This window comes from Novosphingobium subterraneum, assembly GCF_000807925.1.
GTDB lineage: Bacteria > Pseudomonadota > Alphaproteobacteria > Sphingomonadales > Sphingomonadaceae > Novosphingobium > Novosphingobium subterraneum.
Window position 1 is genome coordinate 1 of the sequence record NZ_JRVC01000012.1, and the last position, 57,671, is coordinate 57,671.

At 62.5% G+C, this 57,671-nt stretch carries 43 protein-coding genes (1 of these 43 running past the window's edge); 17 read left to right on the forward strand and 26 right to left on the reverse strand.

The window, feature by feature from the left end:
* The 11 genes from NJ75_RS23365 to NJ75_RS12645 form a co-directional block, all read right to left on the reverse strand.
* Positions 1-7,615, reverse strand: a 7,615-nt coding sequence (locus NJ75_RS23365; protein ID WP_211257942.1) for a hypothetical protein, incomplete at its 3' end; no start/stop codon positions are given.
* Between the two features lie 44 nt (positions 7,616-7,659).
* Positions 7,660-9,402, reverse strand: coding sequence for a ShlB/FhaC/HecB family hemolysin secretion/activation protein (locus NJ75_RS12600; RefSeq protein WP_169745718.1), 1,743 nt, complete (start codon positions 9,400-9,402; stop codon positions 7,660-7,662).
* A gap of 245 nt (positions 9,403-9,647) precedes the next feature.
* Entirely contained in the window at positions 9,648-10,415 is a 768-nt protein-coding gene (locus tag NJ75_RS23370) for a hypothetical protein (RefSeq protein ID WP_052242440.1), read from the reverse strand.
* A gap of 3 nt (positions 10,416-10,418) precedes the next feature.
* Positions 10,419-11,186, reverse strand: coding sequence for a hypothetical protein (locus tag NJ75_RS12610; RefSeq protein WP_039335029.1), 768 nt, complete (start codon positions 11,184-11,186; stop codon positions 10,419-10,421).
* Entirely contained in the window at positions 11,173-13,215 is a 2,043-nt protein-coding gene (locus tag NJ75_RS12615; RefSeq protein ID WP_039335032.1) for an adenylate/guanylate cyclase domain-containing protein, read from the reverse strand. The genes NJ75_RS12610 and NJ75_RS12615 overlap by 14 nt, the downstream gene beginning before the upstream one ends.
* A gap of 3 nt (positions 13,216-13,218) precedes the next feature.
* Complete coding sequence (locus tag NJ75_RS12620; RefSeq protein ID WP_156135787.1) at positions 13,219-16,386, reverse strand: CHAT domain-containing protein; 3,168 nt, start codon at positions 16,384-16,386, stop codon at positions 13,219-13,221.
* Positions 16,387-16,556: 170 nt separating this feature from the next.
* Complete coding sequence (locus NJ75_RS12625) at positions 16,557-17,228, reverse strand: nitroreductase (RefSeq protein ID WP_039335035.1); 672 nt, start codon at positions 17,226-17,228, stop codon at positions 16,557-16,559.
* Positions 17,229-17,237: 9 nt separating this feature from the next.
* Positions 17,238-17,909, reverse strand: coding sequence for a nitroreductase (locus NJ75_RS12630; RefSeq protein ID WP_322788218.1), 672 nt, complete (start codon positions 17,907-17,909; stop codon positions 17,238-17,240).
* 43 nt (positions 17,910-17,952) lie between these two features.
* A complete protein-coding gene (gene cobT, locus NJ75_RS12635; protein WP_039335038.1) occupies positions 17,953-19,767 on the reverse strand; it encodes a cobaltochelatase subunit CobT in 1,815 nt (604 codons plus the stop codon).
* 27 nt (positions 19,768-19,794) lie between these two features.
* Positions 19,795-20,448: a fructose-6-phosphate aldolase gene (fsa, locus tag NJ75_RS12640; protein ID WP_039335041.1), complete on the reverse strand. Its 654-nt coding sequence runs from the start codon at positions 20,446-20,448 to the stop codon at positions 19,795-19,797.
* Positions 20,449-20,542: 94 nt separating this feature from the next.
* Complete coding sequence (locus NJ75_RS12645) at positions 20,543-21,226, reverse strand: DUF4197 domain-containing protein (RefSeq protein WP_039335044.1); 684 nt, start codon at positions 21,224-21,226, stop codon at positions 20,543-20,545.
* Between the two features lie 70 nt (positions 21,227-21,296).
* Between NJ75_RS12645 and NJ75_RS12650 the strand changes: the two genes are divergently transcribed.
* The 3 genes from NJ75_RS12650 (at position 21,297) to NJ75_RS12660 (ending at position 26,394) form a co-directional block, all read left to right on the forward strand.
* Complete coding sequence (locus NJ75_RS12650; RefSeq protein WP_039335046.1) at positions 21,297-23,462, forward strand: primosomal protein N'; 2,166 nt, start codon at positions 21,297-21,299, stop codon at positions 23,460-23,462.
* A gap of 64 nt (positions 23,463-23,526) precedes the next feature.
* Positions 23,527-25,065 (forward strand): cryptochrome/photolyase family protein, encoded by a 1,539-nt coding sequence (locus NJ75_RS12655; RefSeq protein ID WP_039335049.1) that lies wholly within the window; start codon positions 23,527-23,529, stop codon positions 25,063-25,065.
* A gap of 117 nt (positions 25,066-25,182) precedes the next feature.
* Positions 25,183-26,394: a hypothetical protein gene (locus NJ75_RS12660; protein WP_039335052.1), complete on the forward strand. Its 1,212-nt coding sequence runs from the start codon at positions 25,183-25,185 to the stop codon at positions 26,392-26,394.
* Positions 26,395-26,745: 351 nt separating this feature from the next.
* Here the strand turns inward: NJ75_RS12660 and NJ75_RS12665 are convergent, their stop codons facing one another.
* Together NJ75_RS12665 and ada are read right to left on the reverse strand one after the other, a co-directional pair.
* Complete coding sequence (locus tag NJ75_RS12665; RefSeq protein WP_039335055.1) at positions 26,746-27,618, reverse strand: CPBP family intramembrane glutamic endopeptidase; 873 nt, start codon at positions 27,616-27,618, stop codon at positions 26,746-26,748.
* The gene (gene ada / locus NJ75_RS12670) at positions 27,611-28,666 is read right to left on the reverse strand and encodes a bifunctional DNA-binding transcriptional regulator/O6-methylguanine-DNA methyltransferase Ada (RefSeq protein ID WP_039335057.1); all 1,056 of its coding nucleotides are present in this window, start codon (positions 28,664-28,666) and stop codon (positions 27,611-27,613) included. Before ada ends, NJ75_RS12665 begins: the two co-directional genes overlap by 8 nt.
* A 152-nt stretch (positions 28,667-28,818) precedes the next feature.
* Here ada and NJ75_RS12675 point away from each other — a divergent pair, with 152 nt between their 5' ends.
* The 8 genes from NJ75_RS12675 (at position 28,819) to NJ75_RS12710 (ending at position 38,069) form a co-directional block, all read left to right on the forward strand.
* Entirely contained in the window at positions 28,819-30,375 is a 1,557-nt protein-coding gene (locus tag NJ75_RS12675; protein ID WP_236727141.1) for a S1 family peptidase, read from the forward strand.
* Between the two features lie 178 nt (positions 30,376-30,553).
* Positions 30,554-31,108 (forward strand): F0F1 ATP synthase subunit delta, encoded by a 555-nt coding sequence (locus NJ75_RS12680; RefSeq protein WP_039335249.1) that lies wholly within the window; start codon positions 30,554-30,556, stop codon positions 31,106-31,108.
* Between the two features lie 31 nt (positions 31,109-31,139).
* The gene (atpA, locus tag NJ75_RS12685; RefSeq protein ID WP_039335058.1) at positions 31,140-32,669 is read left to right on the forward strand and encodes a F0F1 ATP synthase subunit alpha; all 1,530 of its coding nucleotides are present in this window, start codon (positions 31,140-31,142) and stop codon (positions 32,667-32,669) included.
* Positions 32,670-32,729: 60 nt separating this feature from the next.
* The gene (locus tag NJ75_RS12690) at positions 32,730-33,602 is read left to right on the forward strand and encodes a F0F1 ATP synthase subunit gamma (protein ID WP_039335060.1); all 873 of its coding nucleotides are present in this window, start codon (positions 32,730-32,732) and stop codon (positions 33,600-33,602) included.
* Between the two features lie 28 nt (positions 33,603-33,630).
* A complete protein-coding gene (gene atpD / locus NJ75_RS12695; RefSeq protein WP_039335064.1) occupies positions 33,631-35,073 on the forward strand; it encodes a F0F1 ATP synthase subunit beta in 1,443 nt (480 codons plus the stop codon).
* A gap of 47 nt (positions 35,074-35,120) precedes the next feature.
* Positions 35,121-35,378: an ATP synthase F1 subunit epsilon gene (locus NJ75_RS12700; RefSeq protein ID WP_039335066.1), complete on the forward strand. Its 258-nt coding sequence runs from the start codon at positions 35,121-35,123 to the stop codon at positions 35,376-35,378.
* A 190-nt stretch (positions 35,379-35,568) separates the two neighbouring features.
* The gene (desA, locus tag NJ75_RS12705; protein ID WP_039335069.1) at positions 35,569-36,957 is read left to right on the forward strand and encodes a syringate O-demethylase; all 1,389 of its coding nucleotides are present in this window, start codon (positions 35,569-35,571) and stop codon (positions 36,955-36,957) included.
* A 272-nt stretch (positions 36,958-37,229) separates the two neighbouring features.
* Positions 37,230-38,069, forward strand: coding sequence for a beta-etherase (locus tag NJ75_RS12710; RefSeq protein ID WP_039335072.1), 840 nt, complete (start codon positions 37,230-37,232; stop codon positions 38,067-38,069).
* A gap of 27 nt (positions 38,070-38,096) precedes the next feature.
* Here the strand turns inward: NJ75_RS12710 and NJ75_RS12715 are convergent, their stop codons facing one another.
* The 4 genes from NJ75_RS12715 to NJ75_RS12730 are packed head-to-tail and all read right to left on the reverse strand — an operon-like array spanning position 38,097 to position 41,357.
* On the reverse strand, positions 38,097-39,095 hold the full coding sequence (locus NJ75_RS12715; RefSeq protein ID WP_039335075.1) for a nucleoside hydrolase: 999 nt from the start codon (positions 39,093-39,095) through the stop codon (positions 38,097-38,099).
* On the reverse strand, positions 39,095-39,838 hold the full coding sequence (locus NJ75_RS12720; RefSeq protein ID WP_039335078.1) for an IclR family transcriptional regulator: 744 nt from the start codon (positions 39,836-39,838) through the stop codon (positions 39,095-39,097). The genes NJ75_RS12715 and NJ75_RS12720 overlap by 1 nt, the downstream gene beginning before the upstream one ends.
* Entirely contained in the window at positions 39,835-40,227 is a 393-nt protein-coding gene (locus NJ75_RS12725) for a nuclear transport factor 2 family protein (RefSeq protein WP_039335081.1), read from the reverse strand. Before NJ75_RS12725 ends, NJ75_RS12720 begins: the two co-directional genes overlap by 4 nt.
* The gene (locus NJ75_RS12730) at positions 40,224-41,357 is read right to left on the reverse strand and encodes a cobalamin-independent methionine synthase II family protein (protein ID WP_039335084.1); all 1,134 of its coding nucleotides are present in this window, start codon (positions 41,355-41,357) and stop codon (positions 40,224-40,226) included. The genes NJ75_RS12725 and NJ75_RS12730 overlap by 4 nt, the downstream gene beginning before the upstream one ends.
* A 559-nt stretch (positions 41,358-41,916) precedes the next feature.
* On the opposite strand from NJ75_RS12730, the gene NJ75_RS12735 reads away from it, so the two are divergent.
* Positions 41,917-42,477 (forward strand): hypothetical protein, encoded by a 561-nt coding sequence (locus NJ75_RS12735; protein WP_039335087.1) that lies wholly within the window; start codon positions 41,917-41,919, stop codon positions 42,475-42,477.
* 176 nt (positions 42,478-42,653) lie between these two features.
* Here the strand turns inward: NJ75_RS12735 and NJ75_RS12740 are convergent, their stop codons facing one another.
* Complete coding sequence (locus NJ75_RS12740; RefSeq protein WP_039335090.1) at positions 42,654-45,275, reverse strand: porin family protein; 2,622 nt, start codon at positions 45,273-45,275, stop codon at positions 42,654-42,656.
* Between the two features lie 187 nt (positions 45,276-45,462).
* Positions 45,463-46,305, reverse strand: a complete 843-nt coding sequence (locus tag NJ75_RS12745; protein ID WP_039335093.1) for a helix-turn-helix domain-containing protein — start codon at positions 46,303-46,305, stop codon at positions 45,463-45,465.
* 114 nt (positions 46,306-46,419) lie between these two features.
* Between NJ75_RS12745 and pobA the strand changes: the two genes are divergently transcribed.
* On the forward strand, positions 46,420-47,589 hold the full coding sequence (gene pobA, locus NJ75_RS12750) for a 4-hydroxybenzoate 3-monooxygenase (RefSeq protein ID WP_039335096.1): 1,170 nt from the start codon (positions 46,420-46,422) through the stop codon (positions 47,587-47,589).
* Positions 47,590-47,652: 63 nt separating this feature from the next.
* Positions 47,653-48,327: a response regulator transcription factor gene (locus NJ75_RS12755; protein WP_039335097.1), complete on the forward strand. Its 675-nt coding sequence runs from the start codon at positions 47,653-47,655 to the stop codon at positions 48,325-48,327.
* A 2-nt stretch (positions 48,328-48,329) separates the two neighbouring features.
* Here NJ75_RS12755 and NJ75_RS12760 read toward each other — a convergent pair whose 3' ends face one another.
* The 4 genes from NJ75_RS12760 to NJ75_RS12775 form a co-directional block, all read right to left on the reverse strand.
* Positions 48,330-48,818 carry an SRPBCC domain-containing protein gene (locus NJ75_RS12760; protein ID WP_039335099.1) on the reverse strand — a complete coding sequence of 163 codons (489 nt, stop codon included), beginning with the start codon at positions 48,816-48,818 and terminating at the stop codon, positions 48,330-48,332.
* Positions 48,802-49,161 (reverse strand): ArsR/SmtB family transcription factor, encoded by a 360-nt coding sequence (locus NJ75_RS12765; RefSeq protein ID WP_039335102.1) that lies wholly within the window; start codon positions 49,159-49,161, stop codon positions 48,802-48,804. Before NJ75_RS12765 ends, NJ75_RS12760 begins: the two co-directional genes overlap by 17 nt.
* Before the next feature lie 96 nt (positions 49,162-49,257).
* Positions 49,258-51,936 carry a TonB-dependent receptor domain-containing protein gene (locus tag NJ75_RS12770; protein ID WP_039335106.1) on the reverse strand — a complete coding sequence of 893 codons (2,679 nt, stop codon included), beginning with the start codon at positions 51,934-51,936 and terminating at the stop codon, positions 49,258-49,260.
* A 93-nt stretch (positions 51,937-52,029) separates the two neighbouring features.
* The gene (locus tag NJ75_RS12775; protein ID WP_211257943.1) at positions 52,030-53,592 is read right to left on the reverse strand and encodes a hypothetical protein; all 1,563 of its coding nucleotides are present in this window, start codon (positions 53,590-53,592) and stop codon (positions 52,030-52,032) included.
* 285 nt (positions 53,593-53,877) lie between these two features.
* On the opposite strand from NJ75_RS12775, the gene NJ75_RS12780 reads away from it, so the two are divergent.
* On the forward strand, positions 53,878-54,252 hold the full coding sequence (locus NJ75_RS12780) for a hypothetical protein (RefSeq protein WP_039335108.1): 375 nt from the start codon (positions 53,878-53,880) through the stop codon (positions 54,250-54,252).
* Between the two features lie 447 nt (positions 54,253-54,699).
* On the opposite strand, the gene NJ75_RS12785 is transcribed toward NJ75_RS12780, so the two are convergent.
* Complete coding sequence (locus NJ75_RS12785; RefSeq protein WP_039335110.1) at positions 54,700-55,614, reverse strand: aldo/keto reductase; 915 nt, start codon at positions 55,612-55,614, stop codon at positions 54,700-54,702.
* 368 nt (positions 55,615-55,982) lie between these two features.
* Here NJ75_RS12785 and NJ75_RS12790 point away from each other — a divergent pair, with 368 nt between their 5' ends.
* Complete coding sequence (locus NJ75_RS12790) at positions 55,983-56,483, forward strand: helix-turn-helix domain-containing protein (protein WP_052242455.1); 501 nt, start codon at positions 55,983-55,985, stop codon at positions 56,481-56,483.
* Positions 56,484-56,487: 4 nt separating this feature from the next.
* On the opposite strand, the gene queF is transcribed toward NJ75_RS12790, so the two are convergent.
* Together queF and NJ75_RS24355 are read right to left on the reverse strand one after the other, a co-directional pair.
* Positions 56,488-56,940: a preQ(1) synthase gene (gene queF / locus NJ75_RS12795; protein ID WP_039335112.1), complete on the reverse strand. Its 453-nt coding sequence runs from the start codon at positions 56,938-56,940 to the stop codon at positions 56,488-56,490.
* A gap of 154 nt (positions 56,941-57,094) precedes the next feature.
* Positions 57,095-57,376 carry a hypothetical protein gene (locus tag NJ75_RS24355; protein WP_156135789.1) on the reverse strand — a complete coding sequence of 94 codons (282 nt, stop codon included), beginning with the start codon at positions 57,374-57,376 and terminating at the stop codon, positions 57,095-57,097.
* A 130-nt stretch (positions 57,377-57,506) separates the two neighbouring features.
* Between NJ75_RS24355 and NJ75_RS12800 the strand changes: the two genes are divergently transcribed.
* On the forward strand, positions 57,507-57,671 hold the beginning of the coding sequence (locus NJ75_RS12800) for a hypothetical protein (RefSeq protein ID WP_039335114.1). The gene runs 567 nt beyond the window's last position; only the first 165 of its 732 coding nucleotides appear in the window; the start codon lies at positions 57,507-57,509; the stop codon falls past the right edge of the window.

The window sequence follows — 57,671 nt, forward strand, 5'->3', positions numbered from 1 at the left end:
TGACCGTGCCCAGCGTTGCCGTGTCGGTCACGGTCAGCGTCACGTCGCCCGCCGCCGCAAGGCCCGTCGCCGTGAGGCTGGCCGCAGTCAGATCGAGCGTGCTGCCGGCGGTGATCGTGCCGCCGGTGATCGCCCGCGTGGCACCCAGGGTCACGCCCTCGCCCGCGCTCAGGCTGTCGAAGGTGAAGTTGCGCGCAGCAACAAGCACCGCCGCCCCCGCATCGGTCGCGCCAATGCGGATGTCGCGCCCCTGGTAGGTCGCCGAGGTTCCGGCATTCACCGCGTTGACCGTTGCGTCGCGGCTGCCCAGCGCGACGCTGGTGCCTGCCGTGATCGTGTCGAGGGTCATGGCACTCGTCGCGGTCAGCACCACCGAGGTGCCGGCGTCGATCGTGCTGCCATTGATCACCACGCCGCCGAGTTGCACCTGCCCGCTTGCGCTGGCAGACGCGAAGGTCACCCGCCCGGTCGTCGCCGCAATGTCGCCGCCAAGCGCGGACACGCTGCCCAGCGTGGCAAGCCCGCCGATGGTCAGCGTCAGGTTCCCCGCTCCGGACTGCAGCGTCGGCACCGCCAGCGTGCCAGCACCGATCGCCAATGCCCCACCGGCCAGCGCAGAATCCAGCACCGCGCCGCCCGTCACGGCAAGCGACAGATCGCCGCCTGCATCGAGCGTGCCTGCCTGCAGGCTGTCGGCGCCGAGCGTCATCGTCGTGCCAGACGTTGCCGAGGCCAGCGTCAGCGCGCCGGTTGCCGTCACGGCGATGCTGGTGCCGGCATCGAGCGTGCCGCCGGTGATCGTCCCGCCTGCCAGCGTGATCCCGCCCGCAGCGCCGATCGCATCGAACGTCAGCAGCGCCGGGTCGATGAACACCGAACCGCCGCTCGAGGTGACCGTGCCCAGCGTTGCCGTGTCGGTCACGGTCAGCGTCACGTCGCCCGCCGCCTCCAGTTGATCAGCAACAAGGTTATCGCCGGTGATGGCAAGCAGACCACCCGCCCTTGCACTCGTGCCTTCGATTGCCTGTGCATCGATCGACAGATCGCCGTCGACAACCAGATCTCCGAACGTGGCCGCAGTCCCAGCAGTGAGGGACAGATTGCCCACATCGGACGCCGAACCCACGTGAAGCGACGTTGCCGCATCGAAGGTGCCATCAAGGCCCGCCAATGTGAGGGTGCCGATGCGGATCTCGGCCGCAGCTGAAACTGCGCTTGTTGCCCCAAGCGAGAGAATGCCTGTGCGCAGCGCACCGGCAGCATCAAAGGTTCCCTCGGTTTCACCGCCGACATCGACGGCTGAAGTCAGCTCACGTGCAGCAACGAGAGAAGCGGCATCGATGTCACCACCGATCGAGAGACCGATGTCACTGACCGTTGCTTCGATATTCCCCGTGCCCGACAGATTGGCAGCGGCTGTCAGACTGACGAAACCGCCTTGCAGCGTGGAACCGCCAAGGAGAGCGATGCCGCCTTGCTGGGACGTGATCGAAAGGCCATCGACCGCCGCGATCTGCGCTACAAGCTCCGGCCCGCCGATCGCTATGTCACTGGTCGCGTAAAGCACGACGGACTTGCCGGATATCGCGCCGTTGGAGCGGATATCGAAAGCCTTGAAATCTCCGTCACCGATGCTGACGAAGTCAGCGGCGTTCACATCGCCGATGCAGATTGCGCCCTCAAGGCAATCGGCATCAAGCGTATCGCCATCGGTCCGACGGATCGACGACCCCGAAATCGCTCCTGTGACATCCGCGCGGAACGAAGCACCGGCAAAGCTGGCCAGCCGAGCATCAATGGCGGCACCCGAAATCTCGATACCGCCCGTGCCAGCATCAATTGCCGAGCCTGCCCCGATTGAAAGGATAGCAATGTTGGTGGGCAAGAGGTCGTAACTTATCGGCTGACCGCCGGCTGCAAAGACCAACCGTTCGGGGACTGACGATGGCCCGGTGTTGGCGAGGAAGCTGTTGTTCCTGCCAATCAGGATATCATTACCGGACCGAACTCCGATGCCCGCTCCGGCTGTGAAAGCAGTGCCATCCAGAGTCAGGACGGTTCCGCCACTGTTGAGATCGAGACTGCCCGAAGCGTTGAAGCGGCCGCCGCCCGAGGCCTCTCCGAGGGTCAGCAAGCCATCGACGTAAAAGTAATCTCCGTCGAGCAGAGCGCCAGCCTCGGCTATGACGTTCGTGCCGGAGATATTGCGGATCGTGGCGTCGTTCCCGGCGCGAACGGCTACGTTGCCATTCGAATAGTATCCGCTGCCAGCATCGCCAGTGATGTTTCCGCCAGCGTAGACGGTGAGATTGCCGAGACCGGCCAATTCGGCCGGACCGACAAGACTGAAATCGCTTGATGCGTCCACGTCGAGATTGCTGCTCGCCTCGATTAGGCGGCAGACCGCTGCGGTGCAGGCATTGCTGACGATATCGATGGTGTCGAATGACGAGAGCCTGATCGCCCCGGCAGAGAAGCGGCCATTGCCCTCGCCGGTCACAACGATGCCGGTATCACTTTGCACATACGCAGTGTCTGCGGCGAGCGATGCACCGTCGGCTAGCGTAATTGCAATGTTGCCGCCGGAGAGCAGGGTCAGCTCTGAATCGACCGCGATTGTCCCGCCGGTGACCGCAATGCCGATCGTTGGATCCAGGCTTGCAGGAAAGCCGGACGCTTCGCCGGTGAAGCTGCTGAAATGCAGGCCACCACCGGCGGCAGTCGCGGAGTTCGACAGCGAGATGCTACCCGGTGCCTGGTTGAAGCCGAAACCGAAATTGACGAAGAACTGTCTGCTCGTGACATCTGCCGTTACGTCGAGGGCAGAAATCTGTCCAAGACCACCGCCGCTATCGTCGCTTGCAGAAAATGCGATTGTTCCCCCCGTGGCGGGAACGGCAGTGGACGTTCCGGGATTGCCCGATCCGCCGGGCCCAGTGCCACTCGTCCCCGCCAGGTTTCTGAACCGGGTAGTGCCTGCCGCCGTGGCGACGAGATCGCCGAAGCTTAGCTTCCCACCCTCTGCGCCCATGGTGATTGCGCCACCGGCTCCAGCCTGCGCAAGTCCGGTATTGCCGCCATTGCCGCCCGCGACCCCGGCTTCGCTGGCCGACGCACCATTGCCGCCCGCACCGCCCAAGCCACCGACACCACTCGCGGTGAGTGTCGTGCCGCCAAACAATCCAAGTGACGCCTCGCCAAGCCGATTGGCCGATAGCCCTATTGTTCCTCCTGAACCTGCACCGCCAGCGCCGCCGTTGCCCCCTGAACCGCCGCTCGATCCAGTTGCATCCACGCCTCGCCCACCGTTGCCGCCAAAGCCCGAAGTTGAAACCGCCAGTCCGCCATCGGTTTCGGCGATTGCGATAGAGCCTTCGAGGTCAGCAAGCAGGTTGAAGACGCCGCCGGAACCGTCACCGCCCGCGCTGCCAGCGGTGCCGTCACCCGAAGCGGAATATCCGGCTCCATCCGCACCAGCACCGCCAGTGCCGTCAACGGTCGCCGACAAGCTACCGAGAGAAATGCTCGAATTGGCCCCCGTGGAAGTGAGAGCAATCAGGCCGCCGCGACCGCGGCCGCCCGTGCCGCCGACCGAGGGTCCGGGCGTGCCGCTGCTGCTGGCATCGACGCGGCCACCGCCAGCACCTCCGAGGCCGCTAGCGATCATGGTCAGGCCATCGAATGCCAGGCTGCCGCCACCCGACGCAGTTGCGGTTATGGCGCCACCCGAACCGTCCGCCCCATTGCCGCCATCGCCTTGTGCGACGCCGCCGAACAATGCAGAGTTTCCACCAAGCCCGCCATTTCCGGCTCGACCGGAGGCTTCTATCGCGGGGCCCGAAACCGTCAGCGTTCCGAGGTTTGCTGCGGCGAACGCAACCTCTCCGCCTATGGCCTCGCCGCCATCTCCGCCAAGACCTGCGCCAGCGGCGTCGGCTCCGCCGTTGCCGCCGTTGCCGCCGACGCCTGCCGCAGACAATGCTGCACCGGTTACGGTTAGTCCTGTACCGGATCCCCCGGAAGCCACCTCGACCCGACCACCAATGCCCGAACCGCCTTGTCCGCCATTGCCGCCGGATTGCCCATCACCACCCGCGGCACCCCTGCCTTCGGCGGTTATGGTGAGATCGCCAAGTGCCGTCGTGCCCGCGCCAACCAGAAGACGGCCAATGCCGCCAGTACCATTGCCACCATTGCCCCCGTTCGTCCCAGCTTCGCTAATGGCACCGATACCGTCGGCGGATAGGGTCACTGTGCGGAGATAGTCGAGCGACGTGGAAGCGCCGAAGTCGGCAGCAATCTCGAATATTGCCGTGCCGCCGGTGCCGCTGCCGCCACTTCCTCCGAAAAAGGCATCATTGGCATCGTTGATGAAGTTTCCGGCACGTCCGCCAATGCCGGTCGCATCGACTGCGATGATCCCAGCATCGAACACGCCAGAGAGGTATCTGATGGTCGCAGTTCCGCCAACGCCGTCTCCTCCGGGACCTGAGTACTGGGGAGTACCTGATCCGAAGGAATAGCCACCAAGCCCGCCATTGCCGATCGCCCTTACCTCGACCTGAGGCGGGACATCGCGATATGGAACAGTAGCTGACAACGAGCCGCCATCGATCGTGACGAGCGCCGCCCCGCCGGTGCCGAGTCCCCCCTGCCCCGGTTGCAGCGTTCCACCGAAATCGTAACCGCCGTTCCCGAAGTAACTGATACCGCCGTAAATCGGATCCGAAATCGGCGTGTTGCCATTGGCTTCAACCAGAAGGGAGTCCGTGCGGATCGTTCCGGACGTGAGAGTTGCAGTTGCATCACCGCCGGTGCCAGCGCCGCCAACGCCGCCATCAATGTCGAGGTCCGTGTATGCTCCATCGCCACCATAACCTGATGCGGTGACAGTGATACTGGGTACGGAAACCAAGCCGCCGCTGACGTTCAGCGCTGCCGATCCGCCAAGGCCGAGCCCACCGGCGCCCGGTCCCGCACCGGCCACGTTCCGGCCAGTGCCGCCTTCGCCTGTTGCGCTGATGTCGAGCGTGCTCGTCGCAAATGTGCCATCCGTAATGGTGAAAGTTGCCGTTCCACCGACCCCGCTGGCGCCGTCTCCCGCCTGAGCGCCAAGACTGGTGCGGGCGGATTCAAATGCTGCCCCGCCTTGGCCGAGACTGGACACAGTGACCTGCGCCCCCGTGAACGATGAAGTCTTGCCAGACTGGGTGAAAGTGACGTCTCCGCCTGTTCCGACACCCGAAAGCCCCGCTACGTCATCTCTTCGGCCTGCGCCCCCGATCGAACGCATCGTCAGGTCACCCGAATAGGATGAATCGGCGAGCGTGAAGCCCACTGCGCCACCGGTTCCGCTCCCGCCGTCGAAACCGCTCCCGCCGCTTGCCTGCGAGCGCAATGACGCTCCGAAGTCAACGATTGCCGAAGACCCGTTGCGCAAGATCGCCGTGACAGTGCCGGACTGGGCGTCCTCTCCGCTCTCGTAAGAGCTCGCATCGGTTGTCAGGCTCAGATATCCGGTGCGCAGCGTGCTGGCGTCGCTGACGAACGAGACATTGGCCGACCGCTGTGTTCCCAAAGCATTACTGCCGTGCGCCGACAGATACACACTTGCGCCCGCCGTATCGAGCTGGGCGTTATTTGTAAGATTGAGCGACACCGTGTTCGGGTCGATCAGATCGCCATAAGCACTCGATCCAAGATTGATGTAATTGGAGAAATTCCCCCCGTTAGTGAGGATTGAGGTCGCTAGATTGGCATTGTCCAACGACAGCGACACGTTGCCGAGCGAAGCGATGCCTCCATCGCTGGCCGAAGCATAGTTCGACGCATTGATCGAACCGGTCTGAAACCGTGTCGGGATGCCAGAAAAGCTGACGGATACCGCTCCAGCAGTGGCATCAAGTGGAGACTGATCGCTGCCGGAGTAGGTGATCGCATCTGAATGGAGCGAGAGTGAGCGCGATGCATAAGCACCACCGGACACCGACAAGGATACATCACCCGATGTGGCATTGCCGCCACTGATCGCCTGCTGACCACTGAAAAAGCCGTGGCTCGCGGTCGACGAAATGGTGACGTCACCGAACGAGACACTGTTGCTGGTCGAACCGACGGGAGCGGAAACCTGGATTGCCGCTGAACCCGACGTGGCACTTCCTGTCGAAAGAGCGCCGACTCCCGAGGTGGCGTCGCTCAGCAAAGAGGTCGAATTCGCAAAGACACTGCCGTTGGTAACCGTCAGCGAGACATTGCCCGCAACGGCGTCGTCACCGACCGTGTCAGGCAACAGCGCATCGCCGTTCATTGGATCGGTCTGGATCGCTCCGATCGCGGTCGATGTCAGACTCAGGCCTCCGCTCACGGAGAGTCCCGCCTCTCCCGCCACAGATACCGCTACGTTGCCCGCCTTGGCGCCATTCGCCGATGCCAGCGACAGCCCACCATCGACGGAAACGAAATTGCCGTTGTCAATCTTGGCAGACAGATCGCCGCGCGCGTCAAATGTGGCGCTGCCGTTCACGACCGTCGATGAAGTGGTCGCGTCAATTTCAATGCCACCGCTGGCACGACCGACGAGCGTGTTGGTCGATCCCTCGGAACCGATCGTGAGGTTCGAGACGACAAGGGAAGCATCGTTGCCCACGATCGCATTCGGATCGATAGCGCCCGACGCAATATTGTACCCTGCCGAGAGCACGACCGAACCATCCACCACTTCGGCGGTCGTCGCGCTGTCATAGCCCATCCGTCCCGAGACCATGGCGGTCATCGCCTGGTTCTTGGGAACCGCAACGAGGTAAACCCCGTGGTTTGCATCGGTCGAGTTAGTGTTTGCGGCCCACGTGGTGCTGCCGGTATGCGAGACCCCGGCATCATCGGTCGACCCACTATCGACCACGATGTCGAATAGCCCGTTGTTGATCGTCAGGGTCGCCGCCTCTGCGGCAACGAATGCGGCGGAACCGTTTACCCGAACTGTGCCTGCCTGATCGACCCGCGGCGCTACCAGCGCAACGTAGCTGCTGTTGAACAGCGTGGCGTTGATCTGCGCGCCCGACTGAATCGTAACGGACGACTTGGGATCGAGGGCAGCGCCGAAACGTATCTCGTTCTTGTCGCCATACAGACGAGTACCCTCAGCAGTCACCGGGTCAACCGTGATGGGCAGCGACGTGAGCACAAGGCTGCCGACATTGAAGACGCCCTTCGCCCCCACGACCCAACCGCCGGCATTGTAGAACCAGATCCTGCCAAGCGGATCCGAAGAGACTGTTCCGGATATCGAGAGTGGACCAGTCGTCGCCGTGTCCGTGACGCGGTTCAGGACAGTGAATGGCGTGCCGGTGTCGGCGTTGAACCGCAGGGTCATGCCTTCGGGCAGGAACTCGCCGGACGGACTGGTAATGGCCCAGTCGATCAGGGCCTCGTTCGCATTGACAAAGATCGTGTCGGTGTTGGTGCCGTTGAAGACCGGCGCACTGGCGCCAAACTGGACCGTTGCCGTACCCTGCACCGCCTGTGCGCGGACCTGCGCGGGCGCAGTCGCAAGCGCCAGCGATGTTGCCCCGCAGGATATTCCGCTCAAGAGCTTGGCCAAGGATAGTTTGCGCATTTTCGGGCTTGTGCTTTCAGGCGAATGGGCAGGCGAACGGGCCATCACAGCCTCCACGGCAGGAGCTGGAACGAAAGATTGAGCATGAAGCGGGCCTTGCCCTTGACGTCCAATCCCAGTGGATTGTGCAGGGGCACCGCCACGCCGGCATCCAGACGAATGGAATCCTTGATTGCAGCCCGCAGGCCCCCGCCGACCGAAATCACCTTCTGCGGATCGATCCCATCGAATGCGGCGTCATTGTTCCACACCCACGCCGCATCGGCGAAGGCGTAAGGCTGGAAAGCACTGCCACCGGCAACCTTGGGCAAGAGCGATCCCAGCCGGATCTCGCCGCGCACGCCAACGCCGCTGTCGCCGATCACGGCACCGGGATCATAGCCCCTGCCCACGGTGTAGTTGCCACCGGAGAATTCTTCATAGGAAAGGAGCCTGTCGGGCGAGTATTGGGCACGGGGCTGAATACTGAGCGTAACCTTGCGCACCGGACGGTAATCGAAAACACCAGAAGCTCGCAGGACAAAGCCCTTTGCGGTACCCTCGATCCGGCTCGGTGTAACCTTTCCGAAGCCGCGGCAACTGGGCGCATTGGCACCAACGCAGCCCTTGGTGGCGTCGAGGACATCAAGCCCCTGTCGGGCTTCTAGAGTCAGTCCCCACGACCAGTGCGGTTCGAACGGCGTGAAGCCGTCGCGGCCTGTCAGGCTCGGTCGGCTGATACCGCTGGCCTCGGTCCTGGCGTAGATCACCCGCAAGCGATCGCGGTTCAGCGGAATGCTGCCGAAGTCGAGATCCTGATTGGATATCTGTCCCCCCGCTGCAATCGACAGGTTGTATGCCTGTGACCGGACGAGCGGAAAGCTGCCCTCCAGCGATGCCGACAGTGTCCTCGAATGAAAGTCGGCCCGCGAGTCCGTCACAGTCGGATTGGTCCAACCGTACGTAAAGTCACCCCGAAGTGCGAAACCTTCTCCTCCAAGCCGCATCTCGTGGCCAAGTTGAAGCACCTTCTGCTCATGAAGGTCGGTGGTGGCAAAAAAGCTCGCCGTGGTGGAATCGCCCAGCCCCGTCAGCCCGTTGAACTGCACCCTCGCAAGTCCACTGTACCGACCGACTGCGCGAGAGCCGTAGTTCTGCAACCCGATTTCAGCATAGGCTGGCATCCTCCGCACGGAAACCTCGCCCACGACTTCGCCCGGCGACCCTTCCAGCGGGCGAAGCGCCAGCCGCACATCCATGCCAGGCAGGTCCTTCGCCAGTAGCAGGTAACGCTCTGCGCGACGGGTGTTGAATACGGGATCTCTGGTCAGCTTCTGGAGGTACCTGAGGAGCGCCTGTTCGGACCGCCCCACGTCACCTTTGACCTGCACGCGCTTGAGATGGGCAAGGAGCACATCCAGCCGGACGGTTCCTCCATCAATTTTTTGCGGCGGCACCTGCACCGCGGCGAGATATCCGGCCTGGCGCAGCTTGGTCGCGGCGCGATCACGAATTTCGCAGATCACCGATACCGGCTGCTCCGCTCCGACAAACTCTGCATAGCTGTCCGCGAGATCGAACCCCGCAAGATCCTGCATGCCGGTGAAGGTGACGGACGAAAGCTTGAAGCGGATCCCGGCGAAATCGGGAGCAGCAAGAGGGCATGGCGCGCGTTCGACTTCGGATGTGTCAACCGTGACCGGGCCACTCCGATTGAGCGTTCCTTCTGCTACCCCACGCTGGATTTCTTCGCGCGTAGGGGGCTGAACGTTACTCGGAGGAAGCGACTGGGCGAGCGCGGTGCTCACCGAAAAGGATAGGGTCAGAAGAGGAAACAGGCCTGCCGCGGCTGTCCCGCGAAGCCTGAAGAACCAGGCTTTGCCACGGAAACGAACTGGTATCGTGCCCCCGGGCAAGGGCAAAACAGCAACAGGATCGGCCATTTGAGTCGAATCTCCACAGGCGCGACCCGTGATGACTTAACTTGTTGGCCCGGTAAGGCTCTGTAATGTTGGGAATGACCTGTGGTGGAGAATCACCCTAAGTAGTTCCACTATGGATGTTGCTCTTGTATCTCCGGTTCTGCAAGAGTTGCCGCGAGCCAATCGAATTGCGCTTTGCAACCGTTGTCCAGCAACAACGTGCCCAATGACGCGGCATCGGCTGGAACGTCCTCAGGTTCAAGCATGACGATCCGGAACTCTGCCGCTTTGTCCGGCGCCGTTTCATCGTAGATACGGTAGGTCCGCCCTTCCTGCGGGGCGAGCATGGTCTTGGGCCAGGCAATACCCACGGTCTTGGGCGGCCACTGCATGCGCACCATCTCGCCGCCCGCACTTTCGGTCAGCCAGGTGAAGCTCCGTGCCTTGGCCTCCGCTCGCCAAAGATAAAGGTCGCTCCCCCGCGGAACACAGACGTTTCCGCCCTCGCTGGTGTCCGCCAGCCAGATGCTTACGGGCAGAACGTTTTCGCCCGAGGTATCCCCGGCCCCGCGCACGGCTCCCGCCCTGACGGACGCAGGATTGCTGAGAGACCGAGCCAGCAGCGCCGCTGCACTGCGATCACGGTTAACTGCATTGTCGAGCGTGAAGGTGCCAACGCCCCTGAGAACCCTCGTCCCGGCCTTGTCCAGCACGGTAACCACGTCGCCGGCTTTCAGCACCACTTGTGCATTCGCCGGGAGCCGCTTGCCCTTTGGGTATGAGGCGGCAGACGGACCGGTCGATCGCACGACAACGGCCTGTGCGAAGGCGCTGCTCGATATTGCCGCAAAAGCTGAGGCAACTACGATACTGAACGTGACCAGTCCCTTGCGACGCATTGGTCAGCCTCCGGCTTGCGTTGATTGGGCGAGGTTCGCAAGGAGGTCGAGCTGCGCGTTGCAGCCCTTGTCCGCCATGGCTCCTGCCACCTCAAGTTCGTCAGACGGGACATTCGTCATGACCATGGTGCGGATCTTTACCGGCGCGCCCACGGCATTGCTGAAAGTGTAGGTCTGCCCGTCGACGACGGGCACGCTCGCGGCCGGCCAGACCTTGAGCGCACTCCCGGCACGCCATGTTACATCAGCGGAACTTCCGTCCTGCGAAAGCAGCTTGCCCGTGCCCTCCTCAACTTTCTCCGGACGCCAAAGCACGACCGTTGCAGGATCGGCAATGCAATAGGTCCCGCCCTTGCTGACGTCGATGTACCAGACGTTTTCCGGGCCGGTCGGCGCAGCCATCGCCGGAGCGCTTGCCGCGCCGCGCACAGCCCCGGTTCGCGTACGCGACGCGCCGCCGCGGGCCATCATCGCAGCGAGCTGCGTCCCTGCTGCCGCATCGCGGTTGACCTCGCCGTTGAGGGCGAACGTTCCAGGACCGTTGAGAACTCGTGTACCGGCCTTGTCGAGAACCGTCACATGGTCGCCGGACTTCAAGACAACCGATGCTCCAGCGGGCAACTTGCGCCCCTGCGGATAGGAACCTGCCGAAGGTCCGGTTGAACGGACCACAACCGATTGCGCCATGGCCTGGCCTGCCAGTGCAAGCACGGCAATGGCCGAAGCGCCCGCCACCAGGGCGCGCAACTGCTTGCCATCAACCAAGAACATAACTCTCTCCCTTGTGCGTCTGCCGCAACCTCTGGATCAAATTCATCATCGCATCATCATGGACCGATTCGAGAATTGTGTCTGTGAGAGCTTTCACACGTTCCACCTCTCCCCGCGCGTGCGCCTCTACCGCCGCGATCGCAAGTCTGCGCTGTTCCGCAGGCATGTCCGGAACCGGTTCGAAAATTTCGACAGGTGTCTTGCGCCCCCGCAGCGTGACAGCCCCCATGGGACGGAACCAATCCAGGCCAGATCGCTCCGCCGCTTCTCGGCTGACGAGTACGCGCGTATCCAGAGGCTTGTTGGCCCCCTCGAGGCGGGCGGCAGTGTTCATGGCATCGCCAAGCGCGGTGTACTGGATCCGACCTTCCCCCCCGAAATTGCCGACGACCGCCTCACCGTAATGGACCCCCACGCGGGTCCGGCCAATCTTGGGCACACCTTCAGGTACCGACTTTCGAAACTCCTCGCCCGCCAGGTACATCGCCCATGCGGCCTTCACTGCGCGCTCACCATCATCGGGGTATGCAATCGGAGCCCCCCAGAAGGCGACCACGGCATCACCTACGAACTTGTCGAGCGTACCGCCATACTCGAGTACCACTGCACTGAGCCGGTCGAGGTAATCGTTCAGCAATCGCGCGATCATTTCCGGCTCGACTGCATGGGTCAGCTTGGTGAAGCCTTCGAGGTCGCTGAAAAGACAGAATATCTCGCGCTTTTCTCCGTGAAGCGAGAGACGGTCCGGGTTGCGCATGATCTCTGATGCAACCGATCGGGGAAGGTACTTGCCAAGTGCGCCCTGGGCGAACTCGCGCTGCGCTGCATTGATGGCTCGCAAGCCTGAACTGATGGCAGTGTAGGCTATCAACCAGCCGATCAGCCAGCCCGTCGCCGGCAAGTCCAGCGTGTCATATCCCGCCCGCTCCACCAGGAACGGCACGGCGAGGAACAGCGAGAACTGCGCAAGTACGCCGATCGCCAGGACCCAGGTGCGGGTCTGGACCATGGCCGTGGCAGCGCCAAGCGCAACGGCAAGGATGCCAGCCAGGATCTTGAGACCCATCGCGGGTCGCTGCTTCCAGGCCCTGTCCAGGAGTTGCGCAAGCATCGAGGCGTGGACTTCGACGCCGATCATCCGCGTTTCGCCGGTCACGGGATTACCGGTGCGGGTAAAGGGCGTGTCAAACTGGTCGAAATCCGAAAAATCGCCGCCAATCAGGACATAGCGACCCCTGATCGCGTCTGCGACCAAGGGCGCCGTCTCGGGATCGGCAACGAGATCGATCGGAATCTTGTCGAACACCGGCCGATCGCTCGCCGAGGGCACCCGATAGCGGATCGGTCCTGTAAAGCTCGCAAACCGAGCATCGGCATCGGCACCGCCCTGCGTCAAAGCGATGGAAAGCAGAGGCGGCAAACCCGGATATTGTCGAGGCCAGCGGCGGGCAACGCCGTCCGTGTCCGTCTCGAGAAGGATCGAGGCCGGCTTTGTCATCACACCACCTGCACTTTGCATGAAGGCGCGCAGGTCCTGCTCCTGCTCGTACGTGATGGCTTCCGGATTGGTGCGGTTATCAGCAAACGCCAGAAAGACAGGAGTCTTCATGCCCCTCAGCGACGCTCTCAAGAGGTCATCGTCATCCTGCGGGCTGTCGAACAGGACGTCGATACCGATGCCCTTCGCTCCCAGTTGGTCAATCTGCCCGAGTGCTTTCGCCAGGATCGTCCGATCGACCGGAGAGATCTGTCCCGTCGCACGATTTGTATCGGCTGTGTAAACGACCAGGGTGACACGCTTGTCGGTATCGGTCGGCGGGGCAAAATTGGCTGCCCGCAGATCGTAGAGGGCTGCTTCCGCATCACGCAAAAGCGGCAACCGCCAACTGTTCAAGGCAATGAACAGTGCCAGGGCCAACAGGACCAGTGCCACGAAACTGCGCTGCCAGCCGAGCTGCGACAAGCTGCGTCGCGCCGTCCTGCCAATCTCGCGCGGTTCATCTTTGGCCGCGCGCGGCTCTTTGGCCATGCGTTAAATTCCCTCCGTTATCATTGAGGGCGCGCCCGCTTTGCCCTCCACAGATGCAGCCATCCGCGCGCCTTGCGATACGAGCGGCCTCGCTCCGTCTCCGATAACTGCAAAGCCGGCCCAATAATAAGGGTGAGATGTATCGACATCGGACATGAGCCCCTGCTGCGCCTTGAGCAAAGCCTCTCCGGACGGCGTGCCGGGAGCAGCTGCGAACAGTCCGTTGATCAGTCGCGCCGTGGCATCGAAGTCGTCGGGCGCCGGCCAATGGCTGGCAAGTACAGATCGACTCCCGGCACCGATGAACGCACGGACCAGACCTTCCAGCGCTGACCCGCCACCTGTGGCAAGGCCAGTCTCGCGCGTGGCGATCACGTCCGCTTCACCTGCCGTATCGCAGGCGGAAAGGATGACCATGTCGGCATCGAGCTTCAGATCGAATATCTCGGCAAAGCTGAGCAGGCCGTCCGAACCCTGCGCGCCGAACGACGTGACAAGCGCTGGCCGTGCCGCGCACGACGGCTGCGGCGGCGTGACGAGGCCATGCGTCGCGAAATGGAGGATCCGGAAATTGTCGAGGTCGACCCGCGATTTGATCGCAGTGTCCGAAAAGGCCGGACCGACCATCAGATCAGTCCCCTGGCCTGATAGCAGCATCCGGGCCTTGAGAAGCTCGGCCTCGGAGATGGGCCTGCTCCACGTCGTTAGCGGCCAATCGCAATCGTTGCCTGCCGCCCCATCGCTTCCCCGCACCCTCGGACCAACTTGCCCGCTTGATTGAACAACCGCAGCGTTGCGGCCCATGCCGAGATAGGCTTCGTGCGCCTTCGAAGCAGGCTGCTTCCGGGCATCCATGAAGGACCGTGCCGAAACGGCAGTGGAGACGAGCTTGTCCTTTGCCAGCCATTGCACCGCTCGCAGATCGAACGGATCGCCCGCCGGGCTTTCGGCCTGCTGAAGATAGTCCTGCGCCGACCCCTCGTCGGCAATCAGGACATTGACCGGCAATTTCAGCATCGCCCCGTCTGGTTCAAAGATCAGATGCTTGGCTGCCTGCAAATCCGATGCAACAGGACCAAACAATGCCTTGTAGACGGCTACCGCCTCTTTTGCCGCAAAAGTCCCGGTCACATACTGCTTGCCATCGAAGCGCGAGATGGAGTCACGAATCGCCTTGACCGATGCGTCCAGTTCCGCCGAAGTGATTGGCGCCCGATAACCAACGGCCTTGTCCTTGTTCGCGAAGAACACGAACACATCCTGACCAAGGACGGCCATCTTGGCATAGGCCTCGTTCGGCGCGAGGCCTTCCTGAAGCTCCTTCTGTCCAATTACCCGCTGCGTCACAACGCGGTAGCGCGCATAGTTGGCAAGTTCGATGACGGTTGCCTGTTCCTGCGCTTCGAGTTCGTTGACCCGTTTTGCGGCATCCGCAATCTCGTCACTCCGGGCTGATGCATCATCCAGTCGCTGCAAGGCCGCATAAGTCATGCGGGCGCGCTCAATGGCGCGCGTCAGGCTGTTGGATTGCCGGAACAGCCGGGCTGCTTCGTCGCTGCCTCCTGATAGTTCGCGCGATAGCACGGCCTGTGTTTCGGCAACGCCTGGACGCACCAGCACTTGTGACGCCTGGAAGAAGGCATCGCTCGTTGCCGCGTCGCCGCTCATCCTCGCTGCTAGCAGATCAAAATAGGGGGACATCTGCCGTGAAAGGCCGGAAAGACCATTCTCGCGCTCGACAGAACGGGCCACGACCTGGCGATATAACGGCTCTGCTTCGGCCGGGCGGCCATGACGCATCAGGTAGGCTGCCAGCCTCGCCTGGGCCGCTGCCATGCTGCGGGTTTCCGGGTATTGAACGCTAACGATCTCTAGCGCAGAGCGCAGCAGCGCTTCTGCGTCAGAGATGCGCCCCTCGTCTTCGGCGATCGTTGCCAGCTCGTTCAGAACTTGCGCGCGCATCCGCACGATCGAGACGACGCGGCCGTTGCGCACCGCCAAGGCCCGAGCCTGCGCCTGTTCCAACGCGGCGCGAGCCTCGACCTTGCGCCCCACAAGACGCAGCGCCGTTCCGCGCAACTGGAGGCTCTGTGCATCCAGAATTGTGGCTCGTTCGTCATCTGTCAGCCGCAGATCATCGACCAATCCCATGGCGTTGGCCGTCAGATCCGAGGCGTTGATCCGTCGCGAAACCGAAGGCGTAAGTTCCATGGTGGCGCGCAGGCTGTCCGCGCCCATGGCGCTCGTCTGCCGCAGGGGCTGGCCCAGCCGGTCCAACGCCTGAGCATACCTTTCCTGATTGAGCAGGTGAATGGCTTCGTAATTGCGACGCAACCGTTCCACCACGCCGCTACCGGCGGGCATTGCAGCGGCTTCGGAAAACAGGCGGTCTGCTTCGGCAAACTGGCCAAGGTTGGAGCGTTGCAGGCCAGCGTTTACAAGGAACTCGACGCGATCGATCGGAACATCGCCTGTCGAAGCCTGCCGCTGGTCCAATGTCTCGAAGTATGCCGCGGCCTCGGCGTAATCGCCAGAATTGTTGCGACGATAACCTTCTGCCAGCGCTGTTGCTGGATCAAGCGTTAGGGCCTGTATCCGGGCATAAGCTTCGGTGTCGTTGATGGAAGTCGTGGCAATCTCGATCGGCTCGTCCAAAATACGATCCGCATAGATCGACCGCAGAGCCAGATCGAGCGCACCGTGATAGGCGGAGAAGCCTTCCACCACGAATGTCGTGTTGCCTCTGGCCACGCTCACCACTTCGTAGGCCAGATCAGGGTCTTTCCACCGGCAATCCGTCCGCATGCGCCCAGCAACGGACGCGCGGCTGGCGTCTAGGCAGGTGACCTTCTGGCGACGCCGATCTGCCAGACGGGCAAGTTCATCGTCCTGGCCATGCCGCAGGGCAAATACATATCCAACCGGCAGGGCGGAATCCCGGCAGACGATGGCCCATGTCCTGTCCAGGGGCGATCGGTTGGCCTGATCCGTCGTGCGCGACTGGACCTGGCAAAGTGCCTTGCTGCCGCCCGATCCGAGAGGGAAACTGTCGCGCAGGAGCAGCGATTCCTCAGCTGCCACCGCGTGGCCAACCGAAGGGCCGCACACCACTGCAAGCGCAGCAACGCCCGTTGCCAGTCTAATTCCGAAGCTCGCCAATCGGTTACGCATCGCCTGCTCCCTTAGCCCGGCCTTCACGATCCACGTGAAGACCAAGACCACTGCATCGAATTACTGCGTATCCCGAAGACTCTTGTGCCCTTTGCCACAGCATAGGCGCGTCGATGCGGCAATGCCAAGTGATACACCGGCAATGTGTGACGAAATGTCGCGGTCAGGCGTCAGAAGCCCTCGAAAGTCACTGCCTCTTCCAGTGCCGCGCGAGGTACCTCAAACCGGTTTATGGCTGCGTCCTGATCGCGATAGCCGATCGCCAGCCCACAAAAGAACACATGATCCTCGGGGATGGCGACGCATTCCCGGACTTGCTTCTGATAAACAGCCCAGGCCTCCTGCGCGCAGGAATCAAGCCCTTCCTCACGCAACAGAAGCATGACCGTCTGCAGCCACATGCCGATATCCGACCACTGCGGCGGCCCCATGTAGCGCGGCGTGTGGACCAGCATCAGCACTGGCGCACCGAAGGCCCGGAAGTTGCGCATGAACTGGGCCAGGCGACCGCGCTTGTTGTCCCGTTCGATGCCAAGCGCAGCGTACATCGCTTCGCCCACACCAAATCGCCGCGCTTCGTAAGCACCCTCAAGATCCGGCGGATAGATGGCGTATTCGGGCGCGTGAGCATTGCGCCCCATTGGTATTACGGCTCCTACGGTTCTGACCAGCCGGTCGAGCGGCTCACCCGAAATGACGTGGGCGTTCCAAGGTTGGACATTGCCACCCGAAGGAGCTCTTTGCGCCTTCGTGAGGACACGCTGAAGGATGTCGAAAGGTACGGGGTCCGAGCGAAAAAGACGCACCGATCGCCGCGTCAGCACTGCCTCGGTTACGTCCATCGAACCGCTTCAGAAACCGAGGAATCGCACGTTTCCGTCGATCGGCTCGCGCTGGCGACTGAAGCCGTTCACGGGATTGCCATCATCACGGTATCCAATCGCAATGCCGCAGAAGAAGATGTGGGTCTCATCAGAAACGCCAATGAACTCCTTGATAAGCTTGGCATACATCGAGAGGAATTCCTGGGGGCAGGAATCAAGCCCCTCTTCGCGCAGAAGCAGCATGAACGTCTGCAGCCACATCCCGACGTCCGACCACTGCGGGGGGCCCATGCGACGATCGAAATAGCAGAGCAGCACCGCCGGGGCGCCGAAAGACGTGGCATTGTTGCGAACGAAGTCGGCCCTTGCATCCGCATCGGCTCGTCCCACGCCCATCGCCTGATACATGGCGGCTCCGACCGCATGGAGGCGAGCCTTGCATTCGGGAATGACCTCGGGATCAGACCACGAATATTCGATCGGATCCTGCATCGGTGACGAAAGCATCTTCGCCTGCAACTCGGCCAGGGGAGCGCCGGTCACAATGGTCGCTTCCCAAGGTTGAAAGTTACAGCCAGACGGCGCCCACCTTGCCTTGTCCAATACGCGACGCAAGGTTTCGAGCGGCACAGGGTCAGGCTTGAAAGCCCGGATGGAACGACGGGAAAGTACGGCTTCGCTGACGGTCATCGTGCTCATGCCGGATTAACTGCCCGGTTAAACCGACATCGTCAAGCGGGACCTACTCGTCCTCGAAGAGATCCGCCAACTGTTCGATGATCGTGCCGCCCAATTGTTCGGCATCCATGATCGTCACTGCGCGGCGGTAATATCGGGTCACATCGTGACCGATGCCGATCGCGACAAGCTGGACCGGCGATTGCTTCTCGATCCAGTCGATCACCTTGCGAAGGTGCTGTTCCAGGTATCCCGCGTTGTTGACGGACAAAGTGGAGTCATCCACTGGAGCACCGTCGGAAATGACCATCAGGATCCGGCGGTCCTCGGGCCGGGCCAGCAGCCGGGTATGCGCCCACAGCAGCGCTTCGCCGTCGATGTTTTCCTTGAGCAGACCCTCGCGCATCATCAGGCCGAGATTCTTTCTCGCACGGCGCCAAGGCTCGTCGGCCTTCTTGTAAACGATGTGGCGCAAGTCGTTGAGACGGCCCGGCTGCGAAGGCTTGCCACCGGCCAGCCATGCCTCGCGGCTTTGCCCCCCCTTCCACGCGCGGGTGGTGAAGCCGAGCACTTCTGTCTTGACCCCGCAACGCTCAAGCGTGCGCGCAAGAATGTCGGCGCTGATCGCTGCGATCGAGATGGGGCGCCCGCGCATCGATCCGGAATTGTCGATCAGTAACGTGACGATGGTGTCCTTGAACTCGACATCGCGCTCGATCTTGTAGGACAGCGAATGACCCGGCGAGATCACCACGCGGGCAAGCCGAGCCGCGTCCAGCAGACCTTCTTCCTGGTCGAAGTCCCAAGACCGGTTCTGCTGCGCCATCAGGCGACGCTGTAGCCGGTTGGCGAGGCGCGTGACCACGCCCTGCAGCCCCTTGAGCTGGGTATCAAGGTAGGCGCGCAGACGGGTCAGTTCTTCCTCATCGCACAGGTCATTAGCCGAAACGACCTCGTCGAACTGCGTGGTGTAGCTCTTGTAGTCGAAGTTCTCGGGCAGGTCGGTCCAGGGACGGTTCGGGCGCGTCGGCAGCATGCCCTCCTCGCCCTCGTCGGCCATGTCCGAATCGGCCGCATCGTCGTCCTGTTCGATTTCCTGCTCGGACTCCGAATCCTCGTCGCCCTCGCTGGTGTCGCCAGCCACTTCGGACGGTTGCTGCTCCTGATCGTCGGAGTTCGAGGGCTCTTCCTCGCCCTCGTCTTCCTGCTCCTCGCCCTCGTCGTCCTGCGTGTCCTCATCCTGTTCGGACGCGGACTGCGTCAGGTCGAGATGCTGCAGCATGTCCAGTGCAAGCTGCTGAAACGCCCGCTGGTTGTCGAGCGAGAGGGCAAGGCCTTCGATGTCCTGGCCAACCTTGCTCTCGATCCAGCTGCGCACCATCGCCATGCCGGTATCGGTCGACGCCGGGGATTCCTGTCCCGTCAGCTTCTCGCGCAGGAGCAGCGCAAGCGCGGTTGGCAGGGGAACGTCCTCGGGCTTTGCGGCGCGACTGATCGGGTCGGAGGCCATGCGCATGGCGAGGGCCGCACCGAGGTTGCCGCGCATGCCGGCATAGGCGTTCGCGCCAAGCGCCTCGTAGCGGACCTGCTCCACCGCATCATAGCAAGCGCGCGCCAGTGCCTCGGTCGGCGCATTGCGGCCGTGCATGGCAGCGTTGTGATGGCGCAGCCGCAGCGCCATCGAATCCGCATGACCGCGGGCTTCTGCTACCTGCTCTGCCGGGAGCGAACGCCCTGGCATTGGCACGCGCATGGACTGCCCGGACTGCACCGGCGCATCCGCCGTCCACGCCACCTCGACCTCGGGATCGAGCGAGATCGCCCGCGCAGTGCCGGTCAGCACCGAACGGAAACGGTCGAGGGGAGTTTCGTCAGCCAATGCGCAAATGCCCGTGATTCAGAACGTTCAGCCGATCTTCTGACCGGTCTTCGCCCAGTCCGCAAGAAAGCCTTCGATACCCTTGTCCGTAAGGACATGTTTGAACAGGCCCTTGATCACGGCCGGGGGCGCAGTGATCACGTCGGCACCGATGCGTGCGCTCTCCAGCACGTGAACGCCATGGCGGATCGAAGCGACGAGGATTTCGGTCTCGAACGCATAGTTATCGTAGATCAGGCGAATGTCGCGGATCAGGTCCATGCCATCGAAGCCGTTGTCGTCATGACGGCCGACAAACGGCGAGATGAAGGTCGCGCCGGCTTTGGCCGCAAGCAGCGCCTGATTGGCCGAGAAGCAGAGCGTGACATTGACCTTCGTGCCGTCGCTGGTCAGCGCCTTGCAGGTCTTGAGACCGTCAATCGTCAGCGGGACCTTGATGCAGACGTTGTCGGCGATCTTCCGCAGGATCTCGGCCTCGCGCATCATGCCTTCGTGGTCCAGCGCCACGACTTCGGCCGACACCGGACCATCGACCAGACCGCAGATCTCACGGGTGACTTCAATGAAGTCCTTGCCCGCCTTGGCAATCAGGGTCGGGTTGGTGGTCACGCCATCAAGCAGGCCAGTGGCAGCAAGGTCGGCGATTTCGGCGGTATCGGCAGTGTCGACGAAGAACTTCATGGGACGAGGCCTTCCAGCAGGGAGAAGTGATTCCCCCGTGCCTATAGGGAAAGCCTCGGCCAATGTCAGTGCCCGAGCATGCGAATTTGTCAGACTATTTCAGGCCAAAAGCGGCCATCAGCACCGGATCGTTGGTCGAACGAGGGTCAGAACGGATGGCGGCCTCTTCCCGGCCGATTGCGCGGAAGATTGCATTGTCCGCCTCATAGGCCAGCGAATTGGCAATGCCGCCAACGTCAACACCTGTCAGCGCGCCAAGGACCTGCCCCAGCAGCGGGTCCCGGCTCACCCGGATCGCATCGCCGAACTCCGGCACCATGATCTCGACAAGGCTCGTGCCCATCTCCTGGTGCAGGAACGACGTCGCCCCCATCGGATCTGAACCGCGCAGCAGCGCGAGCGCATTGCGAATGCCGATAGTGCGCACCGCGTCCGTCACTGCAGGCGCTGCGCGTTCCGCCGCATCATAGGCCATGTCGTTGAACGCCCGCTGCAGCCGGTCCCTGACGATCGGTCCGGTCAGGATCCGCTCGAGCACGCCGCCGCGGTTTCCGATAGCCTGGGGCAGGGCAAGCCGGGTTACCTGATCGTCCCAGAACCCGCCCGGCGCCAGCAAGCGCGCAAAGGCCCTATCGGTCGACAGGAACAGCAGCCGACGCACGGCCTCTTCCAGCGAGAACTGCGGATAGCTCGCACAGCCGGAAACGGCGAGCACGGCAGCTGACGTCATGCCGCCAAGCAGGACCCGGCGGTTCAGGATGGTGGAAGCCTGCGACACGTTTTTCTCCTCAATTCCTTTGCGCCCGGGCTTTGCCCGTTGCGATGCAGCCCCATATAGACCGGCGAACATGAACCGCGTCCGATGCCTTGTCTTCAACTCCGCGCTCGGCCCGCTCGACTATCGCGTGCCCGCCGGGATGGACGTGGAACCTGGCAGCGTCGTGATCGCACCGCTGGGGCCGCGGCAGATCATCGGCGTGGTCTGGGAAGCGGAACGGCTGCCGGGAACTGAAGTTCCGGATGCCAAACTCCGCCCATTGCTTCAGGTTCTCCCTGTCCCTCCCCTGCCCGCACCATTGCGGCGCCTGATCGAGTGGACTGCCGACTATTACGTCGCGCCGCTTGCGGCAGTGGCGCGCATGGCGCTGTCAAGCACGGCCGCACTGCAAGGCGGCGGCACCGTCACCGAATATCGCCTGACCGGCCGCGAGCCGGAACGAATGACGCCCCAGCGTCTCATCGCTCTGGACCTGTTGCAGGACCAGCAGGCAACGATCCGCGAACTGTCGGAAATCGCCGGGGTCTCCGACGGCGTGCTGCGCGGCATGGTCAATGCCGGGCTGCTTGAACCGGTGGTGGTCGATTCGGACCGGCCCTATCCACCCGCGGATGCCGGTTTCGCCTCTCCCGACCTGTCGGATGAGCAATCGGAAGTCGCCGCCCGCTTTGTCGAGGCGGTCAATAAGCATGACTTCCACCCGTTTCTGCTCGACGGCGTGACCGGCTCTGGCAAGACGGAAACCTATTTCGAAGCTGTAGCAGCCGCGATTGAGCATGGGCGGCAAGTCCTCGTGCTCCTTCCGGAAATCGCGCTCACAGAAACCTTCCTCAAGCGCTTCGAAGCGCGCTTTGGGGTACCGCCGGTCACGTGGCATTCCTCGCTGAAATCGTCCGAACGGCGGCGCGCGTGGCGGGCTGTGGCAGCAGGAACGGCGCAAGTGGTGGTCGGTGCACGCAGCGCACTGTTCCTGCCCTTCGCCCGCCTCGGCCTCATCGTCGTCGACGAAGCGCACGAGATCTCGTTCAAGCAGGACGACGGGGTGCGCTACAACGCCCGCGACGTCGCAGTCATGCGCGCTCATTTCGAGAAAGTGCCAGTCATCCTTGCCAGCGCCACGCCGGCGCTGGAAAGTCTGCAGATGGCCGAAGCCGGGCGTTACGAGCGGGCGGTCCTGCCCGCACGCTTTGGCGGGGCGACGATGCCAGACATCCAGATTGTCGACCTGCGCGAGCAACAGCCCGAGCGCGGACACTGGATCGCGCCGCCATTGGTCGAGGCACTGAAGGATCGGCTCGCCAAGGGCGAGCAGTCACTGCTTTTCCTGAACCGGCGCGGCTATGCTCCGCTTACCCTGTGCCGGACCTGCGGCTATCGGTTCCAGTGCCCCAACTGCTCGGCCTGGCTGGTCGAGCACCGCCTCTCGCGCCGCCTCGCCTGTCACCATTGTGGACACGAGATCCCGCCGCCCGATGCCTGCCCCGAATGCAGCGAGCCCGATTGCCTTGTCGCCTGCGGCCCCGGGGTTGAACGCATTGCAGACGAGGTTGCGGCGATCCTGCCCGAAGCCCGCGTCGCGCTGGTCACTTCCGACACGCTGACCAGCCCCGCGAAGGCTGCAGAGTTCGTCGAGATGGCAAGCAACAAGGCGATCGACGTGATCGTCGGCACCCAGCTTGTCACCAAGGGCTACCACTTTCCGGAACTCACGCTGGTCGGCGTGATCGATGCCGACATGGGCCTCGAGGGCGGCGATCTTCGCGCAGCCGAACGCACCTATCAGCAAGTGGCGCAAGTCGCAGGCCGCGCCGGCCGTGGTGAAAAGCCCGGCGAGGTGCTGATCCAGACCCGGCACCCCGAAGCGCCGGTTATCGAGGCCCTGGCCAGCGGCGACCGTGACGCCTTCTACGCCGCCGAAGCCGAAGCCCGGCGCGATGCCGGAGCGCCACCCTTCGGACGTTGGGCCGCGATCATCGTTTCAAGCGAGGACGAAGCCGAAGCGCGCGACGCTGCTCGCGGGATTGGAGGTTCGGCGCCGCGACTGGACGACGTGCTGATTCTCGGGCCTGCCCCGGCGCCGCTGTCGCTCCTGCGCGGCCGCTATCGCTACCGCCTGCTGATCAACGCACGCCGCTCCACCGAACTGCAGCGCGTAATCCGCGACTGGCTCGATCCCCTGCGCTTCCCGCCGGGCGTCCGTGTCGCCGTGGATATCGATCCCTACAGCTTTGTCTGACGCTTAGGGGGCCTGACCCTTAGAGGCAGGTTGAACCAAAACGTCACTCGGCCATTCCGCAAGGATGACCGGCCCCGTCCTCGTTCCGATCCTTGGCGACCAGCTTTCGCCTGACATCTCCAGCCTGGCTGATCGCAAGCCGGACGACACCGTGATCCTAATGATGGAAGTGGCCGAGGAGACCACCTACGTCCTCCATCACAAGGCCAAGATCGCGCTGATCCTCTCGGCCATGCGCCACTTCGCCAAGGAATTGTGCGAGGCTGGCTGGACGGTCGACTACGTTCGCCTTGATGACCCGGAAAACACCGGCAGCTTCACCGGCGAAGTTGCCCGCGCCATAGCTCGCCATGACGTACGCGGCGTGCAGGTGACCGAGCCAGGGGAATGGCGGGTGCGGCAGGCAATGGAGCAGTGGCGCACTGACCTCCCGGTCCGCGTCCGCATTTTGCCCGATACCCGCTTCATCTGCCCCCTGCCCGACTTCTTCGAATGGGCGGCAGGCCGCCGCGAGTTGCGCATGGAATGGTTCTACCGTGAAATGCGCCGCAAGACCGGGCTTCTCATGGACGGTGACAAGCCAATGGGAGGTCGCTGGAATTTCGACGCGGAAAACCGGAGAGGACCCGAGAAGAGCCTCGCGCCGCCAGTTCTCCCCGCGTTCAAGCCGGACGAGGTGACGCACGAGGTTCTCCAAATGGTCGCCGAACGATTTGACAGGCACTTCGGCTCGCTCGGCAACTTTGCCTGGCCGGTTTGCAGGGCCGAGGCGGAGCAGGCAAGAGACGCCTTCCTCAAGGACCGTCTGCCAATGTTCGGCAGGTATCAGGACGCAATGGTGACGGGGCAGGATTTCCTGTTTCACGCCGCACTGTCCCCCGCGATCAATATCGGCCTCCTGGATCCGCTCGACCTCTGTCGCCGTGCCGAGATGGAATGGCGCGAAGGCCGCGCACCACTGGAAGCCGTCGAAGGCTTCATCCGCCAGATCATCGGCTGGCGGGAATACATCCGCGGCATGTACTGGCTGGAAATGCCGGCGCTCGCCGAAGCCAACGGCCTTGATGCCCACCGTCCGCTACCCGACTTCTACTGGACGGGCGACACGCAGATGCACTGCATTGCCGAATGTGTCCGCACCACGCGGGACAATGCCTATGCCCATCACATCCAGCGGTTGATGGTGCTCGGCAATTTCGCTCTTCTTGCCGGCCTTGACCCTCGGGAAGTGGCGGAATGGTATCTGATCGTCTTTGCCGATGCCTATGAATGGGTCGAACTGCCCAACGTGGCAGGCATGATCCTTCATGCCGACAAGGGCCGTCTGGCGTCCAAACCCTACGCGGCCAGCGGCGCCTACATTGATCGCATGAGCGACTATTGCGGCAAATGCACTTACGACGTGAAGCAGAAGACCGGCCCCGGCGCCTGCCCGTTCAATGCACTCTACTGGCATTTCCTCGCGCGGAATGAAAATCACCTGTCGAGCTATCATCGGCTCGCCCAACCTTATGCCACGTGGCGAAGGATGGACGAAGACCGGCGTGACGAATACATTGCCAGTGCCGAGCTTTTCCTGAACAGTCTTTCCCAAAAGCCCTGAACTTCGGGCCGGAACCGATCCGCATACGGTCGTGCTTGCCGATAACGAAAGAATGAAGGACTGCTCTTGCGAACTTTTCCGGCAATGGGTGGTTGATCTGGCGTAAATATTTCTGGCTTGAAGATTTTCCTGCGGTCCATCGCATTTGGGACAAGCATCCTCGTCTCGGCAACTACTCCAGCATCGGCAGAAAGCTGGTACAAGCTCGATTCCCGCCATTTCGTGCTGCACAGCGCGGGCAGCGTCGAACTCGCCACAAAGTTGTCGAATGATCTCGAACGATTCGATTTTCTGGTCCGGCAGATGTTCGGCATTCCCGATGATCCCAATGCCATGCCGCTGCCGATATATCTGCTGCCCAACAAGGCTGCAGTTGGCGCATTGTACAAGGTCCCGGAGGTAGCGGGATTCTTCTCGCATGACATCGAAGGCCGCTTCATCGTCTCGCATCGCGAGGTTGCCATGTCCGAGCTCGAACTTGGCGCCCAGGCAACCTTGTTCCACGAATATGCCCACTTCCTGATGTTCCGAAACTTCCGCTTCGCCTATCCCTCCTGGTACGTGGAAGGCTTTGCGGAGTATCTTTCCACCGTCGAATTTGACAGTCAGGGTCGCTTCGATCTTGGTCGTCCGGCCCGTCATAGAGCGTGGACCCTTGCGCGGGACGATATGCCCCTGACCGAGGTTCTGGCTGGCAAGCAGGGGCGCAATTCGGATCTGTTCTACGGCAAGTCCTGGCTGCTGGTACACTTCCTCAGCACAAGCGAGGAGCGGAAGGGCCAGCTCGGCAATTATCTCTCGCTCGTGGCAGGTGGAATGCCGCCCGACGAAGCCGGCACCGCTGCATCTGGTGACCTCAAGAAGCTGGATCGCGAACTCGACAAGTACATGCGCGGAAGCATCAAGTTCTCGCGCTCCGCTACGCCCTTGCCGCAGCCTGCCGCCCCTGCCCTCGAACGCTTGTCGCCAGTCGATTCGGCCATTGTTCCCCTCCACCTTATGCGCTTCATCGACAAGCGTGAGGAAGAGGCACTTGGCGAACTGCGCCAGATCGCGCTGGCAAATCCGCAGTCCGCCAATGCCGCTTACGAGGTGGCAAGAGCAGCACAGGCGCTCGCGAACAGCACCGAAGATACGGCCAAAGAAATCGCGTTGTGGAACGAGGCCGAGAAGTTCAACGAACTTGGCTTGAAACTGGCGCCGTGGATGGCGCGGGCGAACCTCCTGAAGGGCGAGATCGAGATGCACCGGCTCGGGAACGTGTCCATAAGGACGCCCGAACGGTGGACTGCGGCCCGAGGCTGGGTCAACAAGGCCAGCGACGCATAACCTTACGAGTCCTTCGCGATCTGGACGCTGTTCCAGAGCTACAGCAGCGAGTCGGCGGATATACCCGGCTCTGCGCGCTACGCCTTGCGACGGGCACTCGAACTTGCGCCGGAAGCTAACAGCATACGCGCAGCCTTTGCTTGGGACCAGGCGAACCAGGGGCGGTTCGATGACGCTATCGCCCACGCACGCATTCTCGCCAACGATCCTCACGGCGGACAGTACGGCAAGTCTCTTCGCGCCAGGATCGAGCGTTGGAAGTCAACAGGGCAACCAGAGAAACCTTGTACGGCAGAGGAAGACGCCTGCGAAACTAAATGATGCCTCGGCACTGGCGAGCCGACCGGTCCGTCAGTGCCGCGCCCACATGGGTGGCCGTATGCCACCCTGACGGACGACGCGCAGGAGCAGGAACAACCCTGCGCCAGTCGCCACCAGCATGGCGATCACGCTTGCCTCCAGACCGAACGCACCGCCAGTCAGCCAGTCAGGCCCGTTGCGTGTTGTCGCCAGCAGGCCATCTGGCGTGGCGCCCCCTGAAACCGGCACGCTGAACACCCAGCCTTGGGTGAAATTCCACGCGGCATGAATGCCGATCGGGATCCACAGCCTTCGTTTCCAGAGGTATGCCGCGCCGAGCAGGATGCCGGCTTCCATGGCAATGGCGAAGGCGGCAAAGAAGGTCGCTCCCTCGTTTCCCAGATGAGCCGCGCCGAACAATGCCGAGGTAATGCCAAGCGCCGCCCAGGTGCCCAACAGCGCCTCGATGTGTCGCAGCAGGATGCCCCGGAACAGGATTTCCTCGAACGTGCCGGATGTCACCGCCATCGCAAGCATGGCCCACAAGGCCCCAATGCCGTTCACGCCTTCGACCGCAAACCCGCCCAGGACGGCGACGATCCCTGTCATGAGGCCGAACAGTGCGGCCCCGATGAAGAATCCAAGAGACACTTCACGCCCGAACATGACCAGCGGCAGTTCATCATTCCCGCGTCGCTCGATCCATCGCCGACAAGCGAGGTACGTCGTGATGGCCAGTGCCGCGGTGATCAGGGCGGCAAGAAAGTCCAGGAAGGTATCGTCCGGCACCACCCTCTTCAGCAACAGCGAAGCCAGCGACGCCACGAAGGCAACAAGCCCGAATTCGATGATGATCAGGACTGCGGGAAAACCGACGATCCGCCGCAACAAGCTTTGCCTTGCCGGTCCGGAAACATCATTCATGCTGGCTCCCCTTCTGGTGCCGTTCCTTGTCGAGCAACCTTTGCTTGATCTCGAGCCCGTAGGCGTAACCACCGAGAGAACCGTCCGACCGGATCACGCGGTGACAGGGAATGAGCACCGCCACGTTGTTCGCCCCGTTTGCGGTGCCTGTTGCACGCACCGCGCCCGGTTTGCCAACGGCTGCCGCGATTTCTGCGTAGGAACGGGTCTCACCAGGCGGTATCTGTCGCAAGGCCTGCCACACAGCCTCCTGAAATGACGTTCCCTTCACGTCGATCGGAATATGAGAATGATCGCCCGGAGCCTCGACGGCCGCGATGACCTCCTCCAGCAGATTGGCGAAATCCGCCCCCCCTTCTTCCAGAGCGGCCTCGGGAAAGCGCCGCCGCAAAGCTTCGTCGCTCTCGTTGAACGCCAGACGGCAGATGCCTTTGTCGGTCGCAGCGACGAGCATGTTCCCAAGAGTTGTGGGAACGACTGCCCAGCGAATCCTCACTCCCCTCCCACCATTGACCCAGGCCGATGGCGTCATTCCCAACCGCTTCCCAGCAGCCGAATAAAACCGCGAAGGTCCCGAGAAACCGGCATCGTAGATTGCATCGGCAACCCTTTCCGTTCCTGAGAGCGCCTCGGCCATCCGGGCATTTTGCAACGCCCGCGCATAGGCTGTTGGCGACAGTCCCGTTGCCTTGGCAAATACGCGCTGGAAGTGAGTGGGCGAATACCCGCAGCGTTTCGCCAGATCGGCCAGACCCACCGGTTGGCCCGCCGACTTGATAGCCTCGATAGCCGTCAACACGGCGCGCTCGTCGCGCGATACATCATCGGGGGAGCAACGCAGGCAGGGCCTGAGACCTGCCCCACGTGCAGCCTCCCCATCTGGGAAGAAGCGCACGTTTTCGCGGCGGGGATGCCGTGCAGAGCAGGACGGTCGACAGTAAATCCCCGTGGTCAGCACACCTGTGACAAAATGGCCATCATAAGAGCGATCGCGTGCCAGCACCGCCGCCCACGCCTCGTCGTCGGCAATCTTCGATCCACTCGTCATAGGCTTTCGATAAAGCTCCGAACGATAGCTGCAAGCCCGCGTCGCCTTGTGCATGGTCACATCTCCTTCTTGTGGAGAGTTTCTGCCCGCGCTCCATGCCAAAAGCGTCCCGCACCTTGCGGTCAAAGCAATATGGCGCAAAAAGCGGGTACATGCGTGTCGCCAAACAGATAATTGCCCTCCTTGCAGCTCTTTTCGCATTGGTAGCGGCGCCTGTCGCCATGGCCGATCCGGCGGACATCAGCGCGGCAAGCCGTTCCGTGGTTCGCGTGGTGATCATTGAAAGCGACGGCGATCGCGCCCGGCTGATTACCCATGGCACGGGATTCGCCGTGACCCCGAACCTGATCGTCACCAATGCCCATGTCGTCGAGGAGCTCCGCGGAGACGACACTCTCATCGCCGGTGTCGTCCCCGCCGAGGGCCGCAACGGATATCCGGCCAAGCTGGTCGCCTATTCGCCCGGCAATGACCTTGCCCTGCTGCGCATCGAAGGTGGCGGCACCCTTACGCCAATCACGCTCTTTCCCGGTGCACCAACCGATGGCTCGGAGGTCTATGCCGTCGGCTATCCCGGCAACGTCGATCTGGCGCAAGGCTTGTCGATGGCCGATCTCGTCACGCCGCAGGAAGCGGTCAAGACACGCGGCTATCTGTCCGGGGGCCGCTCCTCGCGGTCATTCGATACCCTCTTGCACACGGCCCCCCTTGGATCGGGAAATTCGGGCGGCCCGCTGCTCGATTCCTGCGGCCGCGTCATCGGCGTCAATTCCTTCGGCACGGTCAGCGACAACAGCACCGATTCGTCCTTCTACTTCGCCATTTCGATGCGCGAGCTTTCAGCCTTCCTGCTCCGCGCCAAGGTGGACGTGCATAGCAGTGGCCTGCCCTGTCGCTCGATAGCGGATCTGGACCGCGCCGAAGCGCAACGCGCAGCCGGAGAACAGGCCCGCATGGCTGCCGAACGCGAAGCACGCGCGCAAGCCAGCCAGCAGCAGTTCGAAACTGCGCGGCGCGAGGCTGAAATGGCAGTGCTTTCCGAGCGTGACAACGGCATGGCCCTGGCCGCCCTGCTGCTCGTCGGCGCGCTCGGCGTTGGCGGTTGGGGCATGGTCCAGGCCTCACGGCGGCGCGGAAAATTTCAGCGCAAGCACGTCTTTGGTGCTGCGGCGCTGCTTGCGTCCGCTATCGCAGTATGGTTCCTGCGCCCGTCGCTCGCATCAATAGATAGCCGCGCACGGGAAAACCTCGAACAACCCCAGGCGTCTTCCAGCAGTTCGGCAGCGGCACTCGATCGCCCTGGCTCAGGACGCATGATCTGCGTGCTCGATCCCGAACGCAGCCGCGTCACCGTTTCCGATATCACCGATGTTCCGATCGAATGGACCGAAACTGGCTGCATGAACGGAAAGACGCAGTACGGCCTCGCCAACGATGGCTGGAGCCGAATCCTTGTGCCGAACGGCGAGGAAACGATCTCGGTGAATTCGTATGATCCACAATCCCGGACCTACACCGTGGAACGGTTTCTCGTGGGTCTGGATGCCATGACCGAGGCCCGCGCTGCACGCGCCAGGCTCAATGCGCCCGCATGCGGCGCCGGTGAAGAAGCCGCCCGCCAGTTCGGCCAGAACCAGCAGTCCATCAAGGCACTGCTTCCTCCCGAACCCAATGAGCGCATGCGCTACAACTGCCAGCCTCAGCCCTGAGACCTGCCGATCGGACGTCGATCGAGGAAATCACGATCATACCTATGCACAAGAAGCCAAGTCGCATCTTGTCATATGGGCCTGACGTTGCTAGGCGCGCCCCGTCTGCAGGCCACCCGGTGTTCATCGCCGGGTAATGGTCTGCCTCGGCTTATCCTGGATGAAGGAACTTCGGCGCGTGGAGATTTCCAGCGGCATTACGGCCAGCCTGTCAGGGCGTTACGCCTCGGCATTGTTCGATCTGGCCAATGAACAGAGCTTCGTTTCGGCGGTCGAAAGCGATCTCGAGAAGCTCGATGCTGCACTGCGCGAATCGGCTGACCTCAAGGGCCTGATCAGCAACCCGCAGCTTGGCCGCGATGCAGCCGGCCGCGCAATGGATTCGGTTGCCGGCCTGCTCGGTCTTGGCGACCTTACGAAGAAGTTCCTCGGCGTGCTCGCTTCGAACCGCCGCCTCTCGGCCCTGCCCGACGTGATCCGCGCCTTCGGCCAGATCGCTGCCGCCCATCGCGGCGAAGTCAGCGCCGAAGTCGCCAGCGCTCACCCGCTCGACGATGCACAGATCGCAGCCCTCACTGAAAAGCTGAAGGCCCGTACCGGCAAGTCGATCAAGCTCAAGACCAGCGTCGATCCCGAAATCCTTGGTGGCCTCGTCGTCAAGATCGGCAGCCAGATGATCGACAGCTCGATCCGCACCCGTCTCAATTCTCTCGCCCAGGCGATGAAGGCCTAACGGCCCGCACAGGTTCCAGGAAGGACAGAACATGGAAATCCGCGCCGCTGAAATCTCGAAGGTCATCAAGGACCAGATCGCCAGCTTCGGCACCGACGCCCAGGTCTCGGAAGTCGGGTCGGTTCTCTCGGTGGGTGACGGTATCGCCCGCATCCACGGTCTCGACAAGGTCCAGGCCGGCGAGATGGTCGAATTCGCCAATGGCGTTAAGGGCATGGCCCTGAACCTCGAAGCCGATAACGTCGGCGTCGTGATCTTCGGCTCGGACGCCGAAATCAAGGAAGGCGATGTCGTCAAGCGCACCGGCACCATCGTCGACGTTCCCGTCGGCAAGGGCCTGCTCGGCCGCGTAGTCGATGCTCTGGGCAACCCGATCGATGGCAAGGGCCCGATCGTCGACGCCACCCGCACCCGCGTCGAAGTCAAGGCTCCGGGCATCATCCCGCGCAAGTCGGTGCATGAACCCGTGCAGACCGGCCTCAAGGCGATTGACGCTCTCGTACCCGTCGGCCGTGGTCAGCGCGAATTGATCATCGGTGACCGTCAGACCGGCAAGACCGCCGTCGCGATCGACACCTTCATCAACCAGAAGGCCGTCAACGCCGGCACCGACGAAGGCAAGAAGCTCTACTGCATCTACGTCGCCGTGGGTCAGAAGCGCTCGACCGTCGCGCAGATCGTCCGCCAGCTCGAAGAGAACGGCGCGATGGAATACTCCATCGTCATCGCCGCCACCGCTTCGGAACCGGCTCCGCTCCAGTACCTCGCGCCCTACACCGGTGCGACCATGGGCGAATTCTTCCGCGACAACGGCATGCACGCCGTGATCGTGTACGACGACCTTTCCAAGCAGGCCGTTGCCTATCGCCAGATGTCGCTGCTGCTCCGTCGCCCGCCGGGCCGCGAAGCTTACCCCGGCGACGTGTTCTACCTCCACAGCCGCCTGCTCGAGCGCGCCGCGAAGATGAACGACGAGAACGGCGCTGGATCGCTCACCGCTCTGCCGATCATCGAAACCCAGGCGGGCGACGTGTCGGCCTATATCCCGACCAACGTGATCTCGATCACCGACGGCCAGATCTTCCTTGAAACCGGCCTGTTCTACCAGGGCATTCGTCCGGCCATCAACGTCGGTCTGTCGGTGTCGCGCGTCGGCTCGTCGGCACAGACCAAGGCGATGAAGAAGGTTGCCGGATCGATCAAGCTCGAGCTCGCCCAGTACCGCGAAATGGCGGCCTTCGCCCAGTTCGGTTCGGATCTGGATGCTTCGACCCAGAAGCTCCTCAACCGCGGTGCACGCCTGACCGAGCTGCTCAAGCAGCCGCAGTTCTCGCCGCTCGGCTTCGAAGAGCAGACTGCGGTGATCTTCGCCGGTACCCAGGGCTACCTCGACAGCGTGCCGGTGAACCGTGTCACCGAGTATGAAGCCGAACTGCTCAGCTTCCTGCGCACGCAGCACGCTGACCTGCTCGGCCTGATCCGCGACACCAAGGACCTTGGCGACGAAGCCAAGGGCAAGCTGGTCGCGGCGCTCGACGCTTTCGCCAAGCAGTTCGCCTAAGTCTTTGAAGTCAACGCCACCCCGTCCAGCGCGGCGGGGTGACGGATCAAGGGAGCCGTCATGGCCTCGCTGAAGGAACTCAAGGGCCGGATCAACTCGGTCAAGTCGACCCAGAAGATCACCAAGGCCAAGCAGATGGTCGCGGCGGCCAAGCTGCGCAAGGCGCAGGCGGCTGCCGAAGCCGCGCGCCCCTATGCCAGCCGCCTCGCGGAAGTCATGGGCAGCCTCGCTGCCAAGGTCGCGGGCCAGGACAACGGTCCGCTGCTTATGCGCGGCACCGGCTCCGACCAGCGTCACCTCCTTGTCGTGGTCAACACCGACAAGGGCCTGTGCGGTGGTCTGAACTCGAACATCGTCAAGGAAGCCAAGCTGCAGGCGCGCGCGCTTGAAGCCGCGGGCAAGACGGTGTCGTTCTACCTCGTCGGAAAGAAGGGCCGCGCCCCGATCCGCCGTGACTATCCGAACGGCATCGCCGCCGGATACGATACTGGCAACGTGCGCACGCCCGGCTTCGATGAAGCCAGCGCGATCGCTCGCGAACTCCTCGAGATGTTCGAAGCCGGCAAGTTCGACGTTGCGCACCTCGTCGCGCCGGAGTTCAAGAACGCGCTGACCCAGCTGCCGGTCACCACGCAGATCATCCCGGTCCCCGCCCCCACCAACACCGTCGCTATCGATGCTGTGGTGGAATACGAGCCGGGCGAGGAGGAAATCCTCGAGGAACTGCTGCCGCGCTACGTCACCACGCAGCTCTTCGGTGCCCTGCTTGAGCGTGAAGCCTCGGAACAGGGCGCGTCGATGACCGCGATGGACAACGCGACGCGCAATGCGGGCGAGCTGATCAACAAGCTCACCATCCAGTACAACCGCAGCCGCCAGGCCGCGATCACCACCGAACTCATCGAAATCATCGCTGGCGCCGAAGCGCTCTGACGACGACATAGAAGGCAAGGAAACAACAATGGCCACCGCAGCAGCTACCGGCAAGATCAGCCAGGTCATCGGCGCCGTCGTCGACGTCGCGTTCGACGGCGAACTCCCCGCCATTCTCTCGGCGCTCGAAACCGACAACAACGGCAACCGCCTCGTTCTCGAAGTCGCGCAGCACCTCGGCGAGAACACCGTTCGCACCATCGCGATGGACTCGACGGACGGCCTGACCCGCGGCCAGCCCGTGACCAACACCGGCGCGCAGATCTCGGTGCCGGTCGGCCCCAAGACCCTCGGCCGCATCATGAACGTCGTTGGCGATCCGATCGACGAGCGTGGTCCGGTTGGCGCCGAGCAGACCGCTCCGATCCACGCCAAGGCTCCGGAATTCATCGAGCAGTCGACCGAAGCCGCGATCCTCGTGACCGGCATCAAGGTCATCGACCTTCTCGCTCCTTACGCCAAGGGCGGCAAGATCGGCCTGTTCGGCGGCGCAGGCGTGGGCAAGACGGTTCTCATTCAGGAACTGATCAACAACATCGCCAAGGGCCACGGCGGCGTGTCGGTCTTCGCGGGCGTCGGTGAACGCACCCGCGAGGGTAACGACCTCTACCACGAGTTCCTCGACGCTGGCGTTATCGCCAAGGATGCCGACGGCAACCCGACCCCCGATGGTTCGAAGGTGGCTCTCGTGTTCGGACAGATGAACGAACCGCCGGGCGCCCGCGCTCGCGTCGCTCTGTCGGGTCTGACCATGGCCGAGTACTTCCGCGACCAGGAAGGCCAGGACGTTCTGTTCTTCGTCGACAACATCTTCCGCTTCACCCAGGCAGGTTCGGAAGTGTCGGCACTGCTCGGCCGCATTCCTTCGGCGGTGGGCTACCAGCCGACGCTCGCGACCGACATGGGCGCGCTGCAGGAGCGCATCACCTCCACCACCAAGGGTTCGATCACCTCGGTGCAGGCGATCTACGTTCCCGCCGACGACCTTACCGACCCGGCTCCGGCCACCTCGTTCGCCCACTTGGACGCAACGACCACGCTGAACCGCGCGATCTCGGAGCTCGGCATCTATCCGGCGGTCGACCCGCTCGATTCGACCTCGCGCGTGCTGACGCCCGCCGTCGTCGGTGAAGAGCACTACCAGACCGCCCGCCGCGTTCAGGAAACGCTGCAGAAGTACAAGTCGCTGCAGGACATCATCGCGATCCTCGGGATGGATGAGCTTTCGGAAGAAGACAAGCTCACCGTCGCCCGCGCCCGCAAGATCCAGCGCTTCCTGTCGCAGCCGTTCCACGTCGCCGAAGTGTTCACCGGCATCTCGGGCAAGTTCGTCCAGGTCGAAGACACCGTGCGTTCGTTCAAGGCTGTCGTCGACGGCGAGTACGACCACCTTCCCGAAGCCGCGTTCTACATGGTTGGCGGCATCGACGAAGCGGTCGAAAAGGCCAAGAAGCTGGCTGCTGAAGCCTGATTGAGCTAGCTCCCCGGGCTGGCCCCGGGGAGACCGAAAGGCAAGAGATGTCGCTCCACTTCGAACTCGTCACCCCGGCCCGCCTCGTCCGTTCGGAAGAGGTCCACATGGTTGTCGTTCCTGGCACCGACGGTGAATTCGGCGTGCTGGAAGGCCACGCGCCTTTCATGTCCACGGTCAAGGACGGGACGATCAAGGTCTACAAGTCTGCAGGTTCGGCACCTGAAGAGATCACGGTCCAGGGCGGCTTCGCGGAAGTCGGCGCCAAGGGCCTGACGGTTCTCGCCGAACACGTCGAAGGCTGATTTGCCTTGACCGACACGCAAGGGGGCTGGTCCGCAAGGACCGGCCCCTTTCGTTTTTGCAGAACCGAACCCGGTCGTATGTGTCACATACATTTTTTGCGCAATTCAGCATTCCGAACTTTTCAAGCACGCGAAAATAGGGCAAAGCGACTCCACATCCGCGAAATCGCATCGGGAGAGCCAAGAAACCATGTCCCAGACCCTCGAACAGGTCATCCAGAATGCCGGTGACCTCGTAAACTTCGTCCGCAACCAGCAGGTCGGCCCCAACGTCTATCCCGGTGTTCCGGCAGAATACTCGAACTGGCGCAACGAACAGTGGGCGTGGGCGCACTCGGCGGTGCTCTACAACCAGTCGTACCATATGGTCGATCTGGCGGTTAAGGGGCCTGACGCCTTCAAGATGCTCGAACACCTCGGCGTCAACTCGTTCAAGAACTTCCAGCCTGATCGCGCCAAGCAGTTCGTACCGGTGACGCCCGACGGCTACGTCATCGGCGACGTGATCCTGTTCTACCTCGACGAAAACCACTTCAACCTCGTCGGCCGCGCACCGACGATCGAGTGGGTCGAATACCACGCTGCTTCGGGCAACTGGAACGTCACGGTGGAGCGCGACGAACGCTGGGCGATGCGCACCGATGGCAAACGCAATTCGTACCGTTTCCAGGTGCAGGGTCCGAACGCGATGAAGATCATCGAGAAGGCCACCGGGAAGACCGCGCCTGACCTCAAGTTCTTCCACATGACCCGCATGACCATCGGCGGCAAGGAAGTGCGCGCGTTGCGTCATGGCATGGCTGGCCAGCCGGGCTTCGAACTGATGGGCCCGTGGGAAGACTATGGCGCCGTCCACGCCGCGCTGGTCGAGGCCGGCAAGGAATTCCAGATGGCGCTGGTTGGCGGTCGCGCCTACTCGTCCAACACCCTGGAATCGGGCTGGATCCCCTCGCCCTTCCCCGCGATCTACACTGGCGAAGCGCTCCGCCCCTATCGTGAATGGCTCTCCGCCAATTCCTACGAAGCCAAGTGCTCGGTCGGCGGCAGCTACGTGCCCGAAACCATCGAGGGCTACTACACCACGCCGTGGGATCTCGGCTACGGCCCCTTCGTCAAGTTCGACCATGACTTCATCGGCCGTGCCGCGCTCGAAAAGATGGCCGCTGAAGGCAAGCACCGCACCAAGGTCACGCTCGCGCTCGACAACGAAGATGTCATGCGCGTCCAGTCCTCGGCACTGAGCAAGGGCGATCGCGCCAAGTTCATGGAGTACCCGAGCGCGGTCTACTCGATGCACCCGTTCGATCAGGTCCTCGCCGATGGCAAGATGGTCGGCCTTTCCACCTGGATCGGCTACACTGCCAACGAAGGCAAGTTCCTGACCCTCGCGATGATGGAACCGGGCTACGTCGAGCCTGGCACCGAGGTCAGCCTGCTCTGGGGCGAACCCAACGGCGGCACCACCAAGCCGACGGTCGAACCCCACGTCCAGACCGAAATCAAGGCCACCGTTGCTGCAGTGCCCTACTCGGAAGTTGCCCGCGACAGCTACGCCGAAGGCTGGCGCACGAAGAAGTAAGTCTCAAGGCGCAAGCCTGACAGCGAGAGCGCCGGCCCATCCCGACGGGTCCGGCGCTCTTTGCATTGTAGCACTTCCTGCGCTGCTAACGCCTCGTCATCCTGAACTTGTTTCAGGATCCATGTCTAAATGCAGGCAGCCTGGTGAGGGGACGGATGAACCCTGAAACGAGTTCAGGGTGACGGCGGTCGAGGCACAAATTTCGTTTGTGTTACTAACAATATCTGGCAAAGTGCGGGTGACAAGAACCGAGCCAGAAACCCGAGGATGCCATGGCCGCCAACAACACCATTACCTTCTACGACCTCGCCCTTTCCACCGGTGCGACGATCAGCCCGTTCGTCTGGGCGACCAAGTACGCGCTCAAGCACAAGGGCTTCGATCTCGACGTCGTGCCAGGCGGCTTCACCGGCATTCTCGAACGCACCGGCGGCAAGACCGAGCGCCTGCCTGCCATCGTGGATGACGGCGAATGGGTGCTCGATAGCTGGGGCATCGTCGAATACCTCGACGCGAAGTACCCGAATCGCCCTGCCCTGATCCCGCACGAAAGCGTGGCCGTCACGCTCAAGGCGCTTGATCACTGGTTCTGGAACGCTGCCGTCGGCCCTTGGATGTTCTGCTTCTGCGCCGACTACCGCGATCTCTCGGTGCCGGCAGACCACGAATACGTCACCCACAGCCGCGAAAAGATGCTCGGCCGCAAGCTCGAGGATGTGCAGGCCGGCCGCGAAGAGCGCCTGCCCAGGATCAGCGCCGCGCTTGAACCACTGCGCGCGGCGCTCGGCCAGCACGAATGGCTCGGCGGGTCGTCGCCCAACTATGCCGACTTCCGAATCATGGGCGGCATCCTGTTCACCGCATCGGTCTGCAAGACTCCGGTCCTTGCCAACGACGACCCGCTCCGTCCCTGGATCGAACGCTGCCTCGATCTCTACGGCGGCCTCGGGCGTCATCCCGGCCTCTTCCCCCTGTTTGGCCTCGAACAGCGCGAAGGCGATCCGGACCTGTTCAACCGCTCGGCTGGCCAAGGCGGCATCTACAAGCGCAACACCGGCCCGGATTCGACCCGCGCCGAAACCCAGCGCATCACCGAGGGAATGAAGAAATAAAAGGAATGGGCCGGAGCGATCCGGCCCTTACTTCCTGAGCTTGGCCAGCATGTCCCCGAACGTCAGCCGCGTGTCGATCGTGGTATAGACGCGGATCGGACGTCCTTTGGGGTTCGGCCTGCAGGTGCCATCGTCCTGCACCGTAGGCGCAGGCACAACGGCGTAATCGCTCGAAGAAGGGTCAGGCTCGAACGCGGACTGAAGCACCGTCAGCGTGACCAGCGGGCTATCGCCCAAGGCATAGGCTTCGCCCACCTTAAGCCCCATCTTCGCTGCGGCCTCGGACAGTCCGGATATCTGACCCGCCAGCCAAGCCCCGGTCCCGCCATTTTCCTTCATCGCTTGGAGTTCGGCCATCGAGAATAGCATTCGCCGATACGTGTTGCGCGGCACTTGCCATATCGCAACGTCGGAGCGGTTGAAGACGACCTGTGCTGCGGCAACGTCAATTGTTATGTTGTACTCGCCCGGAGATCCACCCGGCACGGGCAGGCCAAGCCCGGGATACTCCGGCCCGCCAATCCACACCAGCGTCAGCCGCTTGGCGATGCGCGGCTCGATCAGCAAGGCTGAAGCAAGATCGGTCAACCCGGCCCCGGCGCAATAGAACAACGGCAGGGGATCGTCCCGCATCGCCTCTGCAATGATCGCATCGACCGCTGCCGAGCGCGCCGGGACGAACGCGGAGACCATCGCTTTCTCCGACCCGACATGGACGGGAACCTTGCCGGTCAGCCCCATGACTCCAAGCAATTCGCGGGCCTTTTTTGCTCCATCCGTTGCCTGATGCTCTGATTTTGCCCAGATTTCATCGACATGAAGATGCGATCCGATGATCGCCCGCACTTCGACCGAAGGCGAGCGCAAGTGGTGCGCCAGCTGAAACAGGCCGTCCGGGTCGCCGGAAAAGTCGTTATCGCAAATCACGCGAAAGCGACGTTGGTCTGCCGAGGCTCGCGCCAGGCCGGGTACGACCACCAGACCTGCAGCGGCGTGCAATAGCCCCAGAAAAGACCTGCGCTTCATCACTTTACCGCTCCTGCCACGCGCAGCAAAAGCTGGCGCACCCGCTCGGCTAGCTGTTCATCAAATCGTACCGCAGGGACCGCCACGCTGAACGCACCGGCAAGCTGCTCGTCGATCCATACCGGGACCGCCATGCCGCATATCCCGACCGTCGCCTCTTCCTGGGCGAGGCTGAAGCCAGTGGCCATGATCTGCGCAAAGTCGGCGCGAAGCTCCCCCTCTGTCGTCCTTGTCTGCGGCGTCAGCTTGGCGCGTTCGGTCTCGGCGAAATAGCGCTCCATCTCGGCCGGCGGCAGCCACGCTGCCATGATCTTGCCGGCGGCCAGTGCATGGAGCGGGCGTCGCGTGCCAGGGTCGACGGCATAGCGCAGCGCCTGATCGCTGGCCTCTGTGACCAGCGCTTCGACTTCCCAGCCACGGCGCACCATGAAAGACGATGTCTCGTTCAACTCGCTGCGGAGGGCGCGGACCAGCGGCGCCACCCGATCCTCAAGCGTCAGTGCCGTTTCAGGGGCTCGCAGCCGCTGCAGGCCCGGCCCCGGCAAATAGCGTCGCCCTTCCCGCGTCAAGTATCCACGTTCGGTCAAGGTGGCGAGCAGATAGGACAGGCTGCTGACCGGAATGGCCAGCGCGCCCGCAATCTCCTGGGCCACCGCGCCCTGCCGATGCGCCACGACGTACTCGATTACGTCGAGCGTCCGCATCGCCGACTTGACGGGGTTGGATGCGGTTGGTGCGTTCACTTGAACGTCAGGCTGCCGCGGCGCTCTGCGAACCGCCAGCCGTCGGCGGTAAGCGCAAAGCGATCGTGGAAAGAGCCGACGAGCGGGGCGCCGTCGCCCGTGAACAGCAGCATGGCGCTGGTGCCGCGTGCAGTCGCCGGCCCTTCAACATCGATGACCACGTTCGAGCAGACATGTCGTGTGGTGCGTGGCGGACGCGCCTTGAACGCGGCGAGGATCGCTTCGCGCCCCACCACTCCCTGATCTGGCGCGGTCGGGCGGTACATGACACCATCCTCGGTATAGAGGGCTGCCACTTCCTCCCAACGCGCCTCGTCGTTCAGGTTGGCATAAAGCGCAACCAGCCGGGCGCAATCATGCTCGGCCGCGCGGCGGTCTTCCGGACTCACAGGCGGCTCGCTGCGATGTCTGCGCCTTCGCGCAGCGACTTGAGCTTGCGCCACGTCACGATCGGATCGAGCTTGCCATAACCGGCAAATGTGCCGAAGCCGCAGTCGGTGCTGGCGACCACGCGGTCCACGCCGACGAAGCTGGCAAAGCGCTCGATGCGCTGGGCGATCAGCTCAGGATGCTCGATGTAGTTCGAGCAGGTGTCGATCAGGCCCGGCGCAAGGATCTTGTGATCCGGCAGCTTCGCGTCCCTCCACACCGTCCATTCGTGTTCGTGGCGCGGGTTGGCGCCTTCGAACAGGATCGTGGCGGGTCGGGCCTTGATCACGATGTCGACCACGCGTTCCAGCGGGATATCATGATCGTGGGGGCCTTCGTAGTTGCCCCAGCAGATGTGCATGCGCATTTTCTCGGGCGGAATGTTGGCTGTCGCCGCGTTCAGCGCTTCGACGTTGGCGGCGGCTACCTTGAGGAAGTCCTCTTCCGACATGTCCTGATAGCCGGTGTGACGGCTCATCGCGAGATCGGGACAATCGAGCTGGAGGTAGAAGCCCGCGTCCACGATCGTCTCGTACTCCTCGCGCATCGCATCGGCGAGGTCGGCGAGGTAAGCTTCGTGGGTGGGATAGTGGCGATTGACCTGGAAGGCGGTGATCAGGCCCGGCGAGGCCGCATTCATGAACGCTTCCGTATCGGGCGCTGCGTGCTTTTCCAGCGCCGCCTTGAAGCGGCGGATATCGTCGTGCAGCGGCTGCAGCGTGACCTTTCGCACCGGCCCGATGCACGAAGCGCGGACGAATTCCTGGCTGCCCATGATCGCCGAGAGCTTCTTCGCAAGATTGGGCACTTCGGCAAGGTCAGCAGCGGGCTTGCGATCGATGTGGCCGCCGAAGCCGGAGAGGCGCTCGATCATGTACGTGGAGTAGCCGACCTTGCCGAGTTCGCCATCGGAGACCACCGAGACTCCGGCATCGACCTGCATTTTCACCGCGGCATCGACGGCGGCCGAAACTTTCGCGTCGAAATCCGCGGCGTCGTAAGGCTCACCCTTGTCCCGGGCGAGGAGCAGAGGCGTCAATTCATCCCCGCGCGGGAGGCTGCCGACGTGGGTTGTCTTGATCTTGGCCATTTCAGTCGCCTCTTCCGCAGTTCATATCCATGAAAAATTCATAGAGAACTTGGCGGGCGAAACAAGGGGAATTGCTGGCTTTTGCGCGGAAACGCCGCGGGAGGGAGTTTACGGGTTTACAGTGTCCTGAGAAAAATGCCGCAACCGCCGCGGGTACACTTCAAGCGGCAGATCAAAGCACTGAGCCATCATTCCCCACGCCAACGACGCTGCCATATTTCCATGCTGTAGGACAGCCCTGCCGATCAGCGGCAACGAATTGACACTGCCTTGAGCCGGAATGGGACAAACGGACAGAACCCCACAATATTCCAGCGAATCCATTCAAGTTGGATCCGTCGTTAGTAACGAATGCAAGACTCTGATTCTAATGGCTTAAGAGTATGAAACACCATCGATCGTGCTGCCTTTTCATACCGAAGGTTAGTAATGCACGCTTGCTGACACAATGGTTAACACAGTTTTAATACTTGTTAACTTCGCGTATACCAAAGTTCGACCCCAACAATCGAGTCGCAACCGAAAAGGGGCAGCAAACTCCAATCCAAGGATAATTCACATGCGCAGGATGATGATTGCGGCCGTTGCGGCCACGGCCCTTATTTCGACTTCAGCAATTGCCGCCGTTTCGTTCAATTACGACACCGGCACAGGCTTCGTCGGCAAGGGCGACGTTTCTGTGCTTTACGGCTGGAACAACGCCCAGGCGAAGGCCAACATGACGGCAGACACGCTGTCATTCTACACCCTCTCCAGTTCCGAAGTCGAAGCCACGTGCGAATGGACGACCGGCGTCAAGAAGAAGACCACACACAGGAAAGTACGCAAGATCGCAGTGATCGATGCCAACGCTGTGACCTTCGATGTTCGCAACAACAAGAACGGCACTGTTACGGGTATCAACCTGCTTGGCTATGGTGCTGATCTTGGTTCGACCACCGACGCTCCCGAAGTCGGCTCAGTCTGCCTCGGCGACGGTAACGAAGACAATGGCGCCAACGGCATCATTACCAGCGTCGTGGAAGTCCCCGGCTCGGATTCTGGAGACATGCTTTACGTGTCGTTCGGCGGCGTCGACTATGCCCTGCCGAACACTCCGATCGTCACCACCACGATCTGATCGACGGCTTGATGTCCTTGGAGAGGGTGCCGGGCAACATCGGCACCCTTTTCCTTTGCGCCAGCGTGAATCCCTTCCGATTGCATCGGACGGATGGCTCCTAACTCCTGTTCTACCGCGTTTTCAGGGTCACCTGATGATGCCATCTGGTTCGAAAACGCCCAAGAGCGCCTTCGTCAAAAGGTCTTGCGGACGCCGATCTGTATAGAGCGGCCCACAGCGTCGAGCAGGTAGGGCTGGTAGCGCAAGGGCGTGTTGCCGGTCCCGTCCGTAACGCGCTGTCGACTGTCGAACAGATTTCGCGCATTGATGCTGACGCGTGTGCCGCTTGCCCAAGTTGCATCAGGCAACACGCGCCCAAGGTCGGCAAACAGGCGGACATCGATCAATGCGCGCGGCGCATAGCGCAGATCTGCAGCAGACGGGGTAGTGCCGGCCCGGATACTTGTTGCACCTTTCCATGTCCCGCTGGACTGCAGCCCGAATCCCTTTCCTGCAATGCCGGCATTGAATTGAATGGCGTGCCTGGCCTGTCCGCCGCCATAGCCGAATGCGCCGCCGTCAAGAAGATCGACGATCGGCAAACCTGCACGGGCCAGGCGTTGGGCCTTGAGCGTCCACGTGTGGTTCAGGGAGAAGTTGACGCGCCAAGGCTTGGGCCCTTCCAGGCCCGGGCTGCCAGCCGTGCCATCTTCGTCGTTGTCGATCAGCGCCGTGCCCAGTTGACGGGCCAGTTGACGGGCCTGCCGGACCTGAGACTTGCCGAAAAAGCGTAAGAAGTTGACGCCCCATCGCAGTTGCTCATGCTCCTCGCGCGCAAAGGACACCGGTCTATTGTCCACCCGGACGAGGCGGCCACTATCATCCCGCCCAAATCGGTCAGCGAAAGCCTGCTGCACTTCGGCATTGAGCGGTGGCAGCGCACCGATCCTGTTGAGATAGCGTGTGCGCGTGAAATCTGCGTTGAGATTAAGCCTGCCGCGGTCCTGCAAGGCCAACGTCCCGCCGAAGCTCAAGGTTCTGCGACTTTCGTTGCGCAAGGCGGCATTCCCGCCACTGATGACGGTGACGTCCACCGTTTCATTGCGAATGAAATCGAAGAAGCGGACGTTTGGATAGACAATAACTGGAGCATTGATGATCGCCAGCTGCGGGGCAATGTCCTCGCCCGTGAACCCGCCCCGCAAGGAGACACTGGAAACCGGTTGCCAGTTCAAGCCGTAGGCGTGGTTCCACAAGCGCCCCACGCCGCTTGCGTTTCGCAAGCCCAGCGCAAGATTGGCCCGGAGATCCCCGATCGCAGCCAAGACATTGTTGCGCCGGCTTGCGAGGGGCACATCGACCGACACCTGCCCGTTCGCATCGTTCCTTCGTGTCGAAACGAGCGAGCCGTTGCTTTCCGAACGTTGCCAGTGGATGCCGCCCCCACCCCGGAGCGAAACCATGATCTCCCCAGTTGGCAATTTGGCGGCCGGGCCAGTCAACGTTGCCTGTGCACTGGCCAGATCGCTGTTCGAACGGGCGATATCACGCCGGGAAATGCCGAGGAAGGCATTCGGCACTTCAGCAAATGGGCTGAACAGGTTTGCATCAATTGCCGCTTGCAGCGCCGCAGTATCAACGCCCCGATCGGTCAGTGCCCGATCTTCGCGGTGATTGTAATTCAATGAAAGCGTGCCGGTCCACTTGCCCAGATTGTGGTTGATGGTTGCTGCCAGATTAGCACCGCCTCCTTGCCGCTTGGCTTCCAGCGGCACCGGCAGATAGCGCGCCACATTGACAGCTTGCGAAAAGACCGAGGCTGGATTGGCAGGGTCCAACCGCAGGAGCGCCGTGGCCGCCCCCTGCAGCGAACGGCTGCGGGTCAGCTCACCATTGGCGGTGATGTTGACATTCGTGCGGGGTCCGAGCCGGCGCCCCAGCGTCGCATTCATCGACCAGGTCCGGGAATCCGGCACCAGGCTGCGGTATGCCGCAATGCCATTCAGGTTCGTTGCATTGGCGTTGGCAACAAAATGGGCCAGTGTCGGGTTAGTGGACGGAACGGCCGCCACCGTTACCCGGGCGCCGGCAAGCTGGCTGAACATGGGGTCGATTTCGTTGCCCGATCCTGCAAGAGCCACGACGTTGCCAGCAAGATCATAAGGTGTGGCCCCTGCCGGAGTGGGCAAGATCGGGCGGTCGCTTTCAAGCAGCATGTCGGTGTCACGCATGCGCGCCGTGATCGTGGTCCGGTTCGAACCTGATATCTTGGTGTACCCGGCGGCGGCGCCGGCTCCAGTCCCCTTGCCCGCAGTGGCGAAGGCGCCCTCGGCGTTGAGCGTCGCCTGGCGGAAAGCGGGCTTCAGTTGAATGTTGACGACACGACGCTCCGGTCGCTGACCGATGCGCGATGCGGTATCACGGGGAAGCAGCTGGATCTTGCGAAGTGCCTCGGGCGGCAAGTCGGCAATGTCATCAATTCCATTCGCCAACTGGCCATTGATCAGAACGACCGGGCCGTCATCGGAAGCGTCAATGCCGGATGCAACCTGATCGAGAAGGTCCCCCACCGTATCGGCTCCATAGGCCGAGATATCCGCTTCCTCGAGCTCATCCTCGGCAATGATGCCGTCTATGATCGACGTTTCGCGCTGCCCCTTTACGACGATGGGATCGCCCGTGTCTCGAGGATTTGCCGTCAGGGCACCGGGAACCTGCGCATCCTGTTCAGCACCGGCGCCGAACGCGGGATGCGGCAAGAGGAGGCACGCAGCAGACAGCGCGACCGCTTCGCTTCTTGTCAGCGCATGAGACAAAGAGGCTCCCCCGTTTACCCCTCGAAAACAGGACCGACCTTGGCAAAGATTTGCCATAATTGCCAGCCGATCCCGTTAAAGAGGAGCAGTAATCTGAAGAGCATTACTTTAGTTAAAGATGACTGCGCGATAAGCAGATCTGACGAGGCACAGGTCGACGGTGATCCGTAAACATGACTAAACAGGTCTACGCCTTGTCTTGCGAAGGCCGCCGACCGGTAACCCGCTGGTAGAAGCGGGAGAAGTAGCTGGGGTCTTCGAAGCCGAGTTCGGCGGCAACCTGGGTGGCGGTGGCATTGGTGTAACGCAGCAGGCGGTGGGCTTCGAGAGCGAGACGGCGGTGGATCAGGTCCATCGGGCTGCACCCCAGGCGGGCGGCGGTGAGACGGGACAGCGTGCGGCGGGTGAGGCCGAGCGCGCCGGCATAGAAATCGAGATCGCGGTGCTGGCGGTAATGCAGTTCGACGAGTTCGCGGAAGCGGTCAAGACGCCGGTCGGAGCGCTCGAGCGCATCGCCTGCAGGAACATCCCTGACCAGCGTGCGGATCAGGCTTTCGGCCAACGAGAGGAACAAGGGGTCATGCTGCTGCCAGTCCTGCTGGAGCAAGAGCATTTCACGCGCCAGCCAGAACGCGCGGGTGGCAGCTTCTTCGGAAAGGGCAGCGATTCCGCCTTGGGCCAACGCGGGGAGCAGCGGGTCTGAAGGCTCTGCTGCACGTGTGGAAAAGTCGGTGGACAAGGTGAGGACAAATCCGCTCGTCCCCTGACGGAAGCGGAAGCCGTGGACGGCAGCGGCAGGAACGATAACCCTGCCCGGCCCTTCCAGCCCGACGGTGCGCGTATCGAGCGTGATGGTGGCGTGTCCTTCCTCTACCAGAAGGACCTGCACGAAGTGGTCATGCCGATGGATGCCGATTTCCCAATCGTGCAGCGCACTACGCTCGGCAATCGTCTCGATATGCGCAAAGCCGCCAGCGGTTGGCGCCATCCCTTCGCCATAGAGCGCGTATCTGGGAATTGCCTCGATCATGTCCCAAAAGTGCCAGCTGTTTGTCCTGACGCTGCATTCCTCCAGATGCCGCACTCTGTCAAATTCCGCAGGATCAGGCCCGCATCCCAGTGCGGGCCGCGTGGGAGAATTGTCATGAAGACCCAGGTCGCCATCATCGGCGCAGGCCCGGCCGGCCTGCTGCTCGGACACCTGCTCAAGGCCGAGGGCATCGATTGCGTGGTGCTCGAACGGCAGACGCCCGATTACGTGCTTGGCCGCATTCGCGCCGGGGTACTCGAACAGATCACGGTCGGCCTGATGGCACGCCTCGGGCTGGATGCGCGCCTCAAGGCCGAGGGACTGGTCGAGGAAGGCTTCAACCTTGCCGATGGCGAACGCCTGATCCGCATCGATGTTGCCAATCTCACCGGCAAGACGGTGGTGGTCTATGGCCAGACCGAGATCACCCGCGACCTGATGGACGCCGCTCCCGAACGGGGCCTGCAGGTGATCTATGGTGTTGGTGACGTTGCACTGCATGACATCGAAAGCGAGACGCCTCACGTCACTTATGCGGTCGATGGGTCACAACAGCGTATCGATGCGCGCTTCATCGTCGGTTGCGACGGGTTCCATGGACCCAGCCGCAAGGCCATCCCGGCCAGCGTGGCGCGCGAGTACGAGCGGGTCTATCCGTTTGGCTGGCTCGGCATCCTGGCCGATGTGCCGCCGTGCAATCATGAGCTGATCTATGCCAACCACGAACGCGGCTTTGCCCTCGCCTCGATGCGCAGCCACACGCGCAGCCGCTATTACGTCGACGTGCCGCTGACCGAAAAGGTCGAGGACTGGTCGGACGAGCGCATCTGGGACGAGCTGGCGGTGCGCCTTGGGCCCGAGGCTGCGGCGAACATGACGCGCGGGCCTTCGATCGAAAAGTCGATCGCGCCTTTGCGCTCCTACGTGTTCGAACCGATGCGCCACGGCAGCCTGCTGCTGTGCGGCGATGCTGCGCACATTGTCCCGCCCACCGGCGCAAAGGGCCTGAATCTTGCCGCCAGCGACGTGCATTATGCCGCCGAAGCCCTGAGCGGATATTTCAAGCGTGCCGATAACGATGCGATCACGGGATACTCCGCCAAGGCGCTGGCCCGCGTGTGGAAGTCCGAGCGTTTCTCGTGGTCGCTGACCAAGCTGATGCATCGCTTCCCCGAGGACGGCCCGTTCGAACGCGCGATGCAGGTGGCCGAGCTGGAGTACATCGCGTCCAGCAAGGCAGCGCAGACGAGCATCGCCGAGAATTACGTCGGCTTGCCGGTGTAACATCGTCATTTCACCGTCACAAAGTCGATACAGAAAGCTCCTGGAAACAGGGGCTTTCTTTACATGCGGCACATCGACATCCTGCTGACAGGCAACCTATCCGGAGGACGGGAACCCTTCGTTCATTCCGATCTGCGCGTGGTGTTTCACCGCTGGAAATCTGAGGCCCCCCTTCCCCTCATGGAAGGGCGGCCCTGGGCGTTCATCGATTGGGTGCTGGACGAAATGTCCGGCCTTGAACTGTGCCGCCGTCTGCGCTGCGGCGACAGCTTGGGGCAGGAAGCGCATATCACGATGATCCTCGAGGAAGACGACGCCGAGGCCAAGCGCCGCGCCCTGCGGGCCGGAGCGGATGACTATATCGTCGGTCCCGTTGACCGAGGCGCGATTCTCGACCGGGTGCTCTCCATCCAGCTTCCCGAGCACGAAGCGCCGACGCGGGTGCTGCGGTTGGGCGAACTGACGCTGGACCTTGCTGCGCTGCAGGCCCGCTGGCGGGAGAAGCCGCTGCTCCTGATGCCGAACGAGATGCGCCTGCTGCGCTACCTGATGGAGAAGCCCGGCCACGTATTCAGCCGCACCCAGCTGATTGCGGCATTGGGCAAGCACGATCAGCCGATTGACGAGAGGACCGTCGACGCCTGGATCAGCCGCCTGCGCCGCGCTTTGCGCGATGTCGGCGCAGGATCGCCGCTGCGCACGGTGCGCTCGATGGGGTACGTCCTGGATCGGCCGTAAGGTCAGGTTCGCAGGAATTCATCAAGTTGATGCAGGCTTTCCGCCGTTCCATCGCAGGCGCCTGATGCCAGTTCCTGTTCGAGCGCTTCGGCACTTGGAAACAGGTTTGAAATGGTGACTTCGGTGCCGCCATCGCGCTCGGCAAAGGTGACCGTGGTTATCGCTCCGTCGGCGCTCTCTTCGTTGGTCCAGACGATCCTGCGATCCCGCTCGACTTCGAGATAGGTTCCGTAGAACGCCATCGGTCGATCCATGGACACGTGGCCGATCTCGAGCCGGTAAGTGCCGCCGACGCGCACGTCCATTTCGCACGAGACGAGCGTCATGCCGTATGACCGTGGCACCCACCACTGACGGAACAGCGCGGGGTCGGCCCATGCGCGATAGACCAGATGCACCGGCGCCCTGAAGCAACGGATGACGACCAGCTCCCTGTTGGACGGGCGTTCCACCCGTGTTTGCGGATCGGGGCTATCAGCTTGACTGACCATCGTCATTCTCCCTTCGCATCATTGATTCAAGAACATTGTCCAGCGCGCCAAATCGGGCGTCCCAGGCCTGCCGGTAGCGCTCGATCCACGCGGCTTCGTCTTCCATGCGACGAGGCCCCAGCCGGCACTTGCGCACCCGTCCAATCTTCTCCGTGGCGACAAACCCGGCGGCCTCGAGCACGCCGACATGCTTCTTCATGCCGGTGAGCGTCATGCCGAAACGGGAGGCGAGATCGGTGATCGAGGCATCTGCCTGCACAAGGTGCAGCATGACTCCGCGCCGCGTGGGATCTGCCAGCGCCGCGAAAGCTGCATCAAGGCCGGACGACTCATACTGAACCATATGGTTCACTTTCTCACGATCAGGCCATTGCCACAACAAAAAAGAGGCGGCCTGTTGTGACAGGCCGCCTCCCGAGGGTGGTTGATCGGTGCGGCGTCAGAACGTCATCGAGGCCGAGAGCGCAAACGTGCGGCCAACATCGTAGGAGTTGACCTCGACGCGGTTGGCACCGGACTGCTGGTATTCGTAGTTGCGGCGGCCCGTGATGTTGCGCGCTTCGAACTTGAGTTCGAGATCCTGCTTGAACAGCTTGAAGCCCTGGCGTGCAACGAAATCGATGCGCAGGCCCGGGTCCTGCACCACATCGGGCTGACCGGTGTTGAGCAGACCGCGGCTGAAGACGCGCTTGCTGGCATAGCTCAGCAGGATGGTCTGCTGCGAGAGCTTGTCGGTGTCTTCGAGCCCGAGCTGGACGTTGGCTATATGCTCGCTCTGCCCCGTCAGTGGCGCGCCATTGGTGAAGTAATCGAGCGCGCGAGTCGATGCGGCGAGGTAGTACGACGTCTGATCGCCTTCCTTCACCTTCAGCTTCGACTTTGTGTAGGTATAATTGGCGATCAGGGCAAAGCGGCGAGACTCCCACATGCCGCCCCAGTCGGACATGTCGAAGTACTTCTGCAGTTCGACTTCGGCGCCGTAAAGATCGGCCTTGGGCGCGTTGGCGAAGCTGGTGATGAAGTTGTCGCTTTCGAGGCTGACGAAGCTCTCGATCGGCTTGTCGATGCGCTTCCAGAAGCCTGCGATCGAGAAGCGCTGGTCACGCGCATAGTACCACTCGTAGCGGGCCTCGGCGTTGGTCAGCGTGCTGTCCTGCAGGTTGGGGTTGCCGCGATAGGTGCGGTTGGTGTCGGGATCGAAGTAGAACTGGTAGATCAACTCGCGGAACTGCGGGCGGGCGATCGTCTTCGAGGCGTTGGCGCGCAACTGCATGTCGTCGCGGAACGACCAGGTCAAGGTGGCCGCAGGCAGCCAGTAATCGTTGTTCAGGTTGGTCGGCGCGGTTATCGTTGTCACGTCCTTGAACACCGGGATGGCCGCAACGCCCATCTTCGCCGTTTCATAGCGAACACCGGCATCAAGCTGCAGCGTATCGGTCAATTGCGCATCGAACTTGGCGTAGGCACCGTGGTTCTTGAGCGTGGCGAGGAAGGCGGGGTTGCCTTCGTTCGTATCGACCAGACCGATGTTGAACGCCTTGATGACGGCGTTGCTCAGCAGGTAGTCCGGACGGAACAGGTTCACGCCATCGGGCAGATCGACGGCACGCCACTGGAAATCGCGGCGCGAGCTGGTCCGGCGGGTATGGGTATAGGCATAGCCAACCGTCGCAGTGATCGCGGGCGAGACCTTGTACGACACGTCGATGCCACCCGACCACAGGTCTTCGTTGAGATCGGAGAAGCTGACGTTGGCGCGGCCGGCGTTACCATCGAGGTTGTTGACGAAGTATTGGCCGAGCGGGTCGGAGGCCACGTTGGTTCGGACGTATTCGAAGCCCAGTTCGTAGGGCGCCTCGCGCTGCGAATTGGCGAAACCACCGCGCAGGTCGACGCTCAGCCCATCGAGCGGCTTGAGCTCGGCGACGATCTGGCTGTCGATCAGCTGGCGTTCGTACCAGGCGGTTTCCTGCTGCTGCCAGTCTGCCGAAGTCTGGTTGCGCTGGCCAAGGCTGATGCGCGTGTGCTTGAGCGTGTCGCGGATGTAGAGGTTGGTCCAGCGGATCTTGTTGCGACCGAATTCGAGGCCAAGACCGAGCATGCCGTTGACGACAATGCGATTGTCGGTGGTCACGCGGCGGAAATCGGACTGGAGGTCAGCGAGATCGGATTCGACCGAAGTCTGGCTGAGCACGTCGCGAGTCAGCCACTTGTTGTTGTAGCCTGCGGTGGCGATGACGCCGAGCGTCGCGCCGCCGAGCTCGAACGACTTGCCCGCCGAGAACGAAAGCGATCCGTTGCCCGGCATGTTGGGGATGCGCTGGGTCAGGCCGTTGCGGGTGTTGACGATGCCCTGCCCCACGGCAACCGCATCGACATTGCCGGAACTCAGGCGTTCACCGCTGGCAAAGAAGCTCTGCAGGGCCTTCGTGTAATCACGCTGGCCGTTGTCGAAACCCGTCCAGTCAGTGCTGGAACCATAATAGGTGTAACCCAGCTGATTGGTGGTCTCGGTATCCCATGAACCGCCGATGCCGACGTTGACGAAGGCTTCTTGCGGGACCGACTTGGTGGTCAGATTGACCACGCCGCCGCCGAATTCGCCCGGGTAGTTCACCGAATAGGACTTCTGCACCAGCGACGAGGCGATGATGCTGGAGGGGAACAGGTCAAGCGGGACGACGCGCTTGAGCGGCTCGGGGCTTGGCAGAGGAGAGCCGTTCAGCAGCGCGAGCGAATAGCGATCGCCCAGGCCGCGCACGTAGACATAGCCGTTGCCGACGACGCTGAGGCCCGTCACGCGGCCAAGTGCGCCTGCGATGTTGCCTTCGCCGGTCCGCGCGATTTCGGCAGTTCCGAGCACGGAGACGACCTGCGGGGCGGCACGCTGCAGGTTGCGGTCTCGCTGGCCGGTAACGACGATCTCGCCACCCGGAATGGAGACTTCCGGCGCTGCTTCCTGCGGCTGTTCCTCAACCTGAGGACCAGCCGCAGCCTGATCGGGCGAAGCCTCGGATGCCGGGGGCGGTGTCTGCATGGCCTCTTGCGCGTGGGCAAGCGCCGGGCAGATCAGCGCGGTGGAGAGCAGCAGCAGGTTTGCGAGCCGCGAGGTATTCATCTGTCGTCCCCCCTGGGGAAAAGGAATGTTCTGTAGTGCGGGAAAGGGGGCAGCCGTTGCCGGCCACCCCCCGGGTTTCCCGAAAGGCGCCGATCAGGTGGTCGGCAGCAGCGTGCAGGACTGGCTGGTGGTGCCGAAGTTCGCGGCCGTGCTGTTGCAGGTCCAGCCAGCGTACCAGGTGTCCGAGCTGTTGCGGACGGCACCGACATACGGTGCAGCCGAGAAGAACGAGGACAGCGTCGTCACGTCGAACGCCGTGACAGCGGTTTCATTGGCGCCGTTGATGTAGAGGCTGGCCAGCGTGGACGCGAAACCGGCGTTGTTGTTGTTCGCACCCGAGCCGAAGAAGCCGGCGACCTGTGCCGCGGTGTAGGCACCCGTACCGATAAAGCGGTCGTCACCGGTGCCAGCGCAGGACATGACCACCGAACGTGCGGTCAGGGTCGAGGAGGCCGTGCCGCCCGAGCCGTTCATGCGGATGCACTGGTTTGCCGGAGCGACGACCACGCCGTTGTAAAGGTTGATGTCGGAGTTGCCGCGGAAGAACAGAGCTGCCTGGCCATTTGCTTCGTTGTTGCTGCTGGTGGCGGGCTGGATCGCGGTGAAGTTGGCAATGCGCGAAACCTGACGCGGCGTCTGGCTTTCGTTGCCATTGCTGTCGAGCTCCATCAGCGTGTCGCCCGCGCCCGAACGCTGGATCAGCAGCAGATACTGCAGGTTCGCCTGCACGCCGGTGTCCATGTCGAGGCTGTCATCGTCAGCACCGACAGAGATGTAGTGCTTCATATTGACAGTGCCGCCGAAGAACTCGGCGCCATCGTCCGAACTGTTGTAGCTCTGGATATAGTCCAGCTCGGTGCCCGAGCCCACGCCTTCGAGCGTAAGGGCCTGAAGCTCCGAGTTGGAACCAAGCACGTAGCCCGAATAGCGGATCTGGACGTACTTCAGCGCACCGCTGCTGTCGGCGCTGTTGGTGCCGCCGTAGAGAGCGGGATCCGCCGAACCTTCGGTCTGACGTTCGCAGGTGCTGGCGGTCGAACCGCTGGCGACCGAACCGGTGGTGCAGTCGGTGATCGGCGCGCGCCCCATCAGCACGACGCCGCCCCACTGGCCCTGCGAGGTCTCGGTGTTGAGGCCGAGCACGTTGTCGCGGCTGGTGAAGATGATCGGTGCGCTGGCAGTGCCAACCGCATTGATCTTGTTGCCGCGATTGACGGCGAGCCAGGACGTGCCGGTATTGCCGAACAGGATCACGCCCGGCTGGATGGTCAGCGTCACGCCAGTGCTGGTGCTGCTGAAGCCGGCATCGGTGCCGACATCGACGCGACCGTTGATGGAGTAGAGCAGACCCGCGATCTTGGGGAGCGTGGTTGAACGGGTGATGCGGGCAGGCAGGGTGCACACGCGCCATGACCCCTGAGCCGAAGTGACCGTGCCCGCATCAGTCAAGCCGGTGGGGTCTTCGATGGTGGGGCAACCGGCTGCCGCGACGACCGGGCTCGTGGTTGGCGTGGGCGTGGGCGTCGGCGTCGGGGTCGGCGTAGGATTGATGACGACATTGCCGCCGGTGCCCGGCGAGGCGATGTCGGTCGGGCCGCAACCGGCGAGCGCAAGTCCGCTGCAGCCGACGAGCATAAGGCCGTGGATCTTCTTCACTTGGTATCCCCCATGGATAACAGCGGGAGCGATTCCCGCCAGGTCGAGGGGTGATCTAGGCGCGCAAAGTGACAGCCACTTTGCGGTTTCCTGACAGAAATAAGTCAGTTTCTCTGACGGTTATTTGACATTTGTGACGACCGGACGGAAATCCGCCGGACAGAAAATTGCAGTTTTGTGACAATGTTTCACTTTGATTGCAGTCACTGTCATCGGGTGCATAATCAGACTCAACAAGCCGATGCGCTGACGGAATGCGCAGGAAGCAAAGCAAGGAGAGTCCCGATGTCTGCCACCCTGTATCTCGCAGCCGCACTGATGGCGCAGGCTCCCGCCACGCTGACTGTACCGGCCCCTGCAATCGAGAGTGGTGATGTTGGATACGGCGAGATCATGGCCGGGCGCCCTCGCGCTGCGATCAGCAGAATTGAGGGCAGCGATCTGTTGCGGAAGCAGGATCCGCTGGCCATGATCAACCTTGGCACCGCCTACAAGCTTGTCGGTGAAAGGGAAAAGGCCGCGAAGCTTTACCGCGGCGCAGTTTCAAGCGATCAACGTTACGACGTAGAGCTTTCCGACGGACGCTGGATCGATTCACGCCGCGCCGCGTCGCTGGCAATGAAGCAATTGGACACAAACGAGGTTCTGGCGCTGCGGTGACTAGCGCTCCGGGCTTTTCATCTGCGAAAATGAGGAAAAGGATCGCAATTCCTAATCTTCGTTGAATTTTCAAAACGGAAATTCTTTGCTTCACTTCGGATGTAGATTCTGGGGTGGGTCTCATATGGTGTCGTTGAAGTGCTTTCTGGGCTATCATCGCCCGGTACGATCGAAAGTGTCGTATGATCTGGAAGGTTATGTAGGACAGTGTGAGCGCTGCGAGCGGAGCATCAAGCGCTTGCGCAAGGGCCGCTGGATCGTACGAAGGCAGTCCCGCCGCTGATCACGGCGTGACGCGAGAGAGACAGCATCAATCACGTTGGGCTCGTGGCGTCGTCGCGCATTATCGGGTGACGCGCGGGCCGAACGTGAGCGATGCGACGCGCCAGTTGCGGCGGGCAGCCCTCACCATGTTCGTGGCCCAGATCAGCTTGATCTGGTGCGGCCTTATGGGAGCCGCTCGCCCCGTGCCGCGACGAGCACGGCGTACCAATCCGTTCGTGTCCACCGTACCTTGAGCGCGGCTGCGCCCTCGGCAATGCGCTGTGGCTTCTGCGATCCGATGATCGGCACGATTCCGGCCGGGTGCGCCATGAGCCACGAATAGGCTGCGACGGTCCGCGATACACCTTGTGCGTCTGCCACCGTGTCGAGCGCGGATGCCACGGCCATTTCGCGATCCAGCTTGGGGCCAGCCACACGGCCACCACCAAGCGGGGACCAGGCCATCGGGGTCAGACCCAGCTGCATTGCCTGATCGAGTTCGCCATTTTCGAAGCAGTCGATGCGCAGAGGACTGATCTCGGGCTGCGTGGTCGCCAGCTTCTCGCCGAGAAAATGATTGAGCGCGGCGATCTGGTGAGTGGTGAAGTTCGATACGCCAAGTGCGCGAACTTTGCCCGAAGCCACCGCATCATCAAGCACGCGCGCGGTTTCGTGCGGATGGGCAAGGATGTCGGGACGGTGGATCTGCCAGAGATCGATCACCTCGGTCCTGAGGCGGCGCAGCGAAGCCTCGATCGCCTTGCGCAGGTAATCCGGGCTCTGATCGTAGGGCAGAGGCGGCAGGATGCCGCCTTTGGTGGCCAGAACCACGCGCTGGCGCAGCGCAGGTTCTGCGGCCAGAACTTCGCCCAGCAGCGCCTCGGCATCACCGAAGCCGCGCTGCCCGTCGAAGCCATAGATGTCTGCGGTATCGAAGAAGGTGATTCCGGCATCGAGCGCAGCGTGAACCAGCTTCGCCGCATCGGCGGCGCTGCGACCGCCTTCGGCGAGACGCCACATACCCCATGCAATCGGCGATACGGCAATGCCGGTGTGGCCCAGTGGGCGGAAGGCAGGCGGAAGTGGCAGTTCGCTCATGAAACAGTCCTGTATGGTGGTGCGACCGACGCGCGCTCTACGAGGATAAGGGGCACGCGACGATGGGTTAAATCACTACCGTCAATGAGAATTTCGGTGGTAGGACAAACAAGCGCCGACGGACGGCGCAGGCAAGCTCGGTGCTTCGGGCGTAGTCCACTCGCCAGCATGCAGCATGATGTTGCTTTTTTGGCCTGGATGACCTTCCACCGGAAAGGCAGACAGCACGGAAAAATCGCCCCGGAGCACGACAAATCCCTCGAAAAAGGTTAATATTTCCTAATTTTTCATTGGTATTCAAAGGTTTGTAATTGCAAGACAAGAGACATTACAGCATATGTATGGTTGGGGTGGCCAGAGGTATAGCAATGAACAGCCAGGAACGAGAAAGGATCGCAAGGATCACGCTCCTGCTTAACGAATTGCTATCTGCGCCCGAAGAACAGACGCCCACCGACACGCCTCCATCGACCGCTGACCTGGTCGCCATCGCCAAGAGCGAAATCCGCGCCCGCCGTCGCCGGCAGGAGCTTTTCCCGAACATTCAGGTTGCTGACCCTGCATGGGACCTGATGCTGGAGCTGTTCATCAATCAGGCCGAGGGCCGGCGCATCTCCGTGACGGGTTTGGGATTGAGCGCGAATGTGCCCGGCGCAACGGTGCTGCGCTGGCTTGCCATGTTCCACGAATCCGGACTGATCTTGCGCGAGCCGGATTCGGCTGACCGGCGGCGCATCTGGGTATCTCTCACCGAAAGTGGATGGGAGAAAATCGCGATGGGAATCACCCCGTCAAAGGCGGGGCAGCAGTCCCAGCGTTCGGAACGAGCCGAAGAAAAAGGCTCCGGCTCTTCCTGGTTGGCAGCCTGACGCTTCAACCGCGACCGCGATAGGGCGCCACGCCTTGATCGGGCAGCCACAGGCCTGCCGGGGGGGCATCGGACTGCCAGAACACGTCGATCGGAATGCCGCCGCGGGGATACCAGTAGCCACCGATCCGCAGCCAGCGCGGCTTCATTTCGGCAAACAGTCGCTGGCCTATGCCAACCGTGACGTCCTCGTGGAATCCTGCGTGATTGCGGAAGGACCCGAGGAACAGCTTGAGCGCCTTGGATTCGACGATCGTCTCACCCGGAGCATAGTCGATCACCAGATGGGCAAAGTCGGGCTGGCCGGTCACCGGGCATAGCGAGGTGAATTCGGGCGCAGCGAAGCGGATCATGTAGAGCGTGCCCGGACGCGGATTTGGCACATAATCGAGCACGGCCTCTTCCGGCGATGCCGGGAGGGCGGTGTTCTGCCCCAGGAAGAGAGGAGTCTTGGTCATTGTCTGGCCTCTGGATGCGCAGGCGGTGCGAGTTGGTTTCCCGCCAAGCGATCACTTCAAGAATAGAATTGGCTCGCCCATGCACCCGTCGCAGACCGGGAGCAAGTGGCCCGATCGTGCCTCTTGGTTCACGAGGCATTAAACTGGCGGGTTGTCATGCCCCGGCGATGAGGTTGTTCCCGGGGTCATTTGTCATTTCGGCGGCGGCGCTAGCGCTTTGCGCAAGCGCGGCGCGCGCGCAGGATGCCACCACGTGGCAATTGCCCCCGTCGGAGAAGCCCAGTTCCGCCGCGCAGGGCCCGGTCGTTCCCGATGCGCCCCCACCCCGCGCCACGACCGGGCAACCCGGTGCAACGCCGTCGCCACCGGTTGTTGCCGTCCCTGTACCGGCGCCGGTACCGTCACCGGCAGCGCCTGTTGCGCTCCCTTCTGCCAAGCCAGCGCCTCGGCCATCCGCCCAAGCTGACGTACCCGAAGCTGAGACCGCGGCCCTGCCGACGCAAGCAGCCGAAAGTGCGCCTCCGCTTCCCCAACCGACAGCGGCTACACCAAATTTGCCCGAGCCGATGTCGCCTCCCGCGGTGCCGGTCACGGCGACGACGACAGAGCCCGAAGCGCGAGGCGCCACGCTTTGGCCGTGGGTGGCAGCGCTTGTCGGCTTGCTCGCGGCCGGGGCATCATGGGCGCTGCTCCGCCGTCGACGCACGGCGCCGCCCGAGGTTGCCTTCGAA

Coding starts and splice junctions, on each gene's coding strand:
- desA (WP_039335069.1), top strand. CDS start 35,569: ATGTCCCAGACCCTCGAACAGGTCATCCAGAATGCCGGTGACCTCGTA.
- NJ75_RS12675 (WP_236727141.1), top strand. CDS start 28,819: ATGCGTGTCGCCAAACAGATAATTGCCCTCCTTGCAGCTCTTTTCGCA.
- queF (WP_039335112.1), bottom strand. CDS start 56,940: ATGACCAAGACTCCTCTCTTCCTGGGGCAGAACACCGCCCTCCCGGCA.
- NJ75_RS12690 (WP_039335060.1), top strand. CDS start 32,730: ATGGCCTCGCTGAAGGAACTCAAGGGCCGGATCAACTCGGTCAAGTCG.
- NJ75_RS23370 (WP_052242440.1), bottom strand. CDS start 10,415: ATGCGTCGCAAGGGACTGGTCACGTTCAGTATCGTAGTTGCCTCAGCT.
- pobA (WP_039335096.1), top strand. CDS start 46,420: ATGAAGACCCAGGTCGCCATCATCGGCGCAGGCCCGGCCGGCCTGCTG.
- NJ75_RS12715 (WP_039335075.1), bottom strand. CDS start 39,095: ATGAAGCGCAGGTCTTTTCTGGGGCTATTGCACGCCGCTGCAGGTCTG.
- NJ75_RS12780 (WP_039335108.1), top strand. CDS start 53,878: ATGTCTGCCACCCTGTATCTCGCAGCCGCACTGATGGCGCAGGCTCCC.
- NJ75_RS12610 (WP_039335029.1), bottom strand. CDS start 11,186: ATGTTCTTGGTTGATGGCAAGCAGTTGCGCGCCCTGGTGGCGGGCGCT.
- NJ75_RS12710 (WP_039335072.1), top strand. CDS start 37,230: ATGGCCGCCAACAACACCATTACCTTCTACGACCTCGCCCTTTCCACC.
- NJ75_RS12770 (WP_039335106.1), bottom strand. CDS start 51,936: ATGAATACCTCGCGGCTCGCAAACCTGCTGCTGCTCTCCACCGCGCTG.
- fsa (WP_039335041.1), bottom strand. CDS start 20,448: ATGAAGTTCTTCGTCGACACTGCCGATACCGCCGAAATCGCCGACCTT.
- NJ75_RS12630 (WP_322788218.1), bottom strand. CDS start 17,909: ATGAGCACGATGACCGTCAGCGAAGCCGTACTTTCCCGTCGTTCCATC.
- NJ75_RS12755 (WP_039335097.1), top strand. CDS start 47,653: ATGCGGCACATCGACATCCTGCTGACAGGCAACCTATCCGGAGGACGG.
- NJ75_RS12655 (WP_039335049.1), top strand. CDS start 23,527: ATGACCGGCCCCGTCCTCGTTCCGATCCTTGGCGACCAGCTTTCGCCT.
- ada (WP_039335057.1), bottom strand. CDS start 28,666: ATGACGAGTGGATCGAAGATTGCCGACGACGAGGCGTGGGCGGCGGTG.
- NJ75_RS12700 (WP_039335066.1), top strand. CDS start 35,121: ATGTCGCTCCACTTCGAACTCGTCACCCCGGCCCGCCTCGTCCGTTCG.
- NJ75_RS12650 (WP_039335046.1), top strand. CDS start 21,297: ATGAACCGCGTCCGATGCCTTGTCTTCAACTCCGCGCTCGGCCCGCTC.
- NJ75_RS12745 (WP_039335093.1), bottom strand. CDS start 46,305: ATGATCGAGGCAATTCCCAGATACGCGCTCTATGGCGAAGGGATGGCG.
- NJ75_RS12735 (WP_039335087.1), top strand. CDS start 41,917: ATGCGCAGGATGATGATTGCGGCCGTTGCGGCCACGGCCCTTATTTCG.
- NJ75_RS12760 (WP_039335099.1), bottom strand. CDS start 48,818: ATGGTCAGTCAAGCTGATAGCCCCGATCCGCAAACACGGGTGGAACGC.
- NJ75_RS12625 (WP_039335035.1), bottom strand. CDS start 17,228: ATGGACGTAACCGAGGCAGTGCTGACGCGGCGATCGGTGCGTCTTTTT.
- atpA (WP_039335058.1), top strand. CDS start 31,140: ATGGAAATCCGCGCCGCTGAAATCTCGAAGGTCATCAAGGACCAGATC.
- NJ75_RS12790 (WP_052242455.1), top strand. CDS start 55,983: ATGAACAGCCAGGAACGAGAAAGGATCGCAAGGATCACGCTCCTGCTT.
- NJ75_RS12765 (WP_039335102.1), bottom strand. CDS start 49,161: ATGGTTCAGTATGAGTCGTCCGGCCTTGATGCAGCTTTCGCGGCGCTG.
- atpD (WP_039335064.1), top strand. CDS start 33,631: ATGGCCACCGCAGCAGCTACCGGCAAGATCAGCCAGGTCATCGGCGCC.
- NJ75_RS12620 (WP_156135787.1), bottom strand. CDS start 16,386: ATGCGTAACCGATTGGCGAGCTTCGGAATTAGACTGGCAACGGGCGTT.
- NJ75_RS12665 (WP_039335055.1), bottom strand. CDS start 27,618: ATGAATGATGTTTCCGGACCGGCAAGGCAAAGCTTGTTGCGGCGGATC.
- NJ75_RS12785 (WP_039335110.1), bottom strand. CDS start 55,614: ATGAGCGAACTGCCACTTCCGCCTGCCTTCCGCCCACTGGGCCACACC.
- NJ75_RS12730 (WP_039335084.1), bottom strand. CDS start 41,357: ATGGCCAAGATCAAGACAACCCACGTCGGCAGCCTCCCGCGCGGGGAT.
- NJ75_RS12615 (WP_039335032.1), bottom strand. CDS start 13,215: ATGGCCAAAGAGCCGCGCGCGGCCAAAGATGAACCGCGCGAGATTGGC.